Here is a 55,873-nt window from a genome sequence, read left to right on the forward strand (position 1 = left end):
TGATCGGTTTTTTGCCTCCAGCAAAACCTGTTCTGCTTCTGGCTGTGGGCATAAAGTGGACAATCTGCCGCTGTCGATACGTCAATGGACTTGCCCTGTTTGCGGTGCAGTCCATGACCGTGACGTAAACGCCGCCAAGAATTTGCAAGAATACGCCGTGAGTTACACGGTGTCTGCCTGTGGAGGGGAAGGCGCTGGCTCTCGGTGTAAGCCGAAAGCGAAACCAGCCCCCGTGAAGCAGGGATTCAACACCATGACTACTTTTAGCTAGCTATAGGTATATTTGGGTAGGTTTGAAATAACGGGCAGTGCCAAACAAGGAGTAAACGTAGCCTGTGCGTATCCGTTCCAGCCCTTGCCAGAGGCGTTTATCCACCAGTGCTACCCATGCGGGGACGAAGTGCTTGCCGTAAAAATCGAAAAAGCCGTTCGAGCCGCGTAAGTGCATTTCGATGACTTTACCGCCGATCATTTCTACATTGCATAGGCCAGTGTAGCCGGGGAGTTGGGTGTGGATAATGTCGCTAATCGTGGGTTCTAGATGCGGCAAGTCTACGCCGATATGCCAATATATCGGGCGTTGCTGGTCTTTTTCGGCAGCACCTTGGGTATGCGCAAACCATAGCGCCTTGCCTGCCAAGACCAAGCAATCGGTGCTGGTGTGGTCGCCTACTAAATATTCACCCCAGAAACAGCCGGGGGCGCACTGAGTCTGTCCCATTGATAAATTACCTGCGGTGGTGGCTTGCGCATCCAGCGACATACCGAGCAAGTTGGTCATGGGTTTGACGAATAGTGGCGTGGCGGCGTTTATTCCCATGCTGAGTGGATCAATGCCACACGGTGCAGCCAGCAAGCCTTGGGCGAGTGCCAGTTGCAATTTGTCGTAAACGTGGCGATGTTGGGGGTTAAGCCGCCACGCATGGGTATCATTAACGCCAATATCATGCAGCGGTTCCGGCTGAAACAGGTGGTGGCGGTGGGGTAAAACGCCGTGGAAGGGCATCGGGTATCCTTGTCATAGTCTGTGTCCCTGCTTTGTAATACGTTTTGCAGCGGATAGCAGATGGTCGTCATGATTGTGGGGTTATGTTGGCGGATTTCGGTGGTACGCATTATTTTGAAATTTCTGGCTATTTTTGGTAGAATTGTGGCTATAATTTATCGGTAATGAGGTGTTTCCATGTCAGAAGCAGCGATTTCCACGCTTAAAAACCATTTGCCCGAATGGGTGCATTTAGCTGAAACGGGGCAAGATATTCAGATTACCCGCCACGGTAAGCCTGTTGCCGTGATGATTTCCTTGGAAAAATACCAACGCGCCTTCACGGGAGGGGCAAGTATTATTAGTGCTTTCCGGCGCTGGCGTGAACAGTATCCTGATGCGCAAGGTTTTACGGATGCTGAGCAGGCGCAAATGCATCAACGTACCCGTGAACCCTACCCTGAAACGGCTGCGGTTTGGGATTGAGGTTTGCTATGCGCTACTTATTGGATACCAACGTTATTTCTGAGCAAACCAAGCCACTGCCGAATGTTGGCGTCATCCGTCGTTGGGAGTTAGATAGCATTTTTGCGTGTACTTCCGCCACCGTCTGGCATGAACTCTGGCACGGCATACATTTGCTGGATGAGGGCAAACGTAAACAAGGCTTGGTAGGCGCATTGGAGATTTTAAAAACGAGCGGTTTACCCATCCTCCCGTTCTGTGAGCAAGCGGCTGAATGGTTAGCGTTGGAACGTGTCCGCCTCAAGCGTCTAGGATTAACACCACCAAAATACGACAGCGAAATTGCTGCCGTAGCGGTGGTGAATAACCTGATTCTGGTGACGCGCAATGTGGATGATTTTGTGATGTTCAACGGCTTGCGGGTAGAAAATTGGTTTGATGTTTTGTAGATTATCTGGAGTTGAAGTCCAGATAGTCATTACATATTATCTAATGCCATGATTATACGCGATATTACCAATGAATTTCTGACGCAATTGCGTGAATACCCGATTTTGCGCTCGATGACCCTAAGGCATTTTTGAAACGCTATACGGGGAACGTCATTTTTGACGAAGTGCAGCGCGTGCCGCACTTGTTGATCAGAGCGGTCGCCAAGGGCAGTTCGTGTTGACGGGTTCGCATCGGCTTGAATTACGGGCAGCGATTACACAGTCGCTGGTAGGGCGGACAGGTATTCTGCATTTAAACGTATGTGGAACGCGATGTTCGTCAGCTCATCAACCTTAAAGATGCCAATTTGTTTGAGAAGTTTATCAAATTGCTGGCAGGGCGAGTGGGGCAGATTATCAATTACCAATCGCTGGCGAGTGATGTCGGAGTCGATAGCAAGACGGTCAAGCAGTGGTTGTCCGCTCATGGGGAGCCTGTTTGAAAATTTGGTGGTATTGGAGGCATTGAAGGCGCGTTATAACCAAGGTTTGACGGCAAACCTGTATTTTTTCCGCGATTATCAGGGCAATGAAATCGACTTGCTGTTCAAAGCGGGTAGCCAGTTGACGGGCGTGGAAATCAAGGCGGCAGCAACGTGGAACAGCAGTTTCAAGAAGGGTTTACAGCGCTTTTCAGACACGAATGCAGCATTGACGCGCCGCTATGTGGTGTATAGCGGCGAACGTATGGCGTTTAGTGATGGGGCTGCGGCGTTGCCCTACACGGCGGTCGCAGAAATTTTTTAACCTTCCGCCACCTTGCGCACCTCGCACAACAACGACTTAAACGGCGGAAATCCACTAATCGGGTCAAGGTGTTGATCGTCGGTCAGCTCATTCACATTCGCCTCATTCCAGCCGTGGAAGCAATGCGCCACGCCCGGTTTCATAATGTCGGTCACATCGGCGCGAAATTGCACCATCCCCCGCGCGGAACGTACTTCCACTGCATCGCCCGTGCTTATGCCGCGTGCTGCGGCATCATCCGGGTGAAGCTGTACCCGTGGATGCGGGTCATACGCCAGCATCGCCGCGACATTGTGCTGCTGCGAATGGGTGAAAAACTTTTGTCGCCCACCAGACGTCAGCACTAACGGATAATCCGCCAGCAATTCTGGGGTCGACAGCGGGCTTTCCATCGGTTCGCGATACGTCGGCAAGCCATCGTAACCGTGCGCTTTCAACTCCACCGAATCGAATTCGATTTTGCCGGTCGCGGTGCGGAAGCCGTTGATACGCCATTGGCGGTCAGCATCCAAAAAGCCCATGTCCACCAACTCCTCGATGACCGGGCTGTAAACGGTCACACCCGCCGGGTTTTCCCATGCTTCTTTACGGATGTCGTCGGGCAAGCCTTCGGCCATTTCTTCCCACGACGCGGCGAGATTGCCGTGCCAAAACTGTTCAGCCATGCCGAGTTTGACGCCGAGTTCGAGGAAGATTTGTCCGTCCGGTTTGGCTTCACCGCGTGGCGGCAGGGCTTGGTGGCGGTATTTGACTTCCCCTTGATACGCGCAGCCGGGGTAAGCAATCAGCGCAGTGCGTTCCAGACTGGTGGCGGCAGGCAGCACAATATCGGCTTGCAAGGTGGCCGGGTTGTGGAAAAAATCGGAGACGGCGAAAAAGTCGAGTGCGCCGAGTGCCTGTTCCATGCGTTTGGAGTTTGCCCACATCGCGGTATTAATGCCCATTGCCAGCAAGGTTTTGAGCGGCTGCGGCTTGCCTTCGAGGATGCAATCCGGCATCAACATGCTTTGCGCGGCAGGCCAGTATTTCGTCCAGATCGGGAATACTTCGTCTCCAATGCGCGGCGGCAGTTCGTTTTTGCACACGTCGAACAGCTCAATTGGCTTGGGCAATACTTTGTCGTTGAAGAAGCGGTTGCCGCCCTCCCGGTCGATATTACCCGTGACCGCCGACAGCAAAATCATCGCGCGGTGGTTCTGGAAACCGTTGCTGTGTTGCACGGTGGAGGTGGGCGACATGGCAATTTGCGCCGGGTTGGTGGTGGCAAACAGTTCAACCGCTGCACACAAATCCGCCTCACTAATCCCACAAATCGCCGCAACCCGTTCCGGCGGGAATGCTTGAATATAATCACGGAAAGCATCCAGCCCATTCGCCCATTCATCCAAAAACGCCTGATCTTGCCAGCCGTTTTTGAAGATCAGGTGGTGGAAACCGAGCGCGAGTGCGCCATCCGTGCCGGGGCGGATTTGCAAGTGAATGTCGGCCAGTTCAGCGGTTTCGGTGCGGCGCGGGTCGACCACGATCATCTTGCGGCCTTTTTTGCGGCTGGCAAGGTGGTGGTTTTCAAACGGTGGAATCGAGCCAGAAGCGTTGGTTGACCACACCAGCACACAACGGGTTTTGGGCGATTCAACCGTGGAGGTGGTTTTGAGCTTGTAACCGTAAGTGAGTTTTTCCGCCACCATCGTTGCCGAAAAACAGCAGCCGGATTCGGTGAGGTAATTGGGGCTGCCGAAAGCGTGCGCGAGGCGCTGCAATTGCGGGCGGGCTTCCTTGGTGTATCCGGCGAAGAAACCGACAGCGGGTGCGCCGTGTGCGGCTTTGGTTTGCTGCAAGCGGGCGGCGATGGTGTCGAGCGCTTCCTCCCAACTGATGCGCTCAAATTCGCCTGAGCCTTTCGCACCGACCCGTTTCAGCGGGTAGAGCAGGCGGTCGGGGTGGTATTGGCGTTCCAGTTGTAGCTGTCCGCGTGGACAGTTGGGTAAGCCTTCCACCTTGATGGCGCGTCCGCTCGCGTCGATGGTGACATCGAACAGGCAATTGGCATCGCATTCGTAGCAAGTGGTGCTTTTAACAAGCGTATCAGTGTGGGCAACAGCAGTCATGGATACTCTCAGGGTAGTCTAATCGCGCGAGTGTAGCTCAGCTTGTGCAATGTCATAATCTCCTACAAGACTACTGGGGGAAATAGGCGTAATATTCCCAACCATGAAAGAACGCATCCAAAAACTCCTCTCCCGCGCTGGTTATGGCTCACGCCGTGAAATCGAGCGCATGGTCAATGCTGGCGAAATTCTGGTGAACGGTAATCGTGCCGAATCCGGGCAGGCGATTGACGAAAACGATCAAGTCACCTTGCGCGGTCAGCGCCTGCACTTGAGTTCGCGCATCCATGCCACCCATAAAGTGCTGATGTACCACAAGCCTGCGGGCGAAATGTGTACCCTCAGTGACCCGGAAGGCCGCCCCACGGTGTTTGATAACTTGCCGAAAATCCGCGCCGGGCGCTGGATCATGATCGGGCGTCTCGACATCAATACCGATGGCTTGCTGCTGTTCACCACCGACGGTGAGCTGGCCAACAAACTGATGCATCCTTCCTCGGAAATTGAGCGCGAATACGCTTGCCGGGTCATGGGTCAGGTTGACAATGAAATGCTGATCCGCTTGCAGGAAGGCGTGGAGTTGGAAGACGGCAAAGCCAATTTCATCCGCATCAAGGATGCTGGCGGCGAAGGCTTAAACCATTGGTATCACGTGGTGCTGGCAGAAGGCCGCAACCGCGAAGTGCGCCGTTTGTGGGAATCGCAAGGCGTGAAAATCAGTCGCCTGATTCGGGTACGTTACGGCAACCTGATGCTGCCACGTTACTTACGCAGCGGGCATTATAAAGAGCTGGAAGTGCGCGAATTACGCAAGCTCTACGGTTTGGTCGATATGCAGTTTGAAGATGGTTCTGATTTCAATGCAGAGCGCCCAGAACGTTCCTCGCGCCCATCACGCTCATCCGGCGGGCCAAGACCGGGAGCTGCGGCGAAACCGGCTGAATCTGGTCGTCGTGGCGTGATTGGCGGAAGCCATCCTTCCTCACGGCGAGCGAGTTTGGCGCGTCCAGCCAGCCCTGCGGGTGCGGGTGGTGGTAAACGTCCACCCTCACCCCGTGGTCGCTCACGCTAGTCCTGCACCATTACGCGGCTGAGCCGATTTGCGCCAGATACCCTGCTGGGCGGATGGCGACTACACACACAACCTTGGTGCATAGCCGCCCTTGGTTGTCGTATAAGCCATATTCAAAGCTCGGTGTGCTACGCCCACGCCTTTCCAGTTCTGCCCGAATAGCGACTTCGGTGTCGGGCGGAAAATCAAAGCGCAATTCCATATCGGTAATGCCGGGGCGCACGAAATCCACACTCAAATGCCGCGTCCATACGTGATAATCGGGGAAGACTTTCGAGCAGGCCAGCGGTGCAATCGGGTCAGCCAACGATGCTTGAAAGCCACCAAACATGCTGCCGCCCATATTGCGCGAAATCCACGTCAGCGGTAGGCGAATGCGGATGTGTCGCCAGTCATTGTCCAGCTTCAACACCTTGATGCGCATCATCCACCAGGGTGGGTAGAGTTCCAGCCGCCGACTATCCGGCAGAAAAGCCAGCCAGCGCCGCGAGAATTTAACGACGTTGAAAGCCATCAGCCGACCAAATCAGTCAGCAATGGCTGATGCTGTTGGATTTGCGAGGTGAGTTTCAGGCGTTCGCTCTGGAAAATGCAGGCCAGTTGCGCGAGTGCCGTCTCAAAATCGTTGTTGATGATCAGGTAATCGTATTCGGGGTAGTGCGACATGTCAGCTTGTGCATCACGCATCCGCCGTTGGATGGTTTCAGCACTGTCTTGCCCGCGCCCGTGCAGGCGTTCGCTCAAGGCCGCAATGCTAGGGGGCAGGATGAAAATGCTGGTGACATCCGCGCGTTCGCGGACTTGCTGTGCCCCTTGCCAGTCAATTTCGAGGATCACATCCTTGCCGGTTTCGCGTAAGGCATCCACCGACAGGCGCGAGGTGCCGTAGTAGTTATCAAACACTTGTGCGTATTCGAGGAAATTGCCATCTGCCACTTGTTGGCGGAATACGTCTACTGGGGTGAAATGGTAGTGTATGCCATCTTGTTCGCCGGGGCGCGGCTGGCGGGTGGTGTGTGAAACCGATACCGCCAGATGGTCGACGCGCTCGCGTAAAGCGTTGAGCAGACTGGATTTGCCTGCGCCGGAAGGTGCTGAAACAATGTAAAGCTGGCCTGTGCGTGTATTCATCTGAAAATCCGCCCCGATGTGCTGGTAAATATGCGATTATAAGGCAGTGAGCATTATAGTCTAACTGCTGAAACCCTGAATAAGGTGTCTTTTTATGATGCAAGTAACCCCAATACCCGCTTTTACTGATAATTACATCTGGCTGATCAGCAATGAGGCCGCCCAGCAAGCCGCGATTGTCGACCCCGGTGATGCTGCCCCGGTGCTTGAGGCGCTTCAGCGCTTGAACATGCAGCCGGTCGCCATCCTGATTACACATCATCATCGCGACCATGTGGGTGGCATTGAAAAATTGCTGCAAGCCTACCCCGGCTTACCTGTGTATGGCCCGGTGAATGAACGTATTCCGCTCGTCGATCACCCGTTGGCGGAAGGCGAGCAGCTTAATCTTGAGTCGTTGGGGCTGAGTTTCAGCGTGATGGAATTGCCGGGGCATACCGCCGGACACATTGTGTATTACGGGGAAGGTAGCTTGTTCTGTGGCGATACCCTGTTTGCCAACGGTTGCGGGCGGGTGTTCGATGGCACACTGCATGACTTGTACCATTCGCTGCAACGCATTGCCACACTGCCAACCGACACACAGGTGTATTGCACCCACGAATACACCGTGGACAATATCGGTTTCGCCAAATGGGTTGAGCCTGATAATGCCGCGCTGGATGTCCGCATGGAAGAGTGCTGGGCGCTGCTGGATGCAGGCTACCCAACCGTGCCGTTTGAGCTGGGGCGCGAGTTTGAAACCAATCCGTTTCTGCGTACCCACATTCCCGAAGTCATCGCCAAAGCCGAAGAAATCGCGGGGCGTGAAACCCATACCCCGGAAGACGTATTCGCGGTATTACGTATCTGGAAAGATACCGAGTACGATTAAAATCCGCTTAGCGTAACGATTCGTGGTCGGTTATTTCCCGCATCAGCTTGAATAATTCACGGCTGCTTTTCGGCGGCTTTTTCAGTTCGCTTTCCTTCTGTGCGTTGCGGATCAGGCTGCGCATCCGTTGCACATCGGTGTCTGGATACTCTTGTAGCCAAGTGTTCAGCATCTTGTCATCGCTAATCAAGCGATCACGCCAGCGTTCCAAGCGGTGCAAGCGGGCAATTTCGGCTTTGCTGCCGCGATCCCATTCCGCCAGTTTGGCTTCGATGGGTTCGAGGATTTCAGTACGCATCAACTTGCCGATGAACTGGCGCTGGCGGCGGATGGCTCCGTTAGCGGTCAGGCGTTGTGCCAGCAAAATCGAATCATAGAGCTTTTCGGATAAATCCAGTTGGTCAAGCTGCTCTTTGCGCAGGGTAATCAGGCGCTCGCCCAAGGCTTGCATCGCTTCGGCTTCGCGCTTGAAGTGGCTGCGGCTGATGTAATCGTCTTCTTCGTCGTCGTTTGCGTAATCAATCATGGTCTTATCCTTTCAACATGCCCAGACCAGCGGTCAGGGACGGGTACTTTAACTGGATACCTAATTCAGTCAACAGTTTATCGTTACGAATACGCCGTGATTCCTGCAAATACGACAGCATTCCGGCGCTCATGGCAGCTTGCGCTTCTGCCATGCGGATTTGCGGGGGGCGCGGCAACCCGGCGTAATCCGCCACTTGGTTGAAATAATCGGTCATGGTGGAAGGGTGGCCGTCGGTGGCGTTGTAAATCGCTCCGGCGGGGGCAGTTTCCATTGCCCATTTACACACCATTGCCAAGTCATCGGCGTGGATGCGGTTGGTCCATGGCGCTTCGGCCTCATGCAGCACGGGTTCGCCGCGTTTGAGGCGCTCCAGCGGTAAGCGGTCGGGGGCGTAAATGCCGGGGACGCGCAAAATCACGATGTCACCGCCAAAACGTGCCGCCCATTCCTGCACGGTGTTTTCAGCATCGACACGGCGTTTGGCGCGGTCAGCCACGGGTTTCAGCGGTTCGGTTTCGTCGATCCAGCGGCCTGCGCAATCACCGTAGACGCCGGTGGTGCTGATTAATACCACCCGTTTGGGGGCTGCATCGACCGCTTTGAGGAAACGCCGTATCCGGTCATCGGTTTCCCCACGGGGTTGTGGCGGCATGAACCAGTAGACTGGCGCTTCATCCAACGCGAAAATTGGGAAGAAGCTGCCGCGATCCACATCGCCCTGACGCATGGCTAAACCTTGTTCCAGACCCAGCCGCAAGGATTCCTCACCGCGCACCCAGCCTATAGCCTTGGTTCCCTCGTTTTGGTATAACCGTCCGACACGGCGACCAATGTCACCACACCCCATAATCCACACATTTTGGTTAGATGCACTCATGAACAACTCCCGACTCGATGCTGGCAGTATAAACGAAATCAAACCCGGAAAGATGAAACGGGTCGACGTAGGCAATGGTAAACGCATCCTCGTCTGCCATGTGGATGGTGAATTTTACGCAGTAGACGATATGTGTACCCACGAAGATGCTTCGCTGTACCTCGGTTGCTTGCACGGTGATCGAGTGCAATGTTCTTTGCATGGCGCAGAATTCAGCGTTAAAACCGGCGCACCCATGGCCGAACCTGCCGAAATTCCCCTGAAAACTTACCCGGTCAGTGTCGAAGACGGTCACATTTTCGTGACGGTATAAACAGATGCGGCGTTTTATGCGGTATTTTGTCTGGTTGTTTTTGCTGCTGTTGATCCTGTATCTGGGCTGGGATGCGTATCGGCGCTTTATGTTGCCGCCCGTCGTGCCGCCGCAGATTATTATACCGCCACCCGTTATCAAGCCGCCGGAACCGCCGCATGTGCTGGAGCCGAAGCCACCCGCGCATGTGAGGAACTTGCTGGATTCGGTCTACCAACAAGTAGAGGTAACTCGTGGGTATGACCCCGCTTACGTTAATCTCAAATACCCCGGTGGCGATGTGCCGGAATCAACCGGGGTGTGTGCGGATGTGATTGTGCGGGCATTTCGTGCTCAAGGCGTTGATTTGCAGCAGGCATTGCACGAAGACATGCGTAAGGCTTTCGGCGAATACCCGCGTAAGTGGAGCCTGAAAAAACCTGATACCAATATCGACCATCGGCGGGTATACAACCTGATGCGGTTTTTCGAGCGCCAAGGCAAGTCGTTGCCGATTACCCAAAATCCGGCAGATTACCAGCCGGGCGATGTGGTGGCGTGGGATTTGGGTAAAGGGCAGGCGCATATTGGCCTTGTTACCCATTACGTTACACCTGATGGACGTCCGCTGATGGGGCACAATATTGCTTATGGCACGAATATTGAGGATGCTTTGTTCTTTTGGCCGATCATCGGACACTATCGCTACTTTAGCCAGTAAAGCCATTTCGGCGGTGAGTCATCGTACTACTGTGTGATGTTATGCAAATCACACAGCTTAAGGATGGCTCGCTTTATGAAAATTCGCCTATTAGTACTTTCTCTGTTCTCTATTTTTGGTGTGTCTGCTTGTGGCGGAAGTGGCTCAACATTAGGCAGTTCCACATCCAGCAATACAACGGCAACGAATGATCAAATTACCCAAGTTGTTAGTACGGCGACTAATTCGGGTAATACCATCGGTCTCACTAATACACTAGATGCAACCGTGACGACGGGCGCAGGTGCTGGTTCTAACACGAGTAGTGCTAGCGCAGGTAATGCGGTGTTGAGTGCTGAAGGCTTGTGGCAGGGGCGTGCTGATACCAGTAGGGTTGTGACGACATTGATTGCGGATAGTAGCTTTTATTGGATGCTGTACTCATCAGCAGGCAGTAGCACTAACATTGCTGGTGTCGTAGTGGGTAATAGTTTATCAAGCAATGGTCAGATTACCTCTAATAACGGAAAAGATTTCAATTTCGAGACGGGCGCATTATTGCCCCTTACGTGGACGGGAACGTATACCGCAAAATCTAGCTTACAGGCTTCCTTGACCTATACAGATATTCCGGGGGGTGTTGTTGCCCTGAATGCTGTACATGATTCTAATTATAATCTGACGCCAAGTTTTGCGAAGATTAGTGGAACATACAGCGGAACAAGCGTGAGTTTGGTCAATGGCAGGCAAGATACAACCATTATTATTTATTCGGCAGGTCAAATTAATGGCAGTCGCATAGATGGGTGTACCTTTACGGGGACTATTTCTCCCTTTGTACGTGGTAATGCTTATAACGTATCGATTGATTATGGTGTGAATTGCCGCGAAAGAAATAGTGGTAGAAGTAATAATAGCAAAGGTTCTGCTTATTTGAATCCGGCTAACAATCAGCTCACCAGTGTTTCATTGAATAGTTCTATTGATGATGTTTTGTTATTTATTGGCAATAAACGATAAAAGAATAAGAGAAATGACTGTTTATTTGATTGAATAGTAAACAGTCATTTTCTCTTTTTATTGTTTAATGGACGGGTAAACGTTCACGCAGTGTGTCCCGGTTATACCACCATTGACCTTCTGTTATGGCATCAATCACCTGGCCGAGCCGAGGTAGAAATACCTTTGGATTAAGTAGATCTAATTTGTTGAGCCAGAGATTCATGGCTTCCTGTGAATTAACCTGACTATGGCGCTCGGCCACTTTCGCCAACATGGCACTGGTGAGAAACATCATGCTGTCGCGTTTTTCACCCTCTAGACGTAAATCAGCGATGTAATGCGCGACCGTTGCCGCCACCGCCGCACCATCTGATTGAGGTGGGGTGGAATCGATTAAATGATTGAGCATGATGATAGTGGCTTGTGGATCAATAGGATAAGTGACAGCCAGCCACAAACCATTGCCGAGTGCGGGGATGGATGCAGGCAAATCACAACGGAATAATACATCACAGCACCGTACTGCATCCTCCCATTGTTCATGGTCACGGAATATCTCAAATGACTCACGCGTCATTCCCCACGCAGCTTCACGCATACCTGGCTCTTCTAGGTCGAGCATTATTTCGGCTATTTCGTATTGTAAATTCGCACGCTCTAGTGGCTGACTAGCAGGTGTTAACTGCATTAACTGCGCCTGACGTTGTGCTAGTTCATTTTTTAGTAATTGGCGTGAGTCATCACTTGCCGTGAATTCAACTGGAGTATTGTCGCTCATTGGAAATCCCTGCTTTGCTAAAAAATAGTTAAGCATAATCACCTAATGGGGGGTATACAATAATTCATTGAAACATTAAGGTAAGGTTAAAGCATCGTTAGTTAGTCTGATTATTAGATGTGTAATTGTTGGATGTTTTGTTGGTACGGAAAAGCGAGAGGGAGTTTGATTTATGATTAGTACTGCTTATGAGATTGTGCGATCTTCTCTCAATAATTGGGTGGATTCTCTGATTTTTATTATGATTGCTTTATTTTATGTATTAAGTGTCTTGCAATTACCTGTCTCTGAGATAATTCAGATGTTTGCTATTTTAGCGGCTTTTTCCATTGGGATTAATATAATTTTATCATCCCATGAAAATATTAATCATGTAAAATTAAACCAGCAACCTTAAGGTTGTACCATTAGTAGAATCTTCCCATTGGTTGAATCATTCTTGGTTTGCAGCTTTAACTCAAACTTGTAGGGCTCTTGTACCGCTACTGTGGTCTTGATAGGTACAAACAGTTCTGTTTTGCCGGAGCCTTGCTGTAGGATGCCCCCTGACACTGGCTCTTGATTCCCACCCAGAGCATCATATAACCACAACTGGTAGAACGTACCTGTTTTCGGCTTGGGTAAGTCCAGCAGTCTCATGACACCTTGTTGTTGTGTGCTGTTCCAAACCAAATCACCCTGCACATTTTTCATATCAGGATTGAGCGTGCGTAGCCAATTGCCACTCACACTGCTTGGATCAGCCAATAAACTGATCCGTAATTCCCGCAATCCATCTGGCGACGTCTCTGCTTGCGCACCTTTTAATTGATTAGCAAGCAAGACTAAACCTGTTATCAGTATTGCTATCGATAGTATGGTAATTAACCAATTTTTAATGGAATAGTCACTCCATGACATACAGACTCCCTTTTCGCCTGTTTTTATAGCTAAACTGCAACAAGTTGCCATAACAATACCCTCTGATTATAACGAATAATAAGACGCCTGTTTGTGCAGTGCGCTAAAATGGTTCACTGAATATTTCATGAACCACCACCAACCGAGTTCCCCATGCAAGCACAAACCTTTATTCCAGGAAAAGACGCCGCTCTGGAAACTTCGACAGCACTGATGCAGGAAAAGTTACAAAAGCTGGGCTTCAATATTGAAGAGGCCTCATGGCTGAACCCTGTTGCCAATGTCTGGTCGGTGCATATCCGTGACCGTGACTGCCCGATGTTGTTCACCAATGGCAAAGGTTCGTCAGCCAAAGCGGCCTTGGCGAGTGCCTTGGGCGAATACTTCGAGCGTCTCAGCACCAACTATTTCTGGGCTGATTTTTATCTGGGTAAAACCATTGCGACCAGCAATTTTGTACACCACCCTCAAGAAAAATGGTTCGGACTGGATGACAGTGGCAACTTGCCAGCAGGCTTGTTGGATGACGATACCTTAAGCTTTTACGACCCCGAATCTGCACTGGATGCCAGTAAGCTGGTTGATCTAAACTCTGGCAATGAAGAGCGCGGTATTTGTGCGCTACCCTATGTGCGCCAACGTGATGCTGAAGTGGTGTGGTTCCCGGTCAATGTTATCGGCAACCTGTACGTCAGTAACGGTATGTCGGCGGGTAATACCAAGACGGAAGCGCGTACCCAAGCCCTGTCTGAAATTTTTGAGCGCCACATCAAGTTTCGTATTATCGCTGAAGGAATCTGTCTGCCCGATGTACCGGAGGCGGTTATTGCCCGTTATCCATCGATTCAGGCGGGTATTCAGGCATTGCGTGATGCTGGATTTGGCATTCTGGTTAAAGATGCATCACTTGGCGGCGAGTACCCGGTGATGTGTGTCACGTTGCTAAACCCGGATGACCAAGGTTGTTACGCGAGTTTCGGTGCGCACCCCCGTTTTGAGGTGGCGCTAGAACGTGCCTTGACCGAATTATTGCAGGGTAGGGCGCTGGATAGACTGTCAGGTTTCTCTGAGCCTAGCTTTGAGCAGGATGATGTGGCTAGCCCACAAAATCTGGAAACCCATTTCATTGATTCCAGTGGCCCGATTCACTGGGATTTTCTGTGGAGTGAGCCTGACCATGAATTCGTCGACTGGGATTTCAGCGGCACGACTGAGGAGGAATGCGAGTACTTGCTGGAGCGCATCCACGCTGAAGATTTCGACGTTTATATCATGGATTATGAACATCTGGGGGTGTATGCCTGCCGGATTATTGTGCCGGAAATGTCAGAGATTTATCAGATTGAAGATCTGGAGTGGGATAACAACAGTACAGGTAATGCGGTGCGTGAAGCTATCCTGCACTTGCCAGATTTGGATGATGAGGAATGCACCGAATTGTTCGATACGATCGAAGAGTTGGGCTTGGATGACCATCAGCCGGTTGCGGCATTGATCGGACTTGCGCCAGATGCGGGTTCCTTGTGGGCAGATTTGCGGGTAGGTGAGTTGAAAACCCTGTTGGCACTGGCGATGCATGATGAAGATGCTATTCGCGAAGGTTGCCAATGGATTCGCCATTTCGAGCAGATTAGCGATGAGCGTCGTCGGGTGTACCGCTGCATAGAAGCGTTGTTGGATATGGATGATATGGAAGGTTATTCGCCCAATATTGGTTTGTTGTATGGTGCAAAAGCGCTGCAACAGGCGCAAGGCTTGCTGGATGGCGGCTTGCGCTTCTGGGGGATTGCTGCCCCAACGCTGGAGTTGCATGGCTGTGAGACGCATCAAAGCCTGCTGGCAGCGTACCGTAAGGTTCATCCGACCTTAACCTTGGCAAGCGATTGAATACGTGCGAGGCTATTTTTTAACCTGAAATGCCTTGCTAATTATCGTAGTATGACCCCTCTTTTCTGTGCTCTGGGGAGGGCTCATGCCAAATACTACTAAATCGTCGAGGATCAAAACGTTCGCAGCCGTTTTGTTTCCATTGGCTGCGGTGTTACTTGCTTATATTGCACCGTCAGCCGGTGTTGCTTGGGTGGTAACTATTCTGATGCTGACAGTTTATCTGTTTGCATTTGAGGTGCTTAGCGTTGATGTGGCAGCCATTGTCATTATGGTGTTGCTGGGATTGAGCACGCTGGTAGCGCCTTTTATCGGCCTGTCGAGTGGCCTAGTGCCTGCCGCGCATTTGTTTGATGGATTTTCCAGTAACGCGGTTATGTCTATCATTGCTGTGATGATTATCGGTGCGGGGTTAGATAAAACTGGCCTGATGACTAAGGTTGCAGCCTTTATCCTGCGGATAGGCGGAACCAGTGAAAAAAGCATTATCCCGATCATTTCTGGTACGGTGGCGTTCATTTCATCCTTCATGCAAAACGTGGGGGCGGCGGCATTGTTCCTGCCAGTGGTGAACCGTATTTCTAACCGTTCTGGTATCCCGATGTCGCGTTTGCTGATGCCGATGGGGTTCTGTGCGATCTTGGGTGGTACTGTCACCATGATTGGTTCCAGCCCGTTGATTTTGTTGAATGACCTGATTCTGAACTCCAATAAGCATTTGCCAGAAGCTTCACAACTGCATACTTGGCAGATTTTTGATGTGACCCCTATTGGCTTGATGTTGGTTGCAGTAGGTATCCTGTATTTCGTGGTAGCAGGGCGTTTTGTATTGCCCAATGTTGCCGCCCGTACTACTGAGAAAGAAAGCACGCTGGATTATCTCAAGCGTAATTATGGCATTTCGCTGACGCTTTCTGAAATGCACCTGAAGAATGACAGCCCGCTGTTGGGTCGTAAATTACTTGAGGTGGAAAAGGAATTCCATATACGGGTCATTGCTCTGAAAGACGGCGATCAGATCCGCACAGGTGTGGATGCGTTAGATCGTGACATCGAATTCCGCAAGGGTCAGACCCTTGGCCTGCTAACGCTGCCACAGCGTGAAACCACCGTTGTGCAGAAAGCTGGGCTGGAAAAACACAATCGCACTCGAACCTTTGGTGATTTGCTGTCTGACAAGAGCGGTGGTATTGCTGAAATTGTTATCCCTGCCCATTCCGCGTTGATCGGCAAATCTGCCATTGATGTGTGGCTGCGCAAACGCCACGGTATTTCCCTGATGGGTATTTTGCGTAATGGTGAAGTCCTGAATGCAGAGGATGCCAATGTTGCTGAAATCCGTGCGATTCCGTTTCAGGCGGGCGATATGCTGCTGGTGTACACAACGTGGCCTGCGTTAGAACGTTTGGAAAAAGACCGTGACTTTATTGTCGTGACCAATGATTTCCCTCGTGCTGAGGACATGCGTCCTTCTAAAGTGGGCTGGGCGTTGAGTTTTTTTGCGATTGCGTTGGCCTTGGTGTTGTTTACTGACCTGAAATTGTCGATTGCCCTGATGACGGGCGCGATTGGCATGGTGCTCGCAGGCGTGTTGAACATTGATGAAGCCTATAAAGCGGTGTCGTGGAAAACAGTTTTCCTGCTGGCCAGTTTAATCCCGCTAGGCTATGCGGTGGAGTCGACCGGTACGGCCAAATGGATTGCAGAAAGCGTATTAGCCGTGGTCGGTGATATGCCTATTTGGGTGATCCAGGCGGCTATTGCAGTACTGGCTACCCTGTTCTCACTGGTGATGTCGAATGTGGGCGCAACGGTATTGTTGGTGCCGTTGGCCGTGAACATCGCGATTGGGGTGGGGGCGAATCCGTCAGTGTTTGCGTTGATTGTGGCGCTGGCAACCTCTAATTCCTTCATCATCCCTACCCATCAGGTGAATGCTTTGATCATGGGGCCTGCGGGGTACCGTGTGCCAGATTTCCTCCGTGCTGGTGGGATCATGACGCTGTTGTTCCTAGTGGTGTTGATCGCTGCTATTAACGTGTTGGGTTATGCCTAAGGTCTTAGGTGGTGTGGCAATATGGATATTTTAGAAATCCTTTACCGTGACGAATACCTTGTTGCCATTAACAAACCGTCCGGGCTGCTGGTTCACCGCAGCCTGATTGACCGCCACGAAACCCGGTTTGCCATTCAGATTACCCGTGACCAGATCGGGCAGAAAGTTTACCCGGTACACCGTCTCGATAAGCCCACCTCCGGGGTGTTGCTGTTTGCACTCGACAGCGACACCGCCCGTTTGTTGAATGCACAATTCATTGCCGGGTTGGTGCAAAAAACTTACCTTGCGGTGGTGCGCGGGCATACTGATGCCAGTGGCATCATTGATTACCCGCTGAAAGAAGAACTGGATAAGCTTTCTGATGCCCATGCGGATCAGGACAAGCTCGCGCAGGAAGCCATCACCCATTACCGACGGTTAGCAACGACGGAACTGCCTTATCCTGTAGGGCGTTATGCTAGCGCCCGCTATTCATTGCTGGAATTACAACCCAAAACCGGGCGTAAGCACCAGTTGCGCCGCCACATGAAGCATATTTTTCACCCGATTGTTGGTGATACTACCCACGGTGATGGCAAGCACAATAGCTTGTTCCGTGAGCAATTTGCCTGCCAGCGCCTGTTGTTGCACGCGTCCAGCCTGCACTTGACCCACCCTCATACCCATGAAGCTTTGATGCTTGAAGCGATTCCGCCAGAAGATTTTGGTGATGTGGTACGGTTATTGCTACCTCTCCAGTAACCACCAATAATTAGCGGATTACTACGAGAGGGTTCTATGGAAAGGCATTCACCACTCACCTTGGATCAGATCCTGACCCAGTTGGCTAACGTGCTTGGGCACAAACAAACGGGCACGTTTTATATCGCCACGGATAATAATACGTCCTGCCGCTTTGCGGTTAATGCTGGCAAACTTACCCATTGCACCCACCGCCGTGATCAGGGGGCAGCGGCGCTGCGCAGCTTACTCGATATTCAAGGCGGTTCCTGCTCGTTTTCGGAAAATCAGTCAATTCCATTTCGTGCCGAAGCGATGGTTGATCATCAAGCGAGTTTGGACTGTTTGGGGATCCAGCCGATTATGCCGGTCAAACCAGTAGTGGTGCGTTTACCTGTGAATATTCCACCTCCCAAAGCAGTCGTCGCACCTATTTCGAGCGGAGTTAATAACCACTTTTACCGGGGAGGCGGCTAGCGCCCAGCCAAGCTGCACCACGCACGCCACTCGAATCCCCAAAATGGGGCGCAACCAGCCGGGTGCTCACCTGATCAGAAAACACGTATTTCCCCCAGCGTTGCGGTACATTGGTATATAGCCGCTGGATATTCGACATGCCCCCACCCAGCACGATGACATCCGGGTCGAGGATATTGATGACGTGGGCAAGGCTTTTTGCCATGCGTTCCTCGTAAGCCTGCATCAGGGCTTCAGCCTGTGTATCACCCTGTTCCGCAAGCCTCACAATGTCAGCCGATGCGCGTTTACTACCCGTTGCCAAGCGGTATTCCGCCTCAAAACCTACCCCAGAAAGCCAAGTTTCGATACAGCCCTGTTGGCCGCAATAGCACGGTTTGCCGGGTAACTCGCTCACAGTAGGCCACGGTAATGGGTTATGCCCCCACTCCCCGGCAATGGCGTTCGCGCCCGTCAACACCTTGCCGTGCACCACGATACCCGCGCCAGTGCCCGTTCCCACAATCACCGCGAAGACGACCGCCGCACCAGCACCCGCGCCGTCGGTAGCTTCGGACAGGGCTAAACAGTTGGCATCATTTTCGGTTTTTATTGGGCGTTGCAGCAGGTTCTCCAGATCCGTCGGCAAGGGTTTGCCATTCAACACCACCGAATTGGCGTTTTTTATCAAACCTGTAGCGGGTGAAATCGCACCGGGTGTGCCGATACCCACGGTGCAGGTTTGCCTAGCGTGCTGTTCCGCCTCATCCACCAGTTGTTTGATGGTCTGCAAAATCGCGGCGTATTGGCCTTGTGGCGTGGGTAAGCGTTTACGGAAAATCTCATGGCCTGTCTCATCCAGCAATAATACTTCGATTTTGGTTCCACCAAGGTCAATGCCAATTAACACGCGTTACCTCCTAATTTCAAAAAACCTGCGCTAAGTCATGATGAACTCTGGCAAAATAATGCTAAATTACCCGAGATTACCTTGAACATAGACGAAAATGGCAGGCGTTACTATGCAATTTGACGACATTCTCACCCGTTCCCCGCTGATGGAGGCCGTGTTGCGTTCCGCACACTTGATTGCCCAGACCGACGCCAGCGTGCTGATTACCGGCGAGTCCGGCACGGGCAAGGAATTGGTTGCCCGCGCCATGCACGCGACCAGCCCACGCTGCAAACAAGCCTTCATTACCGTCAATTGCGCGGCCTTACCAGAAACCTTGGCAGAATCCTTGCTGTTTGGGCATCGTAAAGGCGCTTTCACCGGTGCGGATAGCCAGCACCTCGGCCTGATTGGTGCGGCAGAGGGTGGTACGCTGTTCCTCGATGAAATCGGCGAATTGCCCTTGACCCTGCAAGCCAAACTGCTGCGTTTCCTCGAATCCGGCGAAATCCTCCCCTTGGGTGAAACCCAACCGAAACGCCTGAATGTACGGGTTTTCGCTGCTACCCACCGCGACCTGTACGCGCTGGCGCAAACGGGCGCATTCCGTCAGGATTTGTTCTACCGCCTCAATATCATTCCGGTCGAATTGCCCGCGTTGCGTGAGCGCAAGGAAGACATTGAGCTGCTGGGTAAGCATTTCCTCACGCAATTCGCAGCACAGCACAAACTGCCTGTCGCGAGTCTGGCCAAAGAAGCCCGTCAACACCTGTTACGCCATGCGTGGAAAGGCAATGTGCGTGAACTACGCAATCTGTGTGAACGCCTCAGCATCCTGCTGGCAGGTCGCGACATCGGTCTAACCAATCTGCCGTTGGAAATCCGTTCCGCCGCGCCACAATTTAGCGCTGCACCCTTCAGCCTGCCTGAAACAGGCATCAATCTGGAAGATTTGGAACGTGACTTGCTGAATCAGGCGTTGGAACGTACCCAGAACAATAAAACCCACGCTGCCCGCTTACTCGGCATCAGCCGCGATGCGCTCAATTACCGCTTGAAGAAGCAAGCAGTCTAGCGTCACTTTTAGACCTCAGGTCGGAAACGCTCGGCACACTCACCCTTTCTCTGCCACACCTTGTAGGTAAGCCACAAGCTGAGAAGGAGTGAGTGATGTCCGTTAGTGATGTGTCAGTGTTGAAATATTCCGTGTTGGGTTCCGCGATGTTGACCTTGACGGGGTGTGGTTTGAACCCGCCTCGTGTGGCAGATATATTGCCTATGCAAACCATCCAGCCAGCCAAAGCTGCACCAGCCCCTGTTAAACAAGCTCGAGTTAAGCAAACGCAGCCTGCTCCTGCCAAGCCACCGTCCACGACCTTACAGAAAGCCCCGGCTCCCGTCTCCGCCTCAATAACTGCGCCAGCACCATTACCTACTAAAGCCGTAGCCAGTACCACGCTTGATAAAGTGGCGTTTTGTGCGCTCAAGCAATGTGGCAAAGGTTACTGCTGGGGCGGCAATACCCCGATGAAGGGCTTTGATTGCAGCGGCTTGACCCAGTATTCCTTTGGGCAGGGCGCAAGTGTGGAGATTCCACGCACAGCAGCAGCTCAATACAAAGTTGCTTTGAAAGTCTCTAAAAAAGAGGCCGGGCGCGGCGATCTGGTCTTCTTCAAAACACGCGGTTCACGGGTCAGCCATGTGGGGATTTATCTGGGCGAGGACAAATTCGTCCACGCCCCCCGCACCGGCAAACCCATTATGGTCAGTAAACTGAGTGGTTACTGGCAACACCGTTTGGTCGGTTTCGGACGCATTCCGGGTGCACGTAAACCGCTCGTACCAAACAGTGTTGTGTAAGGTTTAGTGAGCTGGCGGGGTGATTTCCTGTATGGGCGCATTGGTCATGGTAGTACTACCGTCTTCAAAGGTTAGGGTAATCGGTGCGTTTTCACCCACTTTCATATCTTGTTTCAGGCCAATCAGCATGATGTGTAGGCCACCCGGTTTCAATTCCACTCGACCTTTGGCAGGAATGTCGATCTGCTCAACCTGACGCATTTCCATCACGCCGTTGTTGTTGGTGTGAGTGTGTAACTCTACCGTGGCAGCGACCGGGCTGGCAGCCGATTTGACGCTATGATCGACGTCAGAGGTATTCACCAGGGTCATGAACGAGGCGCTGTTAGGTTGACCCGGCGGCACGGCGCGAGCAAACGGGTTTTCAACGGTGATGCCATCCGCTGCTTTGCTGGCACTGGCTGGCTTGGCTTCCGTGCTGGCGGTGGGGGTTGGGCTGGCTGCTTCTGGGGCTTTGTTCTCGGCAGTTTTTTCGCCGCAAGCGACCAACAGGGAGATCAGGGCGCTTAACACCGCGATACGGTAAACAGGTTTCATGGTTCTATCCTTTCTTGAAGCAAATCTTAATCAGAATTCGGTTTCGAGTTTCAGCCAGGCACTGCGCCCCGCTTCGTTGACACGCTCAATCGTACCACCCAAGTCCAGATTGCGGCGACTGACGTGCTCGGAATAGGTTTTATCGAGCAGATTATCTACCCCAAAGCGTACTTTTGTCGATTTGTTGAGGCTATAACGCCCGTAAGCATCCACCACGCCGTAACCCGCGCTGTCGCCGACTTCGGTTGCGTCGATCATGGCGGTATCAATGCGGTCTTGCCCGGCCGCGAAGCGTACCCGTGTGCCGCCGCTCCATTTGCCACCGTTGTAATCCAGTTGCAGTTTGCCGTTGACAGGAGGCGTTTGCGCAATCGGGCGGTCATCCGTGGTATTGGTGCGCTTGACGTAGGCGACATCGCCGGAAAGCCGTAGTTTCTGGGTCAACTTGGTTTCTGCCCCCAATTCCGCGCCGAGCAGTTCGGCGTCGACGTTACGGTAAATCTGTGCGCCCGTTTGTGCGCCGGTGGTTACTTTGTCACGCAAGATGTAATCGTCTACCTTGTCGGCGAAAACCGTGCCTGTCCAGCGAATATTGCCACGTTGCTGGCTGAGACCAAGGTCAAGCTGGTCGTGCTTTTCCGGTTTGATGTCAGGGTTGCCGACCCAGCGATCGGCGGCGGTTGCGCCCCATTTGTTGATGAAGCGTTCGGTTTCATCGGCCGTGCGCACGCTGCGGCTTGCCCCGGCAAACGCGGTGGTGGTGGCATTGAGGGATTTTTCGTAACGCAGCAAGCCACCCACATTGGTTTCTTCCTTGTCCGTCGCGCCGTAGCCGTAAATGGCGGTGTAATTCTGGTTGGCAGTGCGTCCGCCTGCGACGGTGCTGGCTTTGGAGGCTGCTGCTTTTACCTGATCAACCCGCACACCGTATTTTAGTTTGTCCGCAGTGCCAAGCGGGGTTTCCGCTTCGGCGAAAACGCCGGTCTGGTCGGTGGTTGCGCCTGGCCACATCAGGCCAGTTACTGTGCCGCCCATCGACATGTTTTTCATCGTGGCATTACGGTCGCGGTTTTGCACGTTCACGCCATAGGTAACGTCGGTTTTGCCGAGGGTTGATGTTAGCGCCAGTTTGCCGCCGGTGGTGTCGGAGGTGGTGGGAACGGCCATTTTTGTGCCGGTTTGGGTGCGCAGGCTGTAATTGTCCATCAGGTGGTCAACTTCGCTGAGGTAAACTTCCGCTTCCACGCTGTTGACCTTGCCGTCGAGCTTGTCCTGATATTTGAGGCGCTGGATGGTGCCGGATTCTTCCGGGCTGTCCATGCTGGCGCCTGGGTAAAGGGCGTCGGAAAAGTCATTGTTTTCGTAGCTGTATTCCAGCAGGCGGTCGGGGGTGGGGGTTGCGCCGAGTACGATGCCTTGTTGCTTGTGTTTGTAGGAGGAGCGTACTTCGTTGCCATCGCCGTCTTCGTAATTGCTTGCTTCGCGATCCTGTGTGAAAACACGCGCATAGCCTTTTGTGAAGGCTTTGGTGACATCGGCGGAAACGTCGTGTGTGACGCCATTACTCATGGTGGTGGCGGAGGCTTTGCCACTCCAGCCGCCGTCCGGGTCAAGGATGCTGCGGGTATCGCGCTCGAACAGTACCGTGCCGCCACTGCCGCCGGAACCGTGTTGCAGGGTTTGCACGCCTTTTTCCACAGTGACTTTTTCGTAGGTTTCCAGTGCTGCCCAACTCGCGGGTGGGTCCATGCGATTGGGGCAGCCGCCGTGGACGTAAGCACCGTCCAGCAACACATTCAACTGGGTTTGGGATTGCCCGCGAATAATTGGTTCCAGCCCACGCCCACCAAATCGGCTAGCGGATACGCCGTTCAATTGCTTGAGGAAATCGCCACCATCCGCAGGTAACACCGCGCTGCGTTCCGCTGACAGTGGCGCGGCTTCGTTGGGAGAGGGGGCTTTTTTGGTGGATTTGATGTCAATGACCAAGGTGTCTTCGGCATTCGCCACCGCGCTCAATATCAGCAGGGAACTTAGGAGTGTCAAACGGGCGAGGGTGTGTTGCATGGCTAAACCTTTCAAAATCTGTTACTTAGCTAACGCATAGCAAGTAAAATGCCAATGCTTAAGTTATTGATTTAAAAGTTTATTAATTGCTAATTTGCTAATGCAAACGTGTGAAATAACGCGATTGCTGTGTGATTTCACGCTATTATCCTCGCCATCTTGTAACCGGATACAGCAACGCCATGGTTCCTAACCGTACTGAACGCCCTGTGGGCAGCCGCCGTGACTGGCATAATCTGCAATCCATGCTGCCCTTTTTGTGGGAATACCGGGGGCGGGCGCTGTTTGCGCTGGTTTGCCTAATCCTTTCCAAAGTGGCGAACGTGGGTGTGCCGGTCATTCTCAAGGACATCGTGGATGCGTTGCAAGGCAAGCCTGAACAGGTGCTGGTGTTGCCTGTCATTTTGCTGCTGGGTTACGGCGCATTGCGGTTGGCGAGTGCCTTGTTCAATGAGTTACGTGACACGGTGTTTGCGCGGGTACGCTACCACGCAATGCGCAAGCTGTCGGTGCGGGTGCTGGAACATTTGCACAACTTGTCGTTACGCTTCCATTTGGAACGCAAGACCGGCGCGATTAGCCGCGACCTTGAGCGTGGCACTAGCTCGGTTAGCACCCTGATGAATTTCATGGTGTTCAGCATTATCCCGATTGCGGTGGAATTCACCTTGGTGGCGGTGATCATGTTGAAGAACTACGCGCCCGTGTTTGCGCTGGTGACGTTCGCGACGGTGGCGGTTTACGTGTTTTTCACCGTCAAAATTACCGAGTGGCGCATGGATCATCGCCATGAAATGAATCGGCTGGATTCGCAATCCAGCAATCAGGCGATTGATAGTCTGATCAATTACGAGACGGTCAAATACTTCAATAATGAAAAGCTGGAGTTGGGGCGTTACGACAGCACGCTGGGGCAGTGGGAAGAATCGGCGGTCAAGAGCCAGACTTCGATGTCCTTGCTGAATTTTGGGCAGTCGTCGATCATCGGCATCGGTGTCACGATCATTATGTTTTTTGCCGCGAATGGCGTGGCGACGGGCAGCATGAGCATCGGCGATCTGGTGATGGTGAATGCCTTTATGCTGCAATTGTTTTTGCCGCTGGGGGCGCTGGGTATTGTGTATCGGCAAGTAAAATACACGCTGGCAGATATGGACATGGTATTCCGCTTGCTCGAAACCCCGCAGGAAGTGCAAGACAGGCCGGGTGTGGGCGAATTGCAGGTGACACAGGGTGAAATCCGTTTTGAGGACGTGAATTTTGCTTATCAGCCGGAACGCCCGATTTTGCAGGGTGTGTCGTTTAGCGTACCGGCCGGGGCGAAGCTCGCCGTGGTCGGGCATAGTGGGGCGGGGAAATCGACGCTTTCACGCTTACTGTACCGTTTTTATGATGTGACGAGCGGGCGCATCCTGATTGATGGGCAAGATATTGCGGGGGTGAGTCAGGCCAGTTTGCGCAAAGCGATTGGTATCGTGCCGCAGGATACGGTGCTGTTCAACGACAGCATTCGCTACAACCTGCAATACGGCAATCCGCAAGCGACGCAGGCTGAGTTGGAAAAAGCCGCCGATATGGCACACATCCGCCGTTTCATCGACAGCCTGCCAGACGGGTGGGATACGATGGTGGGTGAACGTGGTTTGAAACTGTCTGGCGGCGAAAAACAGCGGGTGGCGATTGCCCGTGCTATTTTGAAGAAACCCCCGATCCTGATTTTCGATGAAGCTACCTCGTCACTGGATAGCGCGACCGAACAGGCGATCCAGCAGACCTTGCACGAAGTCGCCGGGCGTTACACCACGCTGATGATTGCACATAGGCTGTCGACGATTGTCGATGCCGACCGGATTCTGGTGATGGATGCCGGTAAGGTGGTGGAGCAGGGGACTCATGCGGAATTGCTGGCACTGCGTGGGCAGTACCAGCGGATGTGGGAGCTACAAGCGAGGGAAGAGGGCTAGTTTTGGTTTAGCGGTAAGCCCGTAGTGCCATTATGTTATGCGGCGTCGGCTCTTCTTCTGACTTAATGGGCTTGATGCTGGCAATGTCAGCCAATTTGGTGGTTTCTAGGCCATCATCGGTATTGGATGCTTCCGGCTCCTGATTTAAGCTCGGCTGCTCGGCGGGAGTGTGATGCTCAAGTGCAACAGCAGGTTGCTTTGCTTCTAAGCTGGATGTGACGTTTTGTACGGCTACTTCCAGTGAGAATAGCAAATCACGTGCATTCTCCATGCCTTGATGTAGATCGCTGGACATTTGTTCGGTTAAGTCCAATGTCTTGGCAATACGTTCGACACGAATGTGGTCAATATGCTCGAATTGCTGTTGGATGCGACGGCTTAAGTCATTACTTTGTTCTTCGCGACGGCGCATGGTTTCAACATGTTGACGGCTTTCTTCTAAACCGGAGGTTAGTTCGTGGCGAGCAAGATCCGTACTTTGCAATAGGGTGCTGAAGTGTTCGTTGGCTTGTAATTCTAAACCTTCCATTTCGGTGTTGAATTTTAGAAAAACAGTATCGGCATCTTGTTGGTAGTGCTGCATTTGTTCCAGTAAATGGCTGGATTCTTTGAGCATCGATTCTAAGCGGTTATGAACTTCAGCAGATAAGCGGGCATTTTCTTGCTGGTTGTGTGCTTGTTCCTGATGATGTTCAAGCAGGCGACGGGTGAAGCCTTGCGCCATTTTTTCCTGTTCACGTAAGCGAACTAAGCTATCGTCAACTTGTGTTAAGCCTTCGTGTAATTTGCTGCGGATGCGTTTGACACTTTCCACTGAATCGCCGAGCTGTTCATCCCAATAGCCTTGCAGGTGTTGCAAGCGGTCGCCGAGTTGACTGGATATATCCCGTATTTCTTGTTCGGCACTGGTGACACGTTCAATAATACGTTCGGCTTGTTCCGCGCGTGCCTGACTGGCTTCATAGCTACGGGTTGCGTATTCAACTTGAGATTTGAGTTTGTTAAATAACTCTTCTGCGTCTTGAGCGCCATGCTGGGTCACTTCTAACACGTCGGCTACCCGTTTGCGGTCAGCTTCCGCTTGCAAGCGAACGACCCTTAACTCTTGGGTTTCCTTACTATTCGTTTGCGGTAATAGAAGCAAAACGGCTCCTATCGCAGCCATTAGTGCAACTAGGATGATGATCCAGTCAATATAACCCAGCATAAGTAAAAACCCTGTATCTAAACCAATAATTTATTCTATCTAGTATAGCGTTGGATAACAGAATTGCTCGTTCAGTTCAATTCTATGGCAGATATTGTGAGCCATTGTTTTAATAATATTGTGGTGACGCCCCTGTCATCCAATCTATCGCTAATAATAAGCGCTACTCATGGTGCACGATTTTTCTCTTGTTGTCACGTAAAGCCAGATCAACGAGTAGTAGGTATTGATGGGTGCAGTCTGTCCGGCAATGCTGGTATTGCCGGATGAGATTGTTTAGCATTTAAGTTGGTTTTCTGACGAGCATGAAAACACGGTGTAGGCCTGAGATCGAATAGGTGGCTGAAGAGGCACTCTCGCCTACTCCCGTGTACAAATCGAAACGCCCGTCTCCTTTGATGGCTGGACCATTGTCTTGGGCGAATAAGATACGCCACTCCGTGCCATTTGGGTTTTTTCCAGCCGCATCAAGTCGAGGTAATTCGGCCAACAATACAGAACCATGAGGGATATAACGACTATCTACCGCAATCGTGTGGCCGGGGATCACTAAGCTACCAGAGGCGGTTCTAGGGCTGTTTTGGGTTTCATGGAAAAAGATGTAGCGTGGATTGCTAGTCAGTGCTTCGAACAGAACGCTTGGATGATTCTGTAACCATTGATTAATGTTGTGGTGGTTCATCGCACCAATCTTGTAACCTTTACTCACTAAATAAGAGGCGACCGATTTGAAGCTACGTCCATTGTCACCGGCATAATCGAGGGTAGCCGTGGTGTTATCTGTATAGTGGATGCGGGCAGAACCTTGAAGTTGTGCTGTATAAAGCAAATAGGCATTGTCGACCCATGCCACCTCTAGTCCTTTATTTGCCAAAGCACCACGGGCAATATCGGCATGAGACAGATTTTTTAGATTGTTAGGGGGTTTACTGTAAACAGGCACATTAAAACGTGCAGTACGTATTCGGCTGCCCTCTAGAAGTGGGGTGTAATACCCTGTGAAATGCCCTTTGCCGTTACTGGATGAGATGGGAATGAGGTCAAATTGCTGTGCCAGTGCGTCGGGTAATAACGCACCTTGCCAATTCAGTAGCCGTTGTACTGTTTCCATCAAGGTTTTATTAACAAGGGTTCTGCCGAGCGGGGCTGCGCGTTGCCATTGTGGCTTATTTTCTAGTGAGCGGGCTTGATCAAGCAAGCCTTGTTTGATTGGGTTACTCAGCGGAGCTGGTGTTGAATAAGCGGCTAACTGTAGGCGTGGTTGTAATGAACCTTGGCGACTGGGTGCAAATTCTCCGCGTTGTGGGTAAGGTTGCGCCCATGATTCCCATAGCGGAGCCTCTGCAAAGGACGGTGTCGTAACGCTGCTGATTACGACAGTCAGTAATGTGGTCGCCATATGACGTTGAAACATGTTGACACCCTTAAATTGTTGTTATGTGATGGGTATGTGTGGTTGTTAGTATTATGGGGTTAGTGTGTGGGGGCGGAAAGCCATAAACGGTATATTCGGATAAATGGGCTATGGCATTAATAAAAAATATTATTCGTCGTATTTCGTATTGATAGAATTGTAAACAACGATTCATCATAAAATAATGATAAGATTTTAGGAGTTTTTTGATAATGAAAATAAAAATTTACGCTTTTTTTGTGCCATTCGGCATGGCGTTTATGTTGCTATGGGTAACTGCTGTACACGCCGCTCCTGCTTACAATTCTAGTGCTAATATTACGCAAATGACGGCTATTCTGGATGGACCAGGCCTGTCTGTGGGGAATTTGTCCGTCACACGGGGTGTGGCGCAACAGTATGGTATTTTTAATGGGGGTGGGGATGCCTTTGGGGTCAATACCGGCGTTTTTTTGAATACTGGAAATTTGGGAAGTATTCAGGGGCCAAACACTAGTGCCGATTATTCAAGCAATACCAAAGTACAATATTTGGATGCTGATTTGGGCAAGATCAATACCACTGCTAAATATGACCCCGCCATTCTTGAATTCGATATTACACCTGCTGGTGACCGAGTGAATTTTGTGTTTGCATTCGGTTCGGAAGAGTACCCCGAGTATGTGTGTAGCCGATTTAATGATGTATTTGGTTTGTTTGTTTCTGGGCCAGGGTTGGATGGTGTGAGAAACGCAGCCTTTATGCCGGATACTGGTGAGGCAATAGCCGTCAATAACGTGAATGCAGGGGTTAGAGGTTCTAACACGGATGGTTCTGCTTGTCAGTTGGGTAACGCCGCTTACTTTGTGGATAACGGCAATGGCAGTGGGAGTAGTTTGAGCCAATTGGATGGCTACACGCGTGCGATGACAGCTTCATTGCCCGGTTTGATAGCGGGGCAGACGTATCATATCAAACTGGCGATTGCGGATGCGGGTGACCCTGCCTACGATTCTGGTGCCTTTTTTAAATGGTTAACCAGTACTAATTCAACCCCCGTGGATTTGTCCTTGCACGTCGCAACGAGTAGCCTTTCCCCGGTTTGGAATAATGAGGTGGAGATTAGCTATACCGTCAAAAATGCATCATCCATTCCGACTAGCTTGGTTCAAGTAGATCTGGAATGGCCAGCCGGGTTGGTTTGGGTGGGTGATGATTCGGCGGGCAGTTACAATGCGACGACTGGGGAGTGGAATGCGAATGTGATTCCCGCGAATGGTTCTAAAACACTCAAGGTTCGGGCGCGAGTGGGGACAGCTGCCAGCTATCGCATTGATGGTGAAATTACGTTTGCTTTCAATGTGGACTCTGATTCTACGCCGTTTAATCGTCGTATTTACCCGAATGAAGATGACACTGCTGTACTGACGCTTTTTCCCGTGGAAAAGCCAATCAACTTGCCACCGGTTCTGACCAGTAACGCTGGTAAAGCCACCGCCACGGTATTGGTTCCAGAAGGGCAGACAGTGGTGACGGTTATCAGTGCTACTGACACCAGTGCTGTTACTTACACTATCAGTGGTGGTGCAGATGCCGCCAAATTTACGCTCAATGCAAGCAGTGGTGTTCTAACGTTTATGTCAGCACCGGATTATGAGTCTCCAACGGATAGCGACAAAAATAATGTATACGAGGTGCAAGTAACCGCGAGTGATGGCAGCTTGAGTACGACTCAGACCTTACACGTTTCTGTGACGGATGTTGTTGAAATAGAGCCGCCCGTGATTAGTAACGCTAGTGCGATTGGCTATTCTGAAAATGCGACAACTCTCGTGATGGATATTAATGCCACCCATAAAACCGAAACAGAGGGCAAGGGTTTGGTGTTTAGCTTTTCTGGGCAGGTAGATGATGCATTGTTTGAGATAAATCCCGTGAATGGCGTGGTATCGTTTAAGCAACCCCCGGATTATGAACAGCCATTGGATGCTAATGCGGATAATGCCTACATTGTTGGTATCCGTGTCTGTGATTCGCACGCAACATGTGATGATCGCGTGGTGATTGTGAGCGTGCAGGATGTCGATGAAGATACAGATAAGGATGGTTTACTGGATTCTGTCGAAAAAGTGCTTGGAACTGATCCGAAGAAAGCTGATACCGATGGTGATGGTATTAGTGATAAGAATGAGCTGGGTGGTGATCTAACTGCTCCTTTGGATCACGATAAAGATGGCTTGATTGATGCGTTAGATGATGATGATGATAATGATGGCATCCTCACACGCTATGAAATACCAGATCCTAATGGTGATGGCAATGCGGCAGATGCCCGTGATTCAGATGCAGACGGTAAGCCAGATTATCTGGATACGGATGATGATGGTGATACGGTACTGACACGTTATGAGATACCTGATCAGAACGGTGACGGTAACCTGGGCGATGCGCGTGATACGGATAAGGATGGCATCCCAGATTATCTGGATACGGATGATGACAATGATGGTTCACCAACATCAACCGAAAAGTCTGATCCCAATGGTGATGGTAATCCTAGCGATGCGATTGATAATAATGGTAATAATATTGCTGCTTATCTTGATGCTGACGAAGACTTTTTGGTGACTGTGCAGCTGCGCGTTATCTTGCAAGGTGCTTATAGCAGTAGCACGGGCCTAATGAGTAGCGCTTTGCACCAACAGAGCATTTTGCCCACTTTACAGCCGTATGGTGAGCTGAAAAGTGCATTTGGGTATGTAGATTCAGGCGGAACGGTGTCACCGTTCAAGTACTATGGAAAGGAAACCATTGGTGCTGCCGTATGGGGTGCGAGTGGTAATGCAGCACCCGTTGATTGGCTATTGATTGAGTTGCGTGATAAAGCTGCCCCGGCGACGCGAGTGGCTGCCATTGCTGCTGTATTACAACGTGATGGTAATGTGGTGGATGCTGCGACAGGTTCAAAAACGCTAAAGCTATTTGATGTGCTGGATGGTGATTATTATGTGGTGGTGCGTCACCGTAATCATTTGGGCGTGATGACGGAAGCACCTGTTTATTTAACAACGCCTCCTAAGATGATTGATTTTAGCCAGCCTGAAACCAAGGTTTATGGCGGCGAGACGGCACGTTTGCAAAGTAAAACAGTGGCGTTGTTATGGTCGGGGGATGTGAATAACAGCAATAGCATTATTGTTAGTGGGCCTGGCAGTGATAGTAATGTTATTTTGGGGACGATTTTGGTTTCGGCTGATAATAAGTTGGTGAATGCATCGTTCCGTTTAGTCGGGTATTACGCCACTGACCTTAATATGGATGGTGTCGCGTTGTACAGCGGGCCTAACAATGACATCAATATATTATTAGGCAATGTGTTAGTGCATCCAGATAATCTGACCTTCAGTAATAATTTTATCATTAAGGGCAGTGTGCCACGTTAGTTGGTCGGTGTCGCAGGTTGCCAGCAGCAAGCGGCTTACACTATAGTAAGCCGCTTATCGCAAGACTATAAGCCGCAAGAACGGAGAAACCATGTCGCAGGCTGATTCCATCCATACCCTATCTTTGAAGGGCATTCACGACGGGGTGCATACGGGCAAATTTTCTGTCATGGAAGCCACGGATGCCTACCTTGATCGTATCGAACGCTTCAATCCTGAATTGAACGCCTACATTACCGTGACCCGCGACACTGCCAAAACGCAAGCCGTGGACATTGACAACCGCATCCGCAAAGGTGAACTCACTGGGGCGATGGCGGGCGTGCCGTATGCGCTCAAAGATTTGTTCTGTTCGGAAGGGGTGTTGACCACCTGTGCTTCCAACATGCTCGCTAACTTCATTTCGCCTTACGATGCGCATGTGGCTGAAAAGCTCAAAGCGGCGGGCGGTGTCTTGCTGGGCAAGAACAATATGGATGAGTTTGCGATGGGGTCTTCCAATGAAACCTCGGCCTTCGGCAGTGTGTGTAACCCGTGGGATGTGAGCAAAGTACCGGGCGGCAGTTCCGGCGGTGGTGCGGCAACGATTGCGGCACGGCTTGCGCCGATGACGTTGGGCACGGATACCGGCGGCTCGATCCGCCAACCTGCTTCGTTCTGTAATATCACTGGGATTAAACCGACTTACGGGCGCATTTCGCGTTACGGCATGATTGCGTTTGCTTCCAGTCTTGACCAGTGTGGGCCAATGGCTGCGTCGGCGGAAGATTGTGCGCTGACCCTGAATATCATTGCCGGGTTGGATGGGCGCGATTCCACCTGCATGGATTTACCCGTGCCGGATTACACCGCCACCCTCAACGGCTCTCTCGAAGGCTTGCGCATTGGTTTGCCGAAAGAGTTCTTCGCAGAAGGCTTGGATGCGCAGGTGGCTGATGTGATTGACCGTGCGATCAAGCAGTTTCAAGCCAAGGGCGCGATCATCAAGGAAGTGACCTTGCCGAATAGCCATCTGGCGGTTCCGGTGTATTACGTGGTGGCTCCGGCGGAATGTTCCTCCAACCTGTCGCGTTTTGACGGGGTGCGTTTCGGGCATCGTTGCGAGAATCCCAAGGATTTGATGGATTTGTACGAGCGCAGCCGTTGGGAAGGTTTCGGTGATGAGGTGAAACGCCGCATCATGATCGGTACTTACGCGCTGTCAGCAGGCTATTACGACGCTTATTACCTGAAAGCCCAGCAAGTACGCCGCTTGATCAAACAGGACTTTGAAGCAGCCTTCAAAGACGTGGATGTGATCATGGGACCCTCTTGCCCGACAACCGCTTTCGGTATCGGTGAGAAAAAAGATGACCCGATTTCGATGTACCTTGAAGACTTGTACACCATCCCGGTCAGTTTGGCAGGTTTGCCGGGGATGACCTTTCCGATTGGCTTTGCGGCTGACGGTTTGCCGGTCGGGATGCAATTGGTCGGTAACTACTTCGAGGAAGCGCGGATGTTGAACATTGCGCATCAGTACCAACAATGGACAGACTGGCATACGCAAGTGCCAGCCCGTTTCGCCTAAGGAGGCAAGCTCATGGAATGGGAAACCGTTATTGGTCTGGAAATTCACGCCCAGCTTTCCACCAATTCAAAGATTTTTTCGGGTTCATCCACGGCTTACGGGGCAGAAGCCAATACACAGGCCAATCTGGTCGATTTGGGGATGCCGGGTGTTTTGCCGGTCTTGAACAAAAAGGCGGTGGAACTGGCGATTCGTTTGGGTTTGGCCATTGATGCTGAAATTACCCAACGTTCGATTTTCGCGCGTAAAAACTACTTTTACCCGGATTCACCCAAAGGCTACCAAATCAGCCAGTATGAGCTGCCCATCGTTGGCTTAGGCCACATGGACATCCAACTGGAAAATGGCGAAACCAAGCGCATCGGCATTACCCGCGCCCATCTGGAAGAAGATGCGGGCAAATCGCTGCACGAAGATTTCCAAGGGCAAACCGGGATCGACTTGAACCGGGCAGGCACGCCATTGCTGGAAATCGTTTCTGAACCTGATATGCGCAATGCCAAAGAAGCCGTGGCTTACATGAAAAAGCTGCACGCGCTGGTGCGTTACCTCGGTGTCGGCGATGGCAATATGCAGGAAGGTTCGTTCCGTTGCGATGCCAACGTCTCAGTGCGCCGCCCCGGTCAGCCGTTTGGTACACGCGCTGAAATCAAGAACCTGAACTCGTTCAAGTTCATTGAACGCGCCATCAACCACGAAGTAGAACGCCAGATCGACATTATCGAGTCCGGCGGCACGGTGGTGCAGGAAACCCGTTTGTTCGACCCGGATCGCGACGAAACCCGTTCGATGCGCAGTAAGGAAGATGCCAACGACTACCGTTACTTCCCCGACCCTGATTTGCTGCCGGTGGTGATTACCCCGGAAGACATTGAAGCCGTGCGGGCGACGATGCCGGAATTGCCTGATGCCAAAAAACAGCGTTTTATGAGCGAATACGCGCTGACCGACTATGACGCCAGCCTGCTGACGCAAAGCCGTGAAGTGGCGGATTATTTCGAGGCAGTCGCGCAAGGGTGCGGTGACGCCAAGCTCGCCGCCAACTGGGTGAATGGCGAAGTCAGCAAAACCTTGGCAGATCACGATCTGGATATTACCGCAGCGCCAGTCAGCAGTGTGGCTTTGGTGGAATTGCTCCAGCGCATTCAGGACGACACCGTTTCCAACAAGATTGCTCGCGAAGTGTTCGAGGCGATGTGGAAAGGTGAAGGTTCTGCCGATGCGGTCATCGACCAGAAAGGCTTGAAGCAAATCACCGATACCAGCGCGATTGAAGCGATGATTGACGAAATCATTGCCAAAAATCCGGGGCAGGTAGCGGAATACCGCAGCGGTAAAGACAAGCTGTTTGGTTTCTTTGTGGGACAAGCGATGCGTGCTTCCAAAGGCAAGGCTAACCCCAACACCTTGAACGACATCCTCAAACAAAAGCTGGAGGGCTGAGCATGGCCATTTCTGAAGATGAAGTGAAAAAAGTAGCCCGTCTGGCGCGTCTGGCCGTGCCAGAGGAACGGTTGGCGGCTTATACCCAAAGCCTTTCCAATATCCTCAATCTGGTGGATCAGTTGAGTGCGGTGGATACCACGGGTGTCGAGCCAATGGCGCATCCGCTGGATATGGTGCAACGCTTGCGTGAAGACGTGGTGACGGAAACCGATCACCGCGCACAGTATCAGGCTGTCGCGCCAGAAGTGGAAAAAGGCTTGTATCTGGTACCAAAAGTGATTGAGTAATATTTATTCATTCTTGCTGGCTACAATCATTTAAAAACCCGCATATTGCGGGTTTTTTGTGCCTTCTATTTAATGCGGAAATTAATTAAGCATGGGTAAAGTTGTTCTGGCTTATTAATACGCGGCAATTATTCAAAAATTAGCTGCTGATAATAACGAGGGAAAAACAACATGCGTATTCAGGCGTGGGGAACACTTATTGCCATTGCTGTCACGATTGGGGTATCGGGGTGTAGCACACAGACTGTCCACTCAGCACAACAAGATGAAACCGATGAATTGCTGTTTGGTGCGAAGAAAAAAGTTTCTGTTGCGAAAAAAACAAGTGAAACACGTCCTAAAGTGGCGAAATATACGGGTAATCAAGCCGGACGCGATACAAATAGTTATGCAGGTGGTGCGTCAGGCAGTACGGCATTGCCAACCATGTCCAGTAATGAACTCATGATGATTGCTGACCGTATTTTCAAGAATGAGAGTGGTAGTGACCCTGATAAATTGGTGCATTGGAATGATGGTGAGAACTTCGCATCCATGGGGTTAGGCCATTTCACGTGGTATCCAGCAGGCAGACCCGCTCGCTTCGGCAATACCTTTCCAGATTTATTAGGGCATTTACAGTCTAATGGCGTGGCATTACCCGCTTGGGTACAACAAGCGCGTTATCAGGGTGCGCCATGGCGAACTAAGGCTGAGTTGATGCATGCTAAGCAAACCGGACAGGTACAGGAATTGCAAAACTTGTTGTACCAAACGCGCCTGTTACAAGCGGCGTATATTGTGGAGCGTGCCCGACGTGCTATGCCGAAACTAGTTGATGCTGCCCCAGCCAATTCCCGCGCTAAGGTTGCGCAAAATTTGAATGCCATTGCGAATACGCCGGGTGGGTGGTATGCCTTGGTGGATTACGTCAATTTCAAGGGTGAAGGCTTGAATACCTCTGGTGGCTATAACGGTCAAAACTGGGGTTTATTACAAGTACTGGAGGACATGAATACTGGGCAATCTGGCCAGCAAGCTCTGCATTCTTTTGCAGATGCTGCTAGCCGAGTCTTGGCGCGTCGGGTGCGTAATTCACCACCTGCTCGGAACGAAGCTCGCTGGTTGGCTGGTTGGTCGAATCGGATTAATACTTACCGCTACCCTGGCGTGTAATTGTCCTTTGTATCGCTCGTCGGGTTAATACTCCATGTCGAGCGATTTTCCCTTATAGTTCCCTAAAAATAATAATAAGAGGGAATTCGTCATGAAAATAAAAGCTGTGGTGGCGCTTGCTGCTTTTGCGAGTCTTGGTTTATCTGCCTGTAGCCCAAGCGCTCAAATGACACGGGACACAGGTAAATCCACAATGCCACAGGCTAGTGTCGCTGGTTCGTCGGCTTTCGGGGCACACAATCCAGCCGCACAAAACACTGTTCATTCTTCTTATGGTTCACAAAATATTAGTCGTCCTAGTCAGGCTGGTAATGGTATGCCTGATCTGTCAACGACAGAGTTGCGTATGATTGGTGACCAAATCTTCAAGAATGAAGGTGGCGGGAATGTTGATAACTTAGTGCATTGGAATGATGGTGAGAATTTCGCATCAATGGGCATTGGGCATTTCACTTGGTATCCTGCCGATGGTAGAACGCAACGTTTTGGTAGTACCTTCCCAGAATTACTGGCTTACATGCAGCAACGGGGTGTGCAACCGCCAGCAGGGTTGTCAGCAACAGGTGGTGCACCATGGCGCAGTAAGGGGGAATTGATGCAGGCCAAACAAACTGGACAGGTGCGGGAATTGCAGAATTTCCTGTACCAAACTCGTGATTTGCAAACCCAGTTCATCGTCGACCGCACCCGCCGTGCCATGCCAAAATTGGTGAATAATACCCCAGAGCACCTGCGTCCACAGGTTATCAGCAATCTCAATGCTGTTGCCAATACAAAGGGTGGCTGGTATGCACTGATTGATTATACCAATTTCAAAGGCGAAGGCTTGAACCGTAGTGGTGGTTATAACCGTCAGAACTGGGGTTTATTGCAGGTATTGGAGGAAATGCAACCGGCACGCCCTGGCGAACAGGCATTGCACGCATTTGCCGATGCTGCCATGCGCGTTTTGGAACGTCGGGTACGAAATTCCCCGCCTGCAAACGGTGAAAGCCGCTGGCTGGCAGGTTGGTCTAATCGTGTGAATACTTACCGTCGCTTATTGGTCTAGTTCAGAAACGCATCGACCAATGCGGTAAATTCAGCGGGTGTTTGCACGTGTGGCAAATGCCCGGCGGCTTCGATACTGATCAGCTCGGCTGCTGGAAAGGCTTGCCGGATCAGCGCCAAATCTTCGTCTGCCACATAATCTGATTGCCCGCCCCGTATGAAGAGTGAGGGGGCAGGGTAGCTCGCCATATTTGCTGGGAAACCGGAAATTTTCAGGTAATGTCGGGCAATTTCCGGCAGATTGCATTGCCAGTAAAAGCTACCATCGGACTTACGCCCCAGATTCTTCAACAGAAAGCCACGCTCGAAGGGGTGTTTGACGGTGGTGCTCAGCCATTCATCCGCCTGTTTGCGGCTGCTTAAACTTGCCAACGGCATGGATACCATCGCCTGCAACAAGGCTTGGTGGCGGGGCGGATAGGCTTTGGGGGCAATATCCACCACCAGTAAGCGCTGGATGCGTTCGGGGTGTTGCAAGGCCAGACTCATGGCGACTTTGCCACCCATCGAATGCCCCATCAGGTCACAGGTTGGCATTCCTAGCGCATCCAGTACCGCCAGTACATCGCTAACCATTTGCTGGTAAGACATGCCTTCGACGTGTGGCGAGTCGCCATGATTACGTAAATCCAGCGCCAGTACCGGGCGCTTACCTGCTTGACCACGCGCAAAGGTTTGCCAGTTATCCAGCGACCCCAGCAAACCGTGTAGCACTACCAGCGGGGTTACACCGCTGTCACTTTCACCAAACCAGCGGTAATTCAGCACGCGAATTGTCGTCCCATCGTGGCAATGCCTTCCAGAATAGAGCTGCGTTCTTCAGCACTCAGGGCGGGGACATTGTAATAGATGCTATGGCGTACATCCTTGATACCGCAGAATGCGAGTGTGCCATCCGTGACCGGGCGATAGATCAGGTGTTCTGCATCGGTTTGGCGGAAATAATCTTCCGTGCCGCCTGCGGTAATCAGCACCAGTGCTCGCTGATGTTTCAGCAAACCTTTTACACCTTCCTGCGAATATTCAAACGCGGTGCCATTGGTCAACACGTGGTCGAACCAGCCTTTGAGGATGGCCGGGCGGTCGAACCACCACAGCGGGTAAATGAATACCAAACCATCTGCCCACAACAGGTCTTTCTGTTCACGGCTGATTTTGTCGGGGATAGTGCCGGTTTGCAGCACGGCCAAATCCGAGGCACGCAGTACCGGGTCGAAATCTTCCGCATACAGGTCTTTGACCCGCACTTCGTGACCGCCTTCCAGCAAGCCTTTGCGGCAATAATCCAGCATCGCATGGTTGAAGCTGCTGGGGTTGGGGTGGGCGTAAACGATCAGAACGCGCATGAGGTTTCCAGTAGTAATGTGAGTTGTGAATTAATGCAGAGTGTCATTTGTGGGCATCGCAGGCTTGAAGAGCAAGTTGGTATCCACTGCGTCCAGTGTATAGTTGGCATTGCAAAATTCACAAATGATCTCAATTTTTCCCTGTTCTTCCAGAATGGTGTCGGCTTCCGCCTGACCGAGGGAGCGTAGCATGGTTTCGACCCGTTCCCGGCTGCAACCACAGTGGAAGCTGATGTCTTTGGCGTCAAACAGGCGCACGTCTTCTTCGTGGAACAAGCGGTAAAGCACTTCTTCCGGTTCCAGATGCACCAGTTCTTCGCGAGTTAGGGTGTCGAGTAACACGGAGGTGCGCTGCCAGTCTTCCGGGTTCACTTCTTCCTGCGGCAGGCGTTGCAACAGGATGCCTGCTGCCGATGTATCATCGGACATCAGCCATAGGCGGGTTGGCAACTGTTCAGAGCGCTCGAAATAGGCTTCCAGTGCTGCACTCAGGGTGTCACCTTCCAACGGAATCAGGCTCTGGTAGCGTTCGTTGCTGTTACGTGATTCCAGCGTAATGGCCAGTTGGGCATCACCAAACAGCGCGGGTAAGGTCAGGTCTTCGGCATCGCGACTCCACTGCGCCAACCCGCGTACCGTACCTTCTGCCGTCGCCTGAATGACCAGTAAGTGAATGGGGCCGTCCCCACGAATTTGCAAGGTGAGAGCACCATCGTGCTTGATGGTAGCTGCCAGTAACACCGCTGCGGTGAGGGCTTCTCCCAGTATCGTTTTGACAAAGGCGGGGTAGTCGGCGCGTGACAGCATTTCCTGCCAAGTGTTATCCAAGTGTAACCATTCGCCGCGCACATGTGCCTGCTCTAGCATAAAACGTCTTAATGTATCTGCTGACATATAATCCATTAACCTTACGGGTTGATAATTGCTTTCTAAATGCGAACTAATCTGCTAAAAAGCACCCATTTTAGCCGGAACGTGAACTTATCACACAACGCGGCTTGCCCAAAGTAGTGGCGATTGTTACATTTAGCGAATTATTTTTTGGGGCTACCGAAAAATTAGCCTGTCCATAAAGAAAGGGCAGCCACATGGGATGTGTTCAAATACTCCATTTTTTAGCTTTAAGTCGGATTGATTAGATTATGTTCAGAGCCTTATCAGGTTTGTTTTCCAACGATATTTCCATTGACCTAGGCACTGCCAATACCCTGATTTATATGCGCGGTAAGGGCATCGTATTGGATGAGCCATCTGTTGTTGCTATCCGCCAAGATCGTGGTCCGGGTGGTCCTAAGTCGATTGAGGCGGTAGGTACTGAAGCTAAAAAAATGCTCGGTCGTACCCCAGAAAATATTACGGCAATTCGCCCAATGAAAGATGGTGTGATTGCCGATTTCACTTATACCGAAAAAATGTTGCAACATTTCATTCGTAAAGTCGATGCTGGCCGTATCTTGCGCCCGAGTCCACGTGTGGTCATTTGTGTGCCTTGTGGTGCTACACAGGTTGAGCGCCGTGCGATTAAAGATTCTGCTCTCGGTGCAGGTGCACGTAAGGTGTATTTGATTGAAGAGCCGATGGCAGCGGCCATTGGTGCGGGCATTCCCGTTGATGAAGCAATCGGTTCGATGGTGTTGGATATCGGTGGCGGTACTTCTGAAGTTGCTATCATGTCATTGCGCGGCATTGTTTATTCTGCGTCTGTGCGTATTGGTGGTGACCGTCTGGATGATGCCATCATCAGCTATGTTCGTCGTAACTACGGGATGTTGATCGGTGAGGCGACTGCGGAACGCATCAAATGCGAAATCGGTTCTGCTTATCCGGGCAAAGAATTGCTGGAAATTGAAGTCAAAGGCCGCAATCTCTCTGAAGGCGTGCCGCGTAGCTTCACCCTGACCAGTAATGAAATTCTCGAAGCCTTGCAAGAGCCGCTGTTCGGTATTGTTAGTGCTGTGAAAACTGCACTGGAGCAAACACCGCCAGAACTGGCTGCTGACGTGGCAGACCGGGGTATCGTGTTGACCGGTGGTGGTGCATTACTGCGTGACCTTGATCGCCTCTTAATGGAAGAGACGGGTATTCCTGTCGTCATTGCTGATGATCCATTGACTTGTGTAGCCCGTGGTGGCGGCAAGATTCTGGAGATCATGGAAGAAGAAGGCGTCAACTTCCTCGCTACCGACTGATCATAAAGCTGAACAACAGCAGCGGAGGCAGTCATTAACGACATAAATTATCATGCCACACCGGGGTTTTCCTTCCGGTTTATGGTGCTTGTTCTAGGGGCTTTATTGCTGATGGCGATTGATAATCGCAATGCAGCAGCGCTTGCGCCTGTGCGCACGATTGCGACGATGATGGTCTACCCACTGTTGACCAGTGTTGATTTCCCTCAGCGTGTGTATCAACGTTCTAGCGGCTTCTTTTCAGCACAAAGTCAGTTGTCAGAGGAAAACCTTACCCTCAAGCAACAAGTGCAAGTGTATTCAGCGCAGCAGCAAGAAATGAATGTGGTCACAGCGGAGAATCAACGTTTACGTGCTATGTTAAATGCTGCGTCTCGCCCGGATTATACGTTCTCCATGGGGGAAATCCTTAAAGTAGCCCAAGACCCAGTCAGGGGATTGGTCACGCTGAATAAAGGCTCGCGTGATGGCGTCAAGGAAAGTCAGGTCGTGTTGGATGGTAAGAACATCTATGGCCAAGTGGTGACTGTAACGCCATTTGATTCGACTGTGATGCAGCTCATCGACCGTGATCATTCTATTCCTGTTCAAAATCAGCGTACTGGCGAACGTGGCTTGGCGAATGGATACGGGCGTGGCACTTCGATGGAAATCAAAAACCTTGCGCCGCTGAGTACAGTGAAGGAAGGCGATGTTTTCGTGTCTTCTGGTTTGGGTGGTTTATTTCCGGCCGGTTTTGAAGTTGCTAAAGTATTTAAGGTGGAATTTAAGCAGGGGAATATGACTATCTTAGCAATGCCATTGGTTGACTACGAATCAGTACGAGAAGTCTTACTCGCGTGGAAAAAAGATGGTGATGATGCTTCTTCTACCACCGTGCTTCCCAGCGAACCACCAAAAGAGACTAAATAAATGCCCGTTAAGGATCCTCGCTTTCCCGGTGCTGTTCTATTGACGCTGATATTTTCGATAGCATTGTCCATTATTCCACTGAGTGAGTCGATTGCCTTGTGGCGTCCTGAGTGGATCGCTCTAACCCTGGTGCATTGGGCATTGGTTATTCGTGATCGTATTAGCCTTTTGATGGTATTCATTCTAGGTTTGGTGGTTGATGCCTTATACGGTTCTTTATTAGGGCAGCATGCGCTTGGCTATGTTCTAGTAACCTATCTAGCGGTACGCTTGAGTTTACGAATGACGCCAGAGGCTTTCCTGCAACAATTAGCTTTATTGTTTGCGATTTTGGGGGTGTATATGCTAGCTAATTTGTGGATGCAACGGGTAACAACCGGTAGTTCACTTGGTTTGCTGCATTGGGCCTCTTTACTGAGCAGTATTGTTATTTGGCCGGTGTATCACTCTCTGCTGGGGTATTTTCATATGCAGCGTAAAGCCCTTTAATGGTGCTTTAATCAATGTCTGGTTTAGGTAAATTATCGCAGTGCCCGCCGTTTTGTTACTGTGGTAGCCAGAAAGCCAAGCCCTGATCAAGAGGAATTCACATGATGTCTACAAATGCCTGCCAGGAACTGCCGTGTGCCGTGATGCCGGACGTTGCCAAGCAACCGCTCGCAGGTGCCAAAGGTACACTTGACTGGGTAGGAATGAGCCAGATTGAGTTGCCCGTATTTTTACGCAGCCCCAACGGGGAACGGGTACAGACGCTGGCGCGGGTTCAAGCTTACGTTAACCTGACTGACGCCAACAGCAAGGGTATCCACATGTCACGCCTCTACGTGGCGCTGGACACGATTCTCGGCATGAATGACTTGACGCCCGAAGTCTTGCGCCAAACGATTACCCAGTTTGTGGATACACATGTTGGTCTGAGTGATGCTGCATATTTGGAATGCCGTTTTGATTACTTCGAGCGCCGCAATTCCCTGTTGAGCGATAACAGCGGTTGGAAAAATTACCCGGTAAAAGTGGCAGCGACGTTGCGCAACGGCCAGATCGATACCGAGGTCAGCGTCGAAGTGCCTTACTCCTCGACCTGCCCTTGTTCGGCTGCACTCGCTCGTCAGTTGATTCAGGAAGGTTTCCGTGAAACTTTTGGTCAGGATACCACTGCGGTGGATGCGAATAGCGTTTACGACTGGTTGGGAACCGCTAACGGTATCAGCGCGACACCGCACAGCCAGCGCAGCATTGCGCAGGTACGGGTCAAGCTGGCAGAAAAAGTTCGCACCTTACCGATCACCAGTCTGATCGATCGCGTGGAAGATGCCCTAAAAACGCCAGTACAAGCCACTGTCAAACGTGAAGATGAGCAGGAGTTCGCGCGTTTGAACGCTGCCAACCTGATGTTCTGCGAAGACGCCGCTCGTCGTTTGAAGGCTGCCTTGAATGATGATATTTCCGTGCGTGACTTCTGGTTGCGGGTGAATCACATGGAAAGTTTGCACGCTCACGATGCGGTATCCGTGGTGGTGAAAGGCGTGGAAGGCGGCTACCGCGACGACCCCCGCGAATACGTGCACCCGACCTGAAACCGTTGCATGGAACACGTTGTTCTGGTCGATCAGCAGAATGCAGTGCTTGGTACGCTGCCTAAAGCTGAGGTTCACACACTAGAAACCCCGTTACACCGGGGTTTCTCGGTTTTTATTTTCAATGCGTTGGGTGAATTGCTGCTGCAACAGCGCAGTTTTGGCAAGGTGACATGGCCGGGGTTCTGGTCTAATTCTTGTTGCGGGCATCCGGCCTTGGGCGAAACGGTGGCTGAGGCCATCCAGCGCCGCGTCCGTGCTGAGCTGGGGATGCAGGTCTATGATTTGTTTGAGGCTTTGCCGTATTTTCAATATCGCTGCGAATACGGTGGTGTCGTCGAAAACGAAATCTGCCCGGTGTGGCTTGCGCGTACTCTGGATGAGCCCGTCCCCAATCCGCTAGAAGTTGCCGCTACCCGCTGGATTCCCTGGCAAAATTTCAAACAAGTGTTGGATGCTGATGCCGCTGGGCGTTACTCGCCGTGGTGCAAGCTGGAAACGTCGCTGCTTGAGGAAAAAGTCGCTGATTTTCTCTCACGCGTTGGCGGTTAAATCCCGATCCAGCTCTGCCAGCCGTTCTGGTGTGCCGATGTCGCGCCAGTCACCTGCAAACCATTCTCCGCTGACTTGCCCTGCGTCCATCGCTGCCCGCAGCAGTGGCGCGAGCGGGTGCTTGCCCGCTGATAACCCAGCAAACAATGCCGGGTGGTAATAACCAATACCGCTGAAGGTGTAACGGGGTTCGCCTGCGTTGGCGACACGCTCGTTGCTCAGGGCGAAATCACCTTGTGGGTTATGTGCCGGGTTGTTAACCAGTACCAGATGGGCGAGATCATGTTCAGGCAAGGCATAAGGCAAGCAAGGGTAATCACACCACACATCCCCATTGACCACCAAAAACGGTGCGTTGCCCAATAAAGGCAGTGCTTTGAGGATGCCACCGGCGGTTTCCAGTGCACCTTCCCTTTGTTCGTCGGAATAGTGCAGGGTTACGTTCCAGCGTGAACCATCGCCAAGTGCTGCTGGAATTTTCCAACCTAGCCAAGCGAGGTTGATGATGATGTCGCGGAATCCGGCGCGAGCCAGTTTTTCAATATGCCAAACAATCAGGGGTTTACCGCCTGCTTGTAGCAGTGGTTTGGGGGTGTGATCCGTCAGAGGGCGCATCCGTGTGCCGTGTCCGGCGGCAAGAATCATGGCTTTCATGGGTATTGTCGTGCTCAATAGTGCGTTTAGTCAGGAATGTCGACAGTACCAATGCGCTCAGGAATTCCCGCACTACGCATCCATTCAATCAGCTCACTGGTTTCGGGGTAACGTGAACCAATTTCCAGTACGTAACTCAAGACCAGCGGCAGGTCGTCCAGATAGCCGGGTTTACCGTCGCGGTGGTTGAGGCGGGCAAAGATGCCCAGTACCTTCAGGTGGCGTTGTAAGCCCATCAGGTCAAACCATTGGCGGTAAGTTTGCTGATCAACAGGCGGTAAAATACCCAGCGCGATGGCTTCTTTGCGGTAGGAATCAACCCACCATTCAACCTGTGATTGTGGCCATACGATATAGCAGTCACGCAACAGGGAAACCAGATCGTAAGTGGCAGGGCCGAGTAGGGCATCTTGATAGTCGATAATGCCAGGGTTATTTTCAGTCGTTACCATCAGGTTACGGCTGTGATAATCACGGTGGACAAAGGCGACAGGTTGACCGATGGCTGATTCAATCAAATGTTCAAAGGTTTGCTGGATGAGTTGGTACGGGATTTCCGCATCACTTAACCCTAAATGGGTTTTCAAAAACCATTCAGGCATGAGTTCCATTTCACGTCGCAGGGTCTTTTCGTTATAAGCGGGTAAGTTGTCACAATCCGCTTGTTGCAATTGCAGCAGGGCTTGTAAGGCATCGGCGTACAAGTCTTTGGCGGTTGCTTCGCTCAGTTTGCTGAGGTAGCTGGTATTCCCGAGATCTTCTAGCAACAAAAAGCCATCCAGCAGATTTTGGGCTAATAGTTTTGGTACGTGTACTTCGGTGGCTGCCAGTAGGTGGGTTACTTCCACAAACGGGCGGATATCTTCTTTGTCGGGTGGTGCATCCATGCAGATGGCGGTACCTTCCGTGCCACGAACGCGGAAATAACGCCGGAAACTGGCATCCGCTGATGCGGGTTCAAGTACGCTATATTCCCAGTTTGGCAGGCTGTTGACCCACTGGGTTAATTGCTCAAGACGTGTATCCTGTGTCATAAGCCTCGGCTTTTCCTGTCTCGTTAATAGGCTATTAAAGAGTGTATCCTAACATGGCAGGCTTTCTGGAAATTTAACAAAAAACGGCAGTTTTTATGAATAATGAAGAAGTGTTGTGGCCTTCCTCTACGTATCACCAGCAAGTAGAGCAGTTACGTTGCTTAATTGGGCAGCCGGTTTATGTGGTGGAAATCAACTCGACCGAAATCAATGCAGGTGTGCACTTTTCGGGTAAGCCGTTGGTGTTGCTGGCAATTGTGGATTTCCCTCGGCCTGACCCGTATCGGCAGCTTTGCCCGCATCTGCTGGTGCTGGACGATGGGCGTGGGTTAAATCTGGGGCGGGTAGCACGGATCAGCCGCAGCAGTGCTTACGCACCTGCGCAGGAAGATATTGCGTTTATCAATCAGGAGTTTGTGGAAAAGGTCTTGCTGGCGCCACGGCGCTTTAGCCGCGAACGGGTGGCAGACACCACGCGCTTGGCATTGGGCGAGATGCTGGGGAGGAGTCCTTCCCCCCCAGCGCTAGAGAACTAGCCTTACTTGTTTTCGCGGAAGTCGATCAGGTTGTCGACAACGCTTGGATCAGCCAGCGTAGAGGTATCGCCCAGACCGTCGATTTCGTTGGCGGCAATCTTACGCAGGATACGGCGCATGATTTTACCAGAACGGGTTTTCGGCAGGCCAGGTGACCATTGGATAATGTTGATCTTGGCAATCGGACCGATTTCCTTACGTACCAGCGTGTTCAGCTCGTTTTTCAGGTCGTCCGTGCCTTCTTCGCCTGCCATCAGGGTGACATAAGCGTAAATGCCTTGGCCGGTGAGTTCGTGCGGGTAGCCAACGACAGCCGCTTCAGCGACTTTCGGGTGCAGTACCAGCGCGGATTCGATTTCGGCAGTGCCTAAACGGTGGCCAGAGATGTTGAGTACGTCATCGACGCGCCCGGTGATCCAGTAGTAACCGTCTTCGTCACGACGTGCGCCGTCGCCAGTGAAGTAGTAACCCTTGAACATGGCGAAATAGGCTTCGTAGAAACGCTTATGGTCGCCGTACAGGCTGCGCATCATGGAAGGCCATGGGCGCTTGATCGCAAGGTTGCCTACGGCTGGGTTGCCTTCGACTTCATTGCCTTGGTCATCCAGCAAGCAAGGTTCTACGCCGAAGAATGGGTGAGTCGCAGAACCCGGTTTCAGTGGTGTTGCACCTGGTAACGGCGTCAGCATGTGTGCGCCGGTTTCAGTCTGCCACCACGTGTCGACGATTGGGCAACGGTTTTTGCCGACAACACGGTGATACCATTCCCACGCTTCTGGGTTGATTGGTTCGCCTACTGAACCCAACAGGCGCAGGCTGCTCAGTTGGGCTTTCTCGACGAACTGGTCGCCAGCACCCATCAACATACGGATAGCGGTTGGGGCGGTGTAGAAGGTAGCAACGTTGTGCTTGTCGCAGACTTGCCAGAAACGGCCTGCATCCGGGTAAGTCGGGATGCCTTCAAACATCAGGGATGTCGCGCCATTCGCCAGTGGGCCGTAAACGATGTAGGAGTGGCCTGTTACCCAGCCCACGTCAGCGGTACACCAGTAGACTTCGCCGTCTTTGTAGTCGAACACGGTTTTGTGGGTCATCGCTGCTTGCAGCAGGTAGCCACCCGTGGTGTGCAATACGCCTTTGGGTTTGCCCGTGGAGCCGGAGGTGTAGAGGATGAAGAGTGGGTCATCCGCTTCCATTGGTTCCGCCGGGCACTCAGCATCGGCTGCGGCGATGGCTTCGTGATACCACACGTCACGGCTATCATTCCACTTGACCGGATCGCCACCACGCTGAACCACGATGCAGGTGTGGACGGATGGGCATTGATCCATCGCTTTGTCAGCATTGCCTTTCAAGGGGACTTTTTTGCCGCCGCGCATGGATTGGTCGGAGGTAATGACCACGCCGCATTCAGAATCTTGAATCCGGTCACGCAGGGCATCCGGTGAGAAGCCACCAAACACGATGGAGTGGATCGCACCGATACGGGTACAAGCCAGCATGGCAACGGCGGCTTCCGGGATCATCGGCAGGTACAGGGAAACACGGTCGCCACGTTTGACGCCACGCGCTTTCAGCACATTGGCGAGTTTGCTGACTTCAGCGTGCAACTCGCGGTAAGTAATTTTGCGGTCTTCGTTAGGGTTGTCGCCTTCCCAGATGATGGCAACCTGATCACCACGGGTGTCAAGGTGACGGTCAAGGCAGTTGTAGGAGACATTCAGTGTGCCGCCGGTAAACCAGTTGATGTGTAGGTCATCTTGATCGAAGCTCCAGTCTTGTACCTTGTCCCATTTCTGGAACCATGTCAGGTATTGCTCGGCCTGTTCGCCCCAAAAAGTATCCGGGTCGTTGATGGATTGCGCATACATGCTGGCATATTGCTCGGCATTAATATTGGCTTGCGCAGCAAACTCGGCGGGGACAGGGTAGGTTTTGACATCGGACATTATTGTTGACTCCTCGTTCTAGCTAATCGGTACGTGAGAACTTCCGTGGTGAAATATGGGCTTATATCCCTTGTTATTAGGCTCTATCTTTATACAATCTGTTGCCAGTGTCCAGCGATGCCGCTGGAAAAAACCAAGATTGTCGACACTTTAGGTTTTTTCTATGCCATCACGAATCAATGGCTGCATCGCTGTTAATAAACTTTTGAACATTGTCGGGTTTTTTTGCTCCTCGCTGGCGAGTAATTCCTTCATGTGTTGGCGCTGGGTTGGCATGTCAAAACACATCGGGCAGTTTTCGATAATTACAGGCAATTCAGCAGCTTTGGCGAAATCAGCGGTCTGGCGTTCACGCGCCATCACCAGCGGGCGAATCACGCGTAAATCCCCGGCGTCTATCCGGTAGTGTGCCTTCATGGTTTTCAATTTGCCACCGTGGAAGGCCGACATCAGGAAACTTTCTGCCAAATCGTCTAAATGTTGTGCCAATGCCAGCACGTTGTAACCGTGTTCGCGGGCGGTGCGGTACATCAAGCCACGTTTCATGCGCGAGCAGAAGGCGCAGTAGGAATCGTTGTCCATGTGCGTTTCCGCCAGTTTCACGATCGGTTCGCGCACGTAGTGGTAGGGAATGCCAAGGCTTTCCATGTAAGGAATCATGGGCGATGGGTCGAAAGTATCGGCTTGCGGGTCGATGGTGACCGCCGCAAACTCGAAACGGATCGGCGCATGGCGCTGGAAATGGTTGAGCAGGTGCAGCAGCGCCAATGAATCCTTACCGCCGGAAAGGCCGAGCAGGATGCGGTCGCCTTCGCGGATCAGCTTGTATTCACCGATGGCTTTGCCGACTTTACTCAGCAGGGATTTGGGGGGCTTGACGAATTGATTCATTCCAGAAACATAAACGATTGTTGGGGAATAAGCTATAGCGGGGAAGTGGGCAGGCAATAAAATTGCCTACCCATGAGAGTTAGAAGTTATAAACAGCCCCGAGTGAAATTACGGGTATGTTTTTCAGTGCATCCACATCATCGTTGACCTTGGCGATTTCAGCGTCAATATCGCTTTGTGCGACCGTGCCCGTAGATTCCGTCAGGGTGATTTTAGGGTCGCCTTGGAGCAGAACTCCGGCATCAGCGGCAAATGTCCAGCCTCTGGTGCCACTGAATGGTTTACGGTAGCCAACACCCAGATAAGGCGATACGTCGTCAAAACTGATACCGGAGGTGACCGTGCCGCTGTTGATGGTGGCGTTACCAATAGTAACAGGGTCGGCAGCGCTGACAGTGGCAGTGGCATCCAATTTGTTGTTGTTCAGCATTGCACCACCGCTGACAAAGAAACCATTCCCGGCAGGGCGCCAGTCAGCCAGCGCAGCAACGGTCTGCATGTCCAGCTTGGCTTTGTAGTCGGTGTTATCCAGTGTTTCGTCAGTGTCATAGCTGAACTTATTTAGTCCTAAGCGCAGGTCAAGGTTCGGGGCGACGGGCTTGATGCCTTCAATGCCCAAACCCAGCGTCCCGACTTTAGCCCCGACACCCATACCAGTGGAACCACCCGCAAAAGCATTATTAGCGAGCAGGGTTAAGCCAATCATGGCGATGTATGATGCTTTCATAAAAATATCTCCAACATTATTATCAATAAACCAGCCCTTGGGCTGGTTAGCCCAAATTGCAAAAAGTGCAATAAAATCAAAAAAAAGAAAGAAGGAGGGTGCGAGTGCACCCCCAAGACTCAAGAAGATTTACGGTTGTAGCGGTGCGCTAACAGCAGTGAAGTCGCTGGCGTCTATTTCTTCTAACGTACTGCCATCGATATTGATGCGAAGCATCTTGCCTTTGTTAACGTCGCCGCTCGTCATAGTAAGCAGCATCGCTTGAGTGCCTGAGCTAATTTTAACAATATTCTGAACACCTGTTACTGCTTCCAGCGTGCCGGTCCCTTCTTCATATTGGCCGTTGCACTTGTCCCGGACTATGGCTGTTGAGCCACTGAAGGAAATTGTCATCGCAGTGCAGTAATCATTGCCTGTCATGTCGAAATTAAGGTGTTTGCCATCCAGTGCTGCCAGTGTGAGTGGTTTGGTGTAATTCCACGTCACGAAACTACTACTACCGCCATCAGTGGTGTTTTCAGGCCAGAAATCAATACCGTTGTCATCTTGGCTGAGTTTGCGGAGGTTATATTGCCCATGGTCGCCTATTGTGAAAGTGGCCAGAAGCTCCCCGTTATTCAATTGCCAAGTTCCGCTCTTGTTTTCAACGGACTGGTCGCTGCTATCGTAGCTGTATATGGAGAAAGTGCCATCGGTTTTCAGAGTGGCAACTTCTATGTAGCCCGATTTTTCAAGGGTGGCAAACGTTTGGCCTGATACTTCACTGCTTTGCCAAGGAGTCGAGCCGACTGATTGGTAGACATGTTTGGCAGCATCTGCTTCAGTAACAACAGTCTGATTGACCAAGGCAACCTGACTATCAGCCTGTATCTTCGTCAGAGTAGCACTATCCAGAATGGTTTCGATGCACTTGATGGTGATGGTGTCGCAACCACCTTCATGGGCAATCAGTGCTTTCAAGCCGTTTTTGGTGGTGGTATCCAACTTGACTTTGGAAACATCAATCAGGTCTGAGTTGGCATCAGTATCCATCGTTTGTAATAACTGGGCGAGATAAGTAGTATCTCCTGGGGAAATGAGGGTGACGGGCAGTTTGGCTTGCGCCTTGCCAGAACCGAGTTCTACGCCGTCGAGGCTGAAGGTGACGGTTTCGCCCGTGATGTAGTTGAATTCGCCCTTGTCGTTGGTCACGCCGCTTTGGGTGGCGGTTTTGTAGGTCAAGCCCTTGACCGGAGCGTCAATGAATACGCCGGTTTTGACGCTGGTGTCAGCGATAGTTGTGCCGCCAGTCGTGTCGGGCGTAGTGGTAGCAGCAGTACCGGAGCTACCGCCGCCGCAAGCGGTCAGCAGCACAAGGCTGGAAGCCAGCAGGGTAGTGGAGGCAATAGTTGCAAAACGTGATTTGACTTGAGTCATGATGAATATTCCCCATAGTGTGGTGTAACAACGGCGAATAGCAGCGCCGTAAGCCCAATTTGCCCACGAACCTATTCGGTTAATAAGCAAATTCACACGAGGTTAACAAAAAATATGTAAATAGTGGTTTACATTCGTGAAATTTTTTATGATTTTCATCAAATTTTTTGCAGGCAAGGCTATTGGGGGACGCGACTTGAGAAAAGCTCAAAACCCGAACTCAACCCCCAACGTCACCGCCCGCTTGCGCCCCTGCACGATAGTCCAGCTTCCATTGCTGCGCACGCCGATTTCATGTTGTACCCCTTGGAGTGGCTTGTGGCTAGGGCGCACGTTGACGATCAACGTGTCCTTGCGCGTTTCATCCCGATTGTCGGCAGCTTCGCTGTAGCCGCTAACACAAAGCCCGGCGCTGATGCAGAGCAATGGGCGTGTGTAAGTGTTGTGTTTCACAGGGAGACCACTTTGACCATACAGTACAGCCCGGTTAAGTCAGGAAATAGGATTTCGCCGGTTTCGTTGACGCTTTTCCAGTGCGAAATGGTGGTACAGGGGTGATCCGGTGCGCGGAATATCACATGCAGGCGTGCTTTTTCGCCCGGTTCCGTGGTGGGGATGGGAATGCTGTTTTCCAACGGTTGTAAGCCGTATTGAAGTTTTTTCCCCTGATACTGCTCCGAGCCATGGAGTGCTTGGACGCTAAGGTGTTCGTCCACGCATTGCAACCGCCAGTTCAACCACGGCTGTGAACCCAGATTGGCGACCTCCCAGACTTTTTCGAAGGTTTGGCCGATTTGGACAATGCTGTTATCGGGGTAGGTAATATCGGCAATAAATCCACTGGCAAAGGCTTTAGTGCCCCCCATTTTACTCTGGTGGCTGGGCAGAGCATTACCATGAAAATAAAAGCGCAGCATACTGAGCGGATGGGTTTCTAGTGTATCTGCAACTTTTATCAACGTGGAAAGGCGTGCCTCCGTAATATCGGCACATAACAGTTTGTGCCATGTCTGTCGGGAAATACCAGAATGTTTAGCTGCTGTAACCAATGTCATGTCTAAGGTTTGCAGCCTTTCTTTCATATAGTTAGCTAAATCCAATGCTGACATGCTATCTCTCTCCCCATGATACCCTCTGTTACAATTTAGCACATCTATAGTACGCTATTGTATAAGGCATTTGGGATAATTTGAGAATGACTGTCAGTACATTTTGGTTATAAATCCCTTAATTCTTTGCGTAAAATTTTACCAACATTGCTCTTCGGCAATGATGTTACAAACACAATTTGTTTTGGACATTTATAAGCGGAAAGTTCGTAGCGGCAATAAGCACGTAATTCCTCCAGTGTCAGGCTTTCATCTTTTTTTACCACAAAAGCTTTGACGATTTCGCCGGAGTGCTCATCTGGTGCGCCAATCACGCCTGCTTCTAGCACTTTGGGGTGGCTGGCGAGTACATCTTCCACTTCATTTGGGTACACATTGAAGCCAGAAACCAGCACCATGTCTTTGAGGCGATCCACCAGTTTGATGAAGCCTAGTTCGTTGATTACCGCCACATCGCCGGTGCGTAACCAGCCGTCCTCCACCATAACATTGGCGGTTTCATCGGGGCGCTGCCAGTAACCTTGCATGACTTGCGGGCCACGTACCCACAATTCGCCTGCTGCGCCGATGTCCAGTTCGTTGCCATCAACATCGCGGATGGAAACCTCAGTGGAGGGGACGGGTAGCCCGATCATGCCGTTGTAATCGTGTAAATCAACCGGGTTGATGGCTACAGCAGGGGACGTTTCGGTCAGGCCATAGGCTTCCAGCAAGGTTACGCCTGTGAGCGCCTTCCAGCGTTCTGCCACGGATTTTTGTACCGCCATGCCGCCGCCGAGGGAAATTTTCAGGCGGGAAAAGTCTACTTTGCCAATATCAGGGTGGTTCAGCAATGCGTTGTACAGCGTGTTGACCCCGGTGATAAAGGTAAACGGTTCGTGCGCCAGATCCTTGATAAATGCGGGCAGGTCGCGAGGATTGGTGATCAGCACGTTTTTCGCCCCCATCTTCAGGGCAAACATGGCGTTCGCGGTCAGTGCAAACACGTGGTAAAGGGGGAGAGCGGTGATGACAATTTCTTTACCAGCGACCAAATCAGCCGTTGTCCACGCTTCTGCTTGCAGCATGTTGGCGATGATATTGCGGTGAGTCAGTGCCGCGCCTTTGGCAATGCCGGTCGTGCCGCCGGTGTATTGCAGGAAAGCGATGTCTTCATGCCCCGGCTCGGCATCCTGAAAGCGTGTGGCGTATTGCTTGCCTAGCGTCAGTGCTTGATTAAATTTGATGGCAGTTGGCAACTTGAAGGCAGGCACCATCTTTTTTACGTATTTGACGACCAGATTCACCAGCAGCGACTTGGGAAAGCCAAACAGGTCGCCAATTTCAGTGGTGATGATGGTTTTAATCGGAACTTTATCCAGCACGTCTTGCAGTGTGTGAGCGAAGTTAGCTGTGATGACGATGGCCGTTGCACCGGAATCTTTCAACTGATGTTCGAGTTCGCGGTCGGTATACAGCGGGTTGGTGTTGACGACAACCAGCCCTGCCCGTAATGCGCCGAACAGGGCAATCGGGTATTGCAACAGGTTGGGCATCATCAAGGCGATGCGCTCGCCCGGCTTCAGCCCCGCCCCGTGGATCAGGTAGGCGGCAAACTGGCGGGTGAGTTCATCCACGTCGTTATAGGTCAGCACCTTGCCCATATTGCTGAAGGCAGGAAGCGAGCCGTACTGTTTTACACTGCGCTGGAACAGGTCGACGAGTGAATGGTATTGATGGGTGTCAATCTCTGCCGGGACGTGTTTTGGGTAACTTTGTAACCATAGTTTGTCCATCTCCTCCTCCTTAATTTCTCAATGGCTTGCCAGTTTCCAACATGTGGCCGACTCGCGCCAGTGTTTCCGGTTTGCGCACCAGTTGGGTGAATTGCGCGTATTCCAGCGCCAGCAGGTCGTCTTCGCTCAGGGTATCGGTCATGTCCGTGTCGCCGCCGCTGAGGACGCTTGCCAGTGCTTGCGCGACGACGGCATCGTAAGGCGTGGCTTTGCCTTGGGTGCGGAAGTCGTTGACCGCCATTTCCATGGCTACGCGGGCAGTTGCGCCGGGCAGGTGGAATACGGGTGGCTCGGGTGGCTGGTAGCCTTCGACCATCGACAGAGCGCGGGCTTTGGCATCCGCCAGCAGGCGGTCGCGGTTCATGGTGATGCCGTCGGTGTGGCGCAGGAACAGGTAGTCTTTGGCTTCAAAGGCGGATTTGGCGACGGTGGCGACGCTGATGATTTCAAAGCATTTCAGCACGGGTGGTAAAGGGCCACGCGGCATTCTGGGGTTGGTACTCCAGCGGTGCAGCATTTCCTTGCAGCCACCCCAGCCGGGAATCAGGCCGACGCCGGTTTCGACCAGCCCGACGTAGGTTTCGGCATGGGCTTGCAGGGCGTCGCAATGCAGCAGGATTTCACAGCCGCCACCCAGTGCCATGCCAAACGGTGCGCCGATGACCGGGAAGGGGGCGTATTTGAGGGTTTTGTAGGCTTGTTGACCGCCACTCACCATCTTGTCGACTTCATCCCAACCGCCGAGTTTGGCGGCGAACATGAGCAGGCCGAGGTTGGCACCTGCGGAGAAGTTGCTGCCTTCGTTGTAGATGACCAGCGCTTTGTGGTGGTGGGGGATGAGTTCGACCGTTTCCTCGATCATTTCCAGAATCAGCGGGTCGAGGGAATTCATTTTGCTGTGGAATTCGAGGCAGGCGACGCCATCGCCGATGTCCCACAAGCTGGCTGCGTCGTTTTCTAGCAGCGGTTCGGCGTGGCGTTTGAGGTCGGCGAGGAGCAGGACGCCGGGGGGGCGTTGGAGCGGTAGGTAAGAGCCGTCGGGTTGCAGGTAGAGGGTTTCGTTTTCGTTATGGCGATAGAAACCATGTTCCCGCGCCATTGTCAGCAACGGTGGAACATCCTGCCCATCCGCTTCTAGTCGTTGTGCGAAATCATCCGCGCCCAATTGATCAATCAGTTCAAATGGTCCAAATTTCCAGTTGTAACCCAGTTTCATGGCGGTGTTGACGGCGCAAATATCGTCGGCAATTTCCGGCACGAGTGCGGCGGCGTAGCGCAAGGTTTGCGACAGCACCCGCCACGCATATTGCCCGCCCTTGTCGGGGTGGGCAATGAGCGCTTGTAAACCGCCATCGCGGGTGGCTTTCACGCTGTCGAGTTTGGCGGGTTGGGAAGGGTTGTATTCGCCGGTTTGCAGGTCGATGGATTCTTTGCTCTTTTGCCCGCCGTCGCGGTTGAGGCGGTAGAAACCGCCCTTGCCTTTGCGCCCGGTGTAGCCGGTGTCGATCATATTCTGGATCAATGGTGGAATCGTGGCTTTTTCGCGTAAGGGATCATCGGTTGGCAAACTGCGGTTCATGCTGCGCATCAAGTGCGGCATCAGGTCGATGCCCACCAGATCGGAAAGGCCGAACACGCCGGTTTTGGGTATGCCCATCGGCCTGCCAACCACAGCATCGGCTTCTTCCACCGTTAGCCCCATGTCAATGGCTTCCTGAATCGCGGTTTGTATCCAGAAAATGCCGATGCGGTTGGCGATGAATCCGGGGGTGTCCTTGCACGGTACGACGCCTTTGCCGAGTTTGAAATCGCAGAATTGGCTGATTTTTTCTACCGCGTCCTGATCGGTTTGCTCGCTGGTGACGATTTCCAGCAGGCGCATGTAGCGCGGCGGGTTGAAGAAATGGGTGATCATGAAGTGCGCGGCGAAATCGTCCGGCAAGCCTGCCACCAGTTCGTGCAGCGGGATGGAGGAGGTGTTGGAGGATATGATCGCGTCGGCTTTACGCACGGCTGCCAGCTTGCGGTACAAGTCTTGCTTGATGGCGAGGCGTTCGACGATGGCTTCGATGATCCAGTCGCAGTCGGCGAGTTGCGGCAAGTCGTCTTCGATATTGCCGGGGGTGACGAGGCGGGCGTTCTTTTTGTGCATGAACGGCGCGGGGTCGGCCTTGAGCAGTTTGGCGAGGGCGGTGTTGGCAATTTGGCTGCGGTCGCTTGCGCCTTCCGGCACGATGTCGAGCAGCAGGACGGGGATTCCAG

General features: G+C 51.9%; 56 protein-coding genes (1 of these 56 cut by a window edge). 30 read left to right on the top strand and 26 right to left on the bottom strand.

Annotated elements, in window-relative coordinates; translation table 11 throughout:
- Window positions 1-271 (top strand): zinc ribbon domain-containing protein (locus Q394_RS20255; RefSeq protein ID WP_038141487.1); only part of this gene is annotated, 271 nt, incomplete at its 5' end.
- On the opposite strand, the gene Q394_RS20260 is transcribed toward Q394_RS20255, so the two are convergent.
- The gene (locus Q394_RS20260; protein WP_051543416.1) at window positions 272-1,006 is read right to left on the bottom strand and encodes a hypothetical protein; all 735 of its coding nucleotides are present in this window, start codon (window positions 1,004-1,006) and stop codon (window positions 272-274) included.
- A 177-nt stretch (window positions 1,007-1,183) separates the two neighbouring features.
- On the opposite strand from Q394_RS20260, the gene Q394_RS20265 reads away from it, so the two are divergent.
- From Q394_RS20265 to Q394_RS22740, 4 genes are all read left to right on the top strand, one after another.
- Window positions 1,184-1,471, top strand: coding sequence for a type II toxin-antitoxin system Phd/YefM family antitoxin (locus tag Q394_RS20265; protein WP_038141490.1), 288 nt, complete (start codon window positions 1,184-1,186; stop codon window positions 1,469-1,471).
- 8 nt (window positions 1,472-1,479) lie between these two features.
- Window positions 1,480-1,899, top strand: coding sequence for a type II toxin-antitoxin system VapC family toxin (locus tag Q394_RS0112590; RefSeq protein WP_038141493.1), 420 nt, complete (start codon window positions 1,480-1,482; stop codon window positions 1,897-1,899).
- Window positions 1,900-2,204: 305 nt separating this feature from the next.
- Entirely contained in the window at window positions 2,205-2,384 is a 180-nt protein-coding gene (locus Q394_RS22735; protein ID WP_211248811.1) for a DUF4143 domain-containing protein, read from the top strand.
- Window positions 2,368-2,688: a DUF4143 domain-containing protein gene (locus Q394_RS22740; RefSeq protein ID WP_028489586.1), complete on the top strand. Its 321-nt coding sequence runs from the start codon at window positions 2,368-2,370 to the stop codon at window positions 2,686-2,688. Before Q394_RS22735 ends, Q394_RS22740 begins: the two co-directional genes overlap by 17 nt.
- On the opposite strand, the gene Q394_RS0112605 is transcribed toward Q394_RS22740, so the two are convergent.
- Complete coding sequence (locus Q394_RS0112605) at window positions 2,685-4,796, bottom strand: molybdopterin-containing oxidoreductase family protein (protein WP_028489587.1); 2,112 nt, start codon at window positions 4,794-4,796, stop codon at window positions 2,685-2,687. The two genes, Q394_RS22740 and Q394_RS0112605, sit on opposite strands and share 4 nt — an antisense overlap.
- A 103-nt stretch (window positions 4,797-4,899) precedes the next feature.
- Here Q394_RS0112605 and rluB point away from each other — a divergent pair, with 103 nt between their 5' ends.
- A complete protein-coding gene (gene rluB / locus Q394_RS20270; protein WP_051543418.1) occupies window positions 4,900-5,868 on the top strand; it encodes a 23S rRNA pseudouridine(2605) synthase RluB in 969 nt (322 codons plus the stop codon).
- A 10-nt stretch (window positions 5,869-5,878) separates the two neighbouring features.
- Here rluB and Q394_RS0112615 read toward each other — a convergent pair whose 3' ends face one another.
- On the bottom strand, window positions 5,879-6,382 hold the full coding sequence (locus Q394_RS0112615) for a PaaI family thioesterase (protein ID WP_028489588.1): 504 nt from the start codon (window positions 6,380-6,382) through the stop codon (window positions 5,879-5,881).
- Entirely contained in the window at window positions 6,382-6,999 is a 618-nt protein-coding gene (gene gmk, locus Q394_RS0112620) for a guanylate kinase (protein ID WP_028489589.1), read from the bottom strand. Before gmk ends, Q394_RS0112615 begins: the two co-directional genes overlap by 1 nt.
- Before the next feature lie 94 nt (window positions 7,000-7,093).
- On the opposite strand from gmk, the gene gloB reads away from it, so the two are divergent.
- Window positions 7,094-7,873 (top strand): hydroxyacylglutathione hydrolase, encoded by a 780-nt coding sequence (gene gloB, locus Q394_RS0112625; protein ID WP_028489590.1) that lies wholly within the window; start codon window positions 7,094-7,096, stop codon window positions 7,871-7,873.
- Window positions 7,874-7,880: 7 nt separating this feature from the next.
- Here the strand turns inward: gloB and yjgA are convergent, their stop codons facing one another.
- Entirely contained in the window at window positions 7,881-8,399 is a 519-nt protein-coding gene (yjgA, locus tag Q394_RS0112630) for a ribosome biogenesis factor YjgA (RefSeq protein ID WP_038141495.1), read from the bottom strand.
- Between the two features lie 4 nt (window positions 8,400-8,403).
- Complete coding sequence (locus Q394_RS0112635; RefSeq protein WP_028489592.1) at window positions 8,404-9,279, bottom strand: SDR family oxidoreductase; 876 nt, start codon at window positions 9,277-9,279, stop codon at window positions 8,404-8,406.
- Between Q394_RS0112635 and Q394_RS0112640 the strand changes: the two genes are divergently transcribed.
- From Q394_RS0112640 to Q394_RS0112650, 3 genes are all read left to right on the top strand, one after another.
- Window positions 9,278-9,592 carry a non-heme iron oxygenase ferredoxin subunit gene (locus Q394_RS0112640; RefSeq protein WP_028489593.1) on the top strand — a complete coding sequence of 105 codons (315 nt, stop codon included), beginning with the start codon at window positions 9,278-9,280 and terminating at the stop codon, window positions 9,590-9,592. The two genes, Q394_RS0112635 and Q394_RS0112640, sit on opposite strands and share 2 nt — an antisense overlap.
- A 4-nt stretch (window positions 9,593-9,596) precedes the next feature.
- Window positions 9,597-10,292 (top strand): DUF1287 domain-containing protein, encoded by a 696-nt coding sequence (locus tag Q394_RS0112645; protein WP_245606790.1) that lies wholly within the window; start codon window positions 9,597-9,599, stop codon window positions 10,290-10,292.
- 75 nt (window positions 10,293-10,367) lie between these two features.
- Window positions 10,368-11,291 carry a hypothetical protein gene (locus Q394_RS0112650; RefSeq protein ID WP_028489595.1) on the top strand — a complete coding sequence of 308 codons (924 nt, stop codon included), beginning with the start codon at window positions 10,368-10,370 and terminating at the stop codon, window positions 11,289-11,291.
- Window positions 11,292-11,355: 64 nt separating this feature from the next.
- Here Q394_RS0112650 and Q394_RS0112655 read toward each other — a convergent pair whose 3' ends face one another.
- Window positions 11,356-12,051 (bottom strand): hypothetical protein, encoded by a 696-nt coding sequence (locus Q394_RS0112655; RefSeq protein ID WP_028489596.1) that lies wholly within the window; start codon window positions 12,049-12,051, stop codon window positions 11,356-11,358.
- Between the two features lie 172 nt (window positions 12,052-12,223).
- On the opposite strand from Q394_RS0112655, the gene Q394_RS0112660 reads away from it, so the two are divergent.
- Window positions 12,224-12,448, top strand: coding sequence for a hypothetical protein (locus Q394_RS0112660; protein WP_028489597.1), 225 nt, complete (start codon window positions 12,224-12,226; stop codon window positions 12,446-12,448).
- Here Q394_RS0112660 and Q394_RS0112665 read toward each other — a convergent pair.
- Complete coding sequence (locus Q394_RS0112665) at window positions 12,445-12,951, bottom strand: anti-sigma factor (RefSeq protein ID WP_169735899.1); 507 nt, start codon at window positions 12,949-12,951, stop codon at window positions 12,445-12,447. The two genes, Q394_RS0112660 and Q394_RS0112665, sit on opposite strands and share 4 nt — an antisense overlap.
- Before the next feature lie 153 nt (window positions 12,952-13,104).
- On the opposite strand from Q394_RS0112665, the gene ycaO reads away from it, so the two are divergent.
- The 4 genes from ycaO (at window position 13,105) to Q394_RS0112685 (ending at window position 18,094) form a co-directional block, all read left to right on the top strand.
- The gene (gene ycaO / locus Q394_RS0112670; RefSeq protein ID WP_028489599.1) at window positions 13,105-14,838 is read left to right on the top strand and encodes a 30S ribosomal protein S12 methylthiotransferase accessory factor YcaO; all 1,734 of its coding nucleotides are present in this window, start codon (window positions 13,105-13,107) and stop codon (window positions 14,836-14,838) included.
- A gap of 85 nt (window positions 14,839-14,923) precedes the next feature.
- A complete protein-coding gene (locus Q394_RS0112675) occupies window positions 14,924-16,894 on the top strand; it encodes an SLC13 family permease (protein WP_028489600.1) in 1,971 nt (656 codons plus the stop codon).
- 21 nt (window positions 16,895-16,915) lie between these two features.
- The gene (truC, locus tag Q394_RS0112680; protein WP_038141498.1) at window positions 16,916-17,638 is read left to right on the top strand and encodes a tRNA pseudouridine(65) synthase TruC; all 723 of its coding nucleotides are present in this window, start codon (window positions 16,916-16,918) and stop codon (window positions 17,636-17,638) included.
- 36 nt (window positions 17,639-17,674) lie between these two features.
- Complete coding sequence (locus Q394_RS0112685; RefSeq protein ID WP_028489602.1) at window positions 17,675-18,094, top strand: hypothetical protein; 420 nt, start codon at window positions 17,675-17,677, stop codon at window positions 18,092-18,094.
- Here the strand turns inward: Q394_RS0112685 and Q394_RS0112690 are convergent.
- Entirely contained in the window at window positions 18,063-18,983 is a 921-nt protein-coding gene (locus tag Q394_RS0112690; RefSeq protein ID WP_028489603.1) for an ROK family protein, read from the bottom strand. The two genes, Q394_RS0112685 and Q394_RS0112690, sit on opposite strands and share 32 nt — an antisense overlap.
- A 112-nt stretch (window positions 18,984-19,095) precedes the next feature.
- Between Q394_RS0112690 and Q394_RS0112695 the strand changes: the two genes are divergently transcribed.
- The gene (locus Q394_RS0112695; protein WP_028489604.1) at window positions 19,096-20,040 is read left to right on the top strand and encodes a sigma-54 interaction domain-containing protein; all 945 of its coding nucleotides are present in this window, start codon (window positions 19,096-19,098) and stop codon (window positions 20,038-20,040) included.
- A 95-nt stretch (window positions 20,041-20,135) separates the two neighbouring features.
- Window positions 20,136-20,825, top strand: a complete 690-nt coding sequence (locus Q394_RS21565) for a C40 family peptidase (protein ID WP_051543420.1) — start codon at window positions 20,136-20,138, stop codon at window positions 20,823-20,825.
- A 3-nt stretch (window positions 20,826-20,828) separates the two neighbouring features.
- Here the strand turns inward: Q394_RS21565 and Q394_RS0112705 are convergent, their stop codons facing one another.
- Both Q394_RS0112705 and Q394_RS0112710 read right to left on the bottom strand, forming a co-directional pair.
- Entirely contained in the window at window positions 20,829-21,362 is a 534-nt protein-coding gene (locus tag Q394_RS0112705) for a copper chaperone PCu(A)C (RefSeq protein ID WP_028489605.1), read from the bottom strand.
- Between the two features lie 30 nt (window positions 21,363-21,392).
- A complete protein-coding gene (locus Q394_RS0112710; RefSeq protein WP_028489606.1) occupies window positions 21,393-23,429 on the bottom strand; it encodes a TonB-dependent copper receptor in 2,037 nt (678 codons plus the stop codon).
- A gap of 182 nt (window positions 23,430-23,611) precedes the next feature.
- On the opposite strand from Q394_RS0112710, the gene Q394_RS0112715 reads away from it, so the two are divergent.
- Window positions 23,612-25,393 carry an ABCB family ABC transporter ATP-binding protein/permease gene (locus tag Q394_RS0112715; RefSeq protein WP_028489607.1) on the top strand — a complete coding sequence of 594 codons (1,782 nt, stop codon included), beginning with the start codon at window positions 23,612-23,614 and terminating at the stop codon, window positions 25,391-25,393.
- Between the two features lie 7 nt (window positions 25,394-25,400).
- Here the strand turns inward: Q394_RS0112715 and Q394_RS0112720 are convergent, their stop codons facing one another.
- Window positions 25,401-26,600 (bottom strand): coiled-coil domain-containing protein, encoded by a 1,200-nt coding sequence (locus tag Q394_RS0112720; RefSeq protein WP_028489608.1) that lies wholly within the window; start codon window positions 26,598-26,600, stop codon window positions 25,401-25,403.
- 283 nt (window positions 26,601-26,883) lie between these two features.
- Window positions 26,884-28,014 carry an MltA domain-containing protein gene (locus Q394_RS0112725; RefSeq protein WP_028489609.1) on the bottom strand — a complete coding sequence of 377 codons (1,131 nt, stop codon included), beginning with the start codon at window positions 28,012-28,014 and terminating at the stop codon, window positions 26,884-26,886.
- 212 nt (window positions 28,015-28,226) lie between these two features.
- Here Q394_RS0112725 and Q394_RS21570 point away from each other — a divergent pair, with 212 nt between their 5' ends.
- The 6 genes from Q394_RS21570 to Q394_RS0112755 all read left to right on the top strand — a co-directional run bounded on the left by Q394_RS21570 (window position 28,227) and on the right by Q394_RS0112755 (window position 36,945).
- The gene (locus Q394_RS21570; RefSeq protein ID WP_028489610.1) at window positions 28,227-31,436 is read left to right on the top strand and encodes a choice-of-anchor L domain-containing protein; all 3,210 of its coding nucleotides are present in this window, start codon (window positions 28,227-28,229) and stop codon (window positions 31,434-31,436) included.
- A 91-nt stretch (window positions 31,437-31,527) separates the two neighbouring features.
- A complete protein-coding gene (gatA, locus tag Q394_RS0112735) occupies window positions 31,528-33,006 on the top strand; it encodes an Asp-tRNA(Asn)/Glu-tRNA(Gln) amidotransferase subunit GatA (protein WP_156946867.1) in 1,479 nt (492 codons plus the stop codon).
- A 12-nt stretch (window positions 33,007-33,018) separates the two neighbouring features.
- Window positions 33,019-34,449 (top strand): Asp-tRNA(Asn)/Glu-tRNA(Gln) amidotransferase subunit GatB, encoded by a 1,431-nt coding sequence (gatB, locus tag Q394_RS0112740; protein WP_028489612.1) that lies wholly within the window; start codon window positions 33,019-33,021, stop codon window positions 34,447-34,449.
- Between the two features lie 2 nt (window positions 34,450-34,451).
- On the top strand, window positions 34,452-34,739 hold the full coding sequence (gatC, locus tag Q394_RS0112745) for an Asp-tRNA(Asn)/Glu-tRNA(Gln) amidotransferase subunit GatC (protein WP_028489613.1): 288 nt from the start codon (window positions 34,452-34,454) through the stop codon (window positions 34,737-34,739).
- A gap of 171 nt (window positions 34,740-34,910) precedes the next feature.
- Window positions 34,911-35,894, top strand: a complete 984-nt coding sequence (locus Q394_RS0112750) for a hypothetical protein (protein WP_028489614.1) — start codon at window positions 34,911-34,913, stop codon at window positions 35,892-35,894.
- Window positions 35,895-35,985: 91 nt separating this feature from the next.
- A complete protein-coding gene (locus Q394_RS0112755) occupies window positions 35,986-36,945 on the top strand; it encodes a hypothetical protein (protein ID WP_028489615.1) in 960 nt (319 codons plus the stop codon).
- On the opposite strand, the gene Q394_RS0112760 is transcribed toward Q394_RS0112755, so the two are convergent.
- From Q394_RS0112760 to hslO, 3 genes are read right to left on the bottom strand one after another with little or no spacing between them, the layout of a single operon-like run.
- Window positions 36,942-37,712 carry an alpha/beta fold hydrolase gene (locus Q394_RS0112760; protein WP_028489616.1) on the bottom strand — a complete coding sequence of 257 codons (771 nt, stop codon included), beginning with the start codon at window positions 37,710-37,712 and terminating at the stop codon, window positions 36,942-36,944. The two genes, Q394_RS0112755 and Q394_RS0112760, sit on opposite strands and share 4 nt — an antisense overlap.
- Entirely contained in the window at window positions 37,706-38,290 is a 585-nt protein-coding gene (locus tag Q394_RS0112765) for an NAD(P)H-dependent oxidoreductase (protein WP_028489617.1), read from the bottom strand. Before Q394_RS0112765 ends, Q394_RS0112760 begins: the two co-directional genes overlap by 7 nt.
- A gap of 30 nt (window positions 38,291-38,320) precedes the next feature.
- Window positions 38,321-39,184 (bottom strand): Hsp33 family molecular chaperone HslO, encoded by an 864-nt coding sequence (hslO, locus tag Q394_RS0112770; protein WP_028489618.1) that lies wholly within the window; start codon window positions 39,182-39,184, stop codon window positions 38,321-38,323.
- 248 nt (window positions 39,185-39,432) lie between these two features.
- Between hslO and Q394_RS0112775 the strand changes: the two genes are divergently transcribed.
- The 5 genes from Q394_RS0112775 to idi all read left to right on the top strand — a co-directional run bounded on the left by Q394_RS0112775 (window position 39,433) and on the right by idi (window position 43,520).
- Window positions 39,433-40,479: a rod shape-determining protein gene (locus Q394_RS0112775; RefSeq protein ID WP_028489619.1), complete on the top strand. Its 1,047-nt coding sequence runs from the start codon at window positions 39,433-39,435 to the stop codon at window positions 40,477-40,479.
- A 42-nt stretch (window positions 40,480-40,521) separates the two neighbouring features.
- Complete coding sequence (mreC, locus tag Q394_RS20285) at window positions 40,522-41,391, top strand: rod shape-determining protein MreC (protein ID WP_281169646.1); 870 nt, start codon at window positions 40,522-40,524, stop codon at window positions 41,389-41,391.
- Complete coding sequence (gene mreD / locus Q394_RS0112785; protein WP_028489620.1) at window positions 41,392-41,880, top strand: rod shape-determining protein MreD; 489 nt, start codon at window positions 41,392-41,394, stop codon at window positions 41,878-41,880. It begins immediately after the preceding gene.
- A 101-nt stretch (window positions 41,881-41,981) separates the two neighbouring features.
- Window positions 41,982-42,968, top strand: a complete 987-nt coding sequence (folE2, locus tag Q394_RS0112790) for a GTP cyclohydrolase FolE2 (protein WP_028489621.1) — start codon at window positions 41,982-41,984, stop codon at window positions 42,966-42,968.
- A gap of 9 nt (window positions 42,969-42,977) precedes the next feature.
- Window positions 42,978-43,520 (top strand): isopentenyl-diphosphate Delta-isomerase, encoded by a 543-nt coding sequence (gene idi / locus Q394_RS20290; RefSeq protein WP_051543423.1) that lies wholly within the window; start codon window positions 42,978-42,980, stop codon window positions 43,518-43,520.
- Here the strand turns inward: idi and murU are convergent.
- On the bottom strand, window positions 43,503-44,174 hold the full coding sequence (gene murU / locus Q394_RS0112800) for an N-acetylmuramate alpha-1-phosphate uridylyltransferase MurU (protein ID WP_028489622.1): 672 nt from the start codon (window positions 44,172-44,174) through the stop codon (window positions 43,503-43,505). The genes idi and murU overlap by 18 nt on opposite strands.
- A gap of 26 nt (window positions 44,175-44,200) precedes the next feature.
- Window positions 44,201-45,208 carry an aminoglycoside phosphotransferase family protein gene (locus Q394_RS0112805; protein WP_028489623.1) on the bottom strand — a complete coding sequence of 336 codons (1,008 nt, stop codon included), beginning with the start codon at window positions 45,206-45,208 and terminating at the stop codon, window positions 44,201-44,203.
- A gap of 95 nt (window positions 45,209-45,303) precedes the next feature.
- Here Q394_RS0112805 and Q394_RS0112810 point away from each other — a divergent pair, with 95 nt between their 5' ends.
- A complete protein-coding gene (locus tag Q394_RS0112810; protein ID WP_028489624.1) occupies window positions 45,304-45,744 on the top strand; it encodes a hypothetical protein in 441 nt (146 codons plus the stop codon).
- A 2-nt stretch (window positions 45,745-45,746) separates the two neighbouring features.
- Here Q394_RS0112810 and acs read toward each other — a convergent pair whose 3' ends face one another.
- From acs to Q394_RS0112850, 8 genes are all read right to left on the bottom strand, one after another.
- Entirely contained in the window at window positions 45,747-47,693 is a 1,947-nt protein-coding gene (gene acs / locus Q394_RS0112815) for an acetate--CoA ligase (protein ID WP_028489625.1), read from the bottom strand.
- A gap of 150 nt (window positions 47,694-47,843) precedes the next feature.
- Window positions 47,844-48,584: a PP-loop family protein gene (locus tag Q394_RS0112820; protein ID WP_028489626.1), complete on the bottom strand. Its 741-nt coding sequence runs from the start codon at window positions 48,582-48,584 to the stop codon at window positions 47,844-47,846.
- Window positions 48,585-48,663: 79 nt separating this feature from the next.
- The gene (locus Q394_RS0112825) at window positions 48,664-49,311 is read right to left on the bottom strand and encodes a hypothetical protein (protein WP_028489627.1); all 648 of its coding nucleotides are present in this window, start codon (window positions 49,309-49,311) and stop codon (window positions 48,664-48,666) included.
- A gap of 129 nt (window positions 49,312-49,440) precedes the next feature.
- Window positions 49,441-50,727, bottom strand: coding sequence for a hypothetical protein (locus Q394_RS0112830; protein ID WP_028489628.1), 1,287 nt, complete (start codon window positions 50,725-50,727; stop codon window positions 49,441-49,443).
- 207 nt (window positions 50,728-50,934) lie between these two features.
- Window positions 50,935-51,180 carry a hypothetical protein gene (locus Q394_RS0112835; protein WP_028489629.1) on the bottom strand — a complete coding sequence of 82 codons (246 nt, stop codon included), beginning with the start codon at window positions 51,178-51,180 and terminating at the stop codon, window positions 50,935-50,937.
- Window positions 51,177-51,836 carry an NBR1-Ig-like domain-containing protein gene (locus Q394_RS0112840; RefSeq protein ID WP_028489630.1) on the bottom strand — a complete coding sequence of 220 codons (660 nt, stop codon included), beginning with the start codon at window positions 51,834-51,836 and terminating at the stop codon, window positions 51,177-51,179. The genes Q394_RS0112835 and Q394_RS0112840 overlap by 4 nt, the downstream gene beginning before the upstream one ends.
- A gap of 107 nt (window positions 51,837-51,943) precedes the next feature.
- Window positions 51,944-53,611, bottom strand: a complete 1,668-nt coding sequence (locus Q394_RS0112845) for an AMP-binding protein (RefSeq protein WP_028489631.1) — start codon at window positions 53,609-53,611, stop codon at window positions 51,944-51,946.
- 10 nt (window positions 53,612-53,621) lie between these two features.
- A protein-coding gene (locus tag Q394_RS0112850) for a 3-hydroxyacyl-CoA dehydrogenase/enoyl-CoA hydratase family protein (protein WP_028489632.1) crosses the window boundary here: on the bottom strand, window positions 53,622-55,873 show its 3' portion. The gene runs 73 nt beyond the window's last position; only the last 2,252 of its 2,325 coding nucleotides appear in the window; its start codon lies off the right edge, out of view; its stop codon occupies window positions 53,622-53,624.

The sequence above is a fragment of the Thiothrix lacustris DSM 21227 genome (assembly GCF_000621325.1).
GTDB classification, from domain to species: Bacteria; Pseudomonadota; Gammaproteobacteria; order Thiotrichales; family Thiotrichaceae; genus Thiothrix; species Thiothrix lacustris.

Excerpts from the sequence above, each read along its gene's own strand:
- idi (WP_051543423.1), top strand. The coding sequence starts at position 42,978 with ATGGAACACGTTGTTCTGGTCGATCAGCAGAATGCAGTGCTTGGTACG.
- Q394_RS0112605 (WP_028489587.1), bottom strand. The coding sequence starts at position 4,796 with ATGACTGCTGTTGCCCACACTGATACGCTTGTTAAAAGCACCACTTGC.
- truC (WP_038141498.1), top strand. The coding sequence starts at position 16,916 with ATGGATATTTTAGAAATCCTTTACCGTGACGAATACCTTGTTGCCATT.
- Q394_RS0112830 (WP_028489628.1), bottom strand. The coding sequence starts at position 50,727 with ATGACTCAAGTCAAATCACGTTTTGCAACTATTGCCTCCACTACCCTG.
- Q394_RS0112810 (WP_028489624.1), top strand. The coding sequence starts at position 45,304 with ATGAATAATGAAGAAGTGTTGTGGCCTTCCTCTACGTATCACCAGCAA.
- Q394_RS0112650 (WP_028489595.1), top strand. The coding sequence starts at position 10,368 with ATGAAAATTCGCCTATTAGTACTTTCTCTGTTCTCTATTTTTGGTGTG.
- Q394_RS0112590 (WP_038141493.1), top strand. The coding sequence starts at position 1,480 with ATGCGCTACTTATTGGATACCAACGTTATTTCTGAGCAAACCAAGCCA.
- yjgA (WP_038141495.1), bottom strand. The coding sequence starts at position 8,399 with ATGATTGATTACGCAAACGACGACGAAGAAGACGATTACATCAGCCGC.
- Q394_RS0112655 (WP_028489596.1), bottom strand. The coding sequence starts at position 12,051 with ATGAGCGACAATACTCCAGTTGAATTCACGGCAAGTGATGACTCACGC.
- Q394_RS0112705 (WP_028489605.1), bottom strand. The coding sequence starts at position 21,362 with ATGAAACCTGTTTACCGTATCGCGGTGTTAAGCGCCCTGATCTCCCTG.
- Q394_RS0112750 (WP_028489614.1), top strand. The coding sequence starts at position 34,911 with ATGCGTATTCAGGCGTGGGGAACACTTATTGCCATTGCTGTCACGATT.
- acs (WP_028489625.1), bottom strand. The coding sequence starts at position 47,693 with ATGTCCGATGTCAAAACCTACCCTGTCCCCGCCGAGTTTGCTGCGCAA.
- Q394_RS0112685 (WP_028489602.1), top strand. The coding sequence starts at position 17,675 with ATGGAAAGGCATTCACCACTCACCTTGGATCAGATCCTGACCCAGTTG.
- Q394_RS0112720 (WP_028489608.1), bottom strand. The coding sequence starts at position 26,600 with ATGCTGGGTTATATTGACTGGATCATCATCCTAGTTGCACTAATGGCT.
- rluB (WP_051543418.1), top strand. The coding sequence starts at position 4,900 with ATGAAAGAACGCATCCAAAAACTCCTCTCCCGCGCTGGTTATGGCTCA.
- gatA (WP_156946867.1), top strand. The coding sequence starts at position 31,528 with ATGTCGCAGGCTGATTCCATCCATACCCTATCTTTGAAGGGCATTCAC.
- Q394_RS0112765 (WP_028489617.1), bottom strand. The coding sequence starts at position 38,290 with ATGCGCGTTCTGATCGTTTACGCCCACCCCAACCCCAGCAGCTTCAAC.
- Q394_RS0112805 (WP_028489623.1), bottom strand. The coding sequence starts at position 45,208 with ATGACACAGGATACACGTCTTGAGCAATTAACCCAGTGGGTCAACAGC.
- Q394_RS0112675 (WP_028489600.1), top strand. The coding sequence starts at position 14,924 with ATGCCAAATACTACTAAATCGTCGAGGATCAAAACGTTCGCAGCCGTT.
- ycaO (WP_028489599.1), top strand. The coding sequence starts at position 13,105 with ATGCAAGCACAAACCTTTATTCCAGGAAAAGACGCCGCTCTGGAAACT.
- Q394_RS0112665 (WP_169735899.1), bottom strand. The coding sequence starts at position 12,951 with ATGTCATGGAGTGACTATTCCATTAAAAATTGGTTAATTACCATACTA.
- Q394_RS22740 (WP_028489586.1), top strand. The coding sequence starts at position 2,368 with ATGGGGAGCCTGTTTGAAAATTTGGTGGTATTGGAGGCATTGAAGGCG.
- Q394_RS0112715 (WP_028489607.1), top strand. The coding sequence starts at position 23,612 with ATGGTTCCTAACCGTACTGAACGCCCTGTGGGCAGCCGCCGTGACTGG.
- Q394_RS0112725 (WP_028489609.1), bottom strand. The coding sequence starts at position 28,014 with ATGTTTCAACGTCATATGGCGACCACATTACTGACTGTCGTAATCAGC.
- Q394_RS20260 (WP_051543416.1), bottom strand. The coding sequence starts at position 1,006 with ATGCCCTTCCACGGCGTTTTACCCCACCGCCACCACCTGTTTCAGCCG.
- Q394_RS0112660 (WP_028489597.1), top strand. The coding sequence starts at position 12,224 with ATGATTAGTACTGCTTATGAGATTGTGCGATCTTCTCTCAATAATTGG.
- Q394_RS21570 (WP_028489610.1), top strand. The coding sequence starts at position 28,227 with ATGAAAATAAAAATTTACGCTTTTTTTGTGCCATTCGGCATGGCGTTT.
- Q394_RS0112615 (WP_028489588.1), bottom strand. The coding sequence starts at position 6,382 with ATGGCTTTCAACGTCGTTAAATTCTCGCGGCGCTGGCTGGCTTTTCTG.
- Q394_RS0112845 (WP_028489631.1), bottom strand. The coding sequence starts at position 53,611 with ATGGACAAACTATGGTTACAAAGTTACCCAAAACACGTCCCGGCAGAG.
- Q394_RS0112710 (WP_028489606.1), bottom strand. The coding sequence starts at position 23,429 with ATGCAACACACCCTCGCCCGTTTGACACTCCTAAGTTCCCTGCTGATA.
- Q394_RS0112755 (WP_028489615.1), top strand. The coding sequence starts at position 35,986 with ATGAAAATAAAAGCTGTGGTGGCGCTTGCTGCTTTTGCGAGTCTTGGT.
- folE2 (WP_028489621.1), top strand. The coding sequence starts at position 41,982 with ATGATGTCTACAAATGCCTGCCAGGAACTGCCGTGTGCCGTGATGCCG.
- Q394_RS0112695 (WP_028489604.1), top strand. The coding sequence starts at position 19,096 with ATGCAATTTGACGACATTCTCACCCGTTCCCCGCTGATGGAGGCCGTG.
- murU (WP_028489622.1), bottom strand. The coding sequence starts at position 44,174 with ATGAAAGCCATGATTCTTGCCGCCGGACACGGCACACGGATGCGCCCT.
- Q394_RS20265 (WP_038141490.1), top strand. The coding sequence starts at position 1,184 with ATGTCAGAAGCAGCGATTTCCACGCTTAAAAACCATTTGCCCGAATGG.
- gloB (WP_028489590.1), top strand. The coding sequence starts at position 7,094 with ATGATGCAAGTAACCCCAATACCCGCTTTTACTGATAATTACATCTGG.
- Q394_RS0112840 (WP_028489630.1), bottom strand. The coding sequence starts at position 51,836 with ATGTCAGCATTGGATTTAGCTAACTATATGAAAGAAAGGCTGCAAACC.
- Q394_RS0112645 (WP_245606790.1), top strand. The coding sequence starts at position 9,597 with ATGCGGCGTTTTATGCGGTATTTTGTCTGGTTGTTTTTGCTGCTGTTG.
- Q394_RS0112775 (WP_028489619.1), top strand. The coding sequence starts at position 39,433 with ATGTTCAGAGCCTTATCAGGTTTGTTTTCCAACGATATTTCCATTGAC.
- mreD (WP_028489620.1), top strand. The coding sequence starts at position 41,392 with ATGCCCGTTAAGGATCCTCGCTTTCCCGGTGCTGTTCTATTGACGCTG.
- Q394_RS21565 (WP_051543420.1), top strand. The coding sequence starts at position 20,136 with ATGTCCGTTAGTGATGTGTCAGTGTTGAAATATTCCGTGTTGGGTTCC.
- gatC (WP_028489613.1), top strand. The coding sequence starts at position 34,452 with ATGGCCATTTCTGAAGATGAAGTGAAAAAAGTAGCCCGTCTGGCGCGT.
- Q394_RS0112635 (WP_028489592.1), bottom strand. The coding sequence starts at position 9,279 with ATGAGTGCATCTAACCAAAATGTGTGGATTATGGGGTGTGGTGACATT.
- gatB (WP_028489612.1), top strand. The coding sequence starts at position 33,019 with ATGGAATGGGAAACCGTTATTGGTCTGGAAATTCACGCCCAGCTTTCC.
- gmk (WP_028489589.1), bottom strand. The coding sequence starts at position 6,999 with ATGAATACACGCACAGGCCAGCTTTACATTGTTTCAGCACCTTCCGGC.
- Q394_RS0112825 (WP_028489627.1), bottom strand. The coding sequence starts at position 49,311 with ATGAAAGCATCATACATCGCCATGATTGGCTTAACCCTGCTCGCTAAT.
- hslO (WP_028489618.1), bottom strand. The coding sequence starts at position 39,184 with ATGTCAGCAGATACATTAAGACGTTTTATGCTAGAGCAGGCACATGTG.
- Q394_RS0112640 (WP_028489593.1), top strand. The coding sequence starts at position 9,278 with ATGAACAACTCCCGACTCGATGCTGGCAGTATAAACGAAATCAAACCC.
- Q394_RS0112820 (WP_028489626.1), bottom strand. The coding sequence starts at position 48,584 with ATGAATCAATTCGTCAAGCCCCCCAAATCCCTGCTGAGTAAAGTCGGC.